The sequence below is a fragment of the Arthrobacter sp. 05N425 genome (genome assembly GCF_056397125.1).
In genome coordinates this window covers 400,430-441,778 of record NZ_JBFTMU010000003.1, presented here as the reverse complement: position 1 = coordinate 441,778, position 41,349 = coordinate 400,430, and the positions used below count along the sequence as shown (strand labels likewise).

The window sequence follows — 41,349 nt, the reverse complement described above, 5'->3', positions numbered from 1 at the left end:
ACGTCAGCCTCCGCCCGGCCCCCGACACCATGTGCTACCTGACGGCGTTGTTGTCGGTCGGCCAGGGCGTGGCCGTGCACGCCGCGCTCACCCGGCACGCAGACGCTGCCCGGGCCGCCGGGGATCCCCGTTCCCGGGGCCAGCTGATGGCCGACGCCCTGGTCGAACGCACCACCGGCAAAGCCGGCGGGATCAGCGGCATCGACATCCAGCTCATCATGACCGACCGCACCCTCTTCCAGGCCGACAGCGAACCCGCCCGGCTCCCCGGCTACGGCATCGTCCCCGCCGGGTGGGCCCGGACCCTGCTCAGGGACGCGGGCACCGGCACTGCGGGCGGCTCCGGCACCGCAGGTGCAGCACGCGGGACGGGCGGTAAGCCGACTTCAGGCACCGGCGACCCAGGCCGCCCGGCCGACGAACGCGCCTTCGCCCTCTGGGTCCGCAGGCTCTACACCGCGCCGGCCACCGGCGAACTCGTGGCCATGGATTCCCGCGCCAGGCTCTTCCCGCCCGGGCTGCGCCGGTTCCTCCAGGCCCGGGACGACACCTGCCGGACCCCCTACTGCGACGCACCCATCCGCCACCTGGACCACATCATCCCCTGGCACACCGGCGGCGCAACCACAGCAGCCAACGGCGCCGGACTCTGCGAAGCCTGCAACCACACCAAAGAAACCCCCGGCTGGAACGCACACCCACGCCCCGGACCCCGGCACACCCTCCAACTCACCACACCCACCGGCCACAGCTACCACTCCACCGCCCCGCCGCTGCCGGGAACCGGCGTCCCCTGCCGGCCGCAACCGCGCTCCGGCGAGGTCAGGGACACCAACGACCTTCCAAAGCCTCCGCTCCAGAACAGAATGCTCAGGCACCGGGCCAAGGCCATCATGGTCGTCCGCCTTGCGACGCGACCGGCTGCATAACCATGCCGCCCGGCCACGGCGTTGTCTGGTCATTTGCGTCCGTGGTTGGTCGAAGGCCCCCTTGTCCACGGCAGGGGGTGCTGGGCTATCGTGGGGCCATGCCAAGCCAACTAGCCACCATTGCAATCGACGCCGTCCGGCCAAAGGTGGTGGCCGACTTCTGGTGCGCCGTCCTCGACTGGCATGTTGTCGAAGACGATAGCGACATAATCAGCATCGCGCCCCGGGACAAGTCCCGGCCTTCCATCGATGTGATCGCAGTGCCCGAGAGCAAGACGGTCAAGAACCGGCTGCACTTCGACCTGCGGGCTGACGGTGTATCCACCGCCGAGGAGCTGGAACGCCTGCTCGCCCTCGGGGCTCGGCGCACGGACGTGGGCCAGGGCCCGGACGTGAGCTGGGTGGTACTGGCTGATCCCGAGGGCAACGAGTTCTGCCTGCTGTCCAGAACAGTCCAGGACGTCGAAGACTGAGGAATCGTGAGTGAGCCCTGGGCCGCTTACAGCAACGCAAAAGTGCCGCCGTCGGGTCTCACAACCCGACGGCGGCACTCGTATAACTGCAGCAACCGCCCCTAGGACAGCTTGGCTGGCAGCGTCGTGGGCTTGAACGCCGGCCTCGTGGCCTCGTAGGCCGTGATGTCTTCCTCGTGCTGGAGGGTCAGGCCGATGTCGTCCAGTCCCTCGAGAAGGCGCCAGCGGGTGTAGTCGTCGATTTCGAACGGCGCGACCACGTTGCCGCATTCGACCGTTTTGGAGACCAGGTCAACCCTGACCTCGGTGCCGGGAGCGTTTTCCAGCACTTTCCAGATCAGTTCGATGTCGTCCTGCGCCAGTTCGGCGGCCAGTAATCCCTGCTTGCCCGAGTTGCCGCGGAAGATGTCCGCGAAGCGGGAGGACAGCACGGCCTTGAAGCCGTAGTCCTTCAGCGCCCAGACGGCGTGCTCGCGTGAGGAGCCCGTGCCGAAGTCCGGTCCGGCGACCAGCACGGAGCCGGCGCTGAACGGTTCCTGGTTCAGGATGAACGCCGGGTCCTTGCGCCAGGCCGAGAACAGTGCGTCCTCGAACCCTGTCCGGGTGATGCGCTTGAGGTAGACGGCGGGGATGATCTGGTCGGTGTCGACGTTGCTCTGGCGCAGCGGGACACCGATTCCGGTGTGGGTGGTGAACTTTTCCATGGCGGATCCTTCGTGGCTGTGTGGATCGGTGCAGTCGGGGTGGGCGCTACACCGAGGCGGAACGGCGGCCAGCGGATTCGGACACAGGGTCCAGGTCCGACGGCGAGCTCAGCGTGCCGCGGACCGCCGTCGCCGCTGCCACGACGGGCGAGACGAGGTGGGTGCGTCCGCCCTTGCCCTGGCGTCCTTCGAAGTTGCGGTTGGATGTGGAGGCGCAACGCTCCCCCACCTCCAGCTGGTCCGGGTTCATGCCCAGGCACATTGAGCAGCCGGCAAAGCGCCACTCCGCACCGAAGTCGGTGAAGACCTTGTCCAGTCCCTCGGCCTCTGCCTCGAGCCGGACGCGGGCGGAACCGGGCACCACCAGCATCCGGATGTCCGGGTCCTTGGTTCGGCCGCGGATAATGTCCGCCGCGGCCCGGAGGTCCTCCATCCGGGAGTTGGTGCAGGAGCCCAGGAATACGGTGTCGACCCGGATGTCCTTCATTGGCGTGCCGGCTTCAAGGCCCATGTACTGCAGCGCGCGTTCCGCGGCGGCCTTGGCGTTCTCGTCGCCGAAGTCAGCGGGCGAGGGCACCTTGGCGGACAGGGACACACCCTGGCCCGGGTTGGTCCCCCACGTCACGAACGGTTCCAGCGTGTCGGCGTCGAGGTCCACCTCGGCGTCGAACGTCGCGTCGTCGTCGGTGCGCAGCGTGTTCCAGTATTCGACGGCGGCGTCCCAGTCCGCGCCCTGGGGCGCGTGCGGGCGGCCTTGCATGTAGTCGTAGGTGGTCTGGTCCGGGGCGACCAGTCCGGCGCGGGCGCCGGCCTCGATGGACATGTTGCAGATGGTCATCCGGGCTTCCATGGACAGTGCCCGGATGGCGGAACCTCGGTATTCCAGGACGTAGCCCTGCCCGCCGCCGGTGCCGATCTTGGCGATGACGGCCAGGATGATGTCCTTGGCGCTCACGCCGGGGCGCAGCGTGCCCTCAACGTTGATCGCCATGGTCTTGAAGGGCTTGAGCGAGAGCGTCTGGGTGGCCATGACGTGCTCCACCTCGGAGGTGCCGATGCCCATGGCGAGCGCCCCGAAAGCCCCATGCGTGGACGTGTGCGAGTCGCCGCAGACCACGGTCATGCCGGGCTGGGTGAGGCCCAGCTGCGGGCCGACCACGTGCACGATCCCCTGCTCGGCGTCACCCAGGGAGTGCAGGCGGACGCCGAACTCCTTGCAGTTGTTCCGCAGGGTCTCGATTTGGGTCCGGCTGGTGAGGTCCGCGATTGGCTTGTCGATGGCCAGCGTGGGAGTGTTGTGGTCCTCGGTGGCGATGGTGAGGTCCGGCCGGCGCAGCTTGCGGCCGGCGAGGCGCAGGCCCTCGAAAGCCTGCGGGGACGTCACCTCATGCACGAGGTGGAGGTCAATGAAGAGGAGATCCGGCTGGGCGTTGGCGCCTTCGCCGTCCCCCTTGCGCACCACGTGTGCGTCCCAGACTTTCTCGGCCAATGTCTTTGCCACGGCCTGCTCCCTTCACTGCTGTTTTGCCGCGTGACTGTCTCTGTCGCTTCGCGACGGTCCCGTTCCGGCTGGTTGTTGATCTCCACTGAATCAGCACTGCCGTCAAATATGCCAGCGCAATGATTTGCATCTCAGATATTGAGACGGCAATATCATTACATGGACAATTCTAGTGGCGTCGGCGTCATCGATAAAGCGGCCCATGTACTCGACGCGCTCGAGGCAGGCCCCACCACCCTGGCGCAGCTCGTTGCGGCCACCGGGCTCGCGCGGCCTACGGTGCACCGCCTCGCGCTGGCGCTCGTCCACCACCGCCTGGTGAGCCGCGACATCCAGGGCCGCTTCGTGCTCGGCAGCCGGCTGGTCGAACTCGCCTCCGCAGCAGGCGAAGACCGGCTGATCGCTTCCGCCGGTCCGGTGCTGATGCAGCTGCGCGACGCCACCGGCGAGAGCGCCCAGATCTTCCGCCGCCAGGGCGACTGGCGCGTCTGCGTCGCCTCCGCCGAGCGGCCCATCGGCCTCAGGGACACTATCCCGGTCGGAACCCAGCTCTCCATGAAGGCAGGCTCCGCCGCCCAGGTACTGCTCGCCTGGGAAGACCACGACCGCCTGCTCGAAGGCCTCCAGGCCGCCCGCTTCACCCCCACCGTCCTGGCCGGAGTACGACGCCGGGGCTGGGCACAGAGCCTCGGCGAACGCGAGCCGGGGGTCGCCTCCGTTTCGGCGCCGGTCCGGGGCCCGTCCGGACGCGTGATCGCCGCCGTCTCTATTTCCGGCCCGATCGAACGCCTGACCCGCCAGCCCGGCCGCCTGCACGCCGAGGTGGTCTGCAACGCCGCCCGGGTCCTGACCGAGGCGCTGCGCAAGACCAACGACTAACGCCCCCCTGCGCGGGGGAACGCTGGACATCGCAGTTAGGCTGTGGCCATGAACAGCTATGCGGTCTTCCTCCGCGGCGTCAACGTGGGCGGAATCAATATCAAGATGGCCGAGCTCAAAGAGGCCCTCAAGTCACGTCCTTTTTCGGCCGTGAAAACGCTTTTGGCCAGCGGCAACGTGGTGCTGGCGAGTGAGCTTCCGGCGGCCGGCGTGAAAGCCGAGTTCGAGGCCTGCCTCCGGGAGACTTTCGGCTACGACGCCTGGGTGGTGGTGCTGGAAGCCTCCCGGGTTGCCGAACTCGTCGACGCCTGCCCCTACCCGGCGGACGACACCGCGACGCACAGCTATGTCACCCTCTCCTCGGATACCGGGATACTTTCCGAGCTGTTCGACGCCGGCAGCACCCTCGACGGGGTGGAGCTGACGCGGCTGGGGCCTGAGGCCGTGGCCTGGCTGGCTCCCGCCGGCGGCACCCTCGACAGCCCCTTCAGCAAGCTCTCCGCCAAGGCCAAGTACAAGGCCAGCACCACGACGCGTAACCTGCGGACCCTGGTCAAGGTGCGCGACGCCGCCTCGGAGTTGTAACGGGGACAGGCCACAAAGACTAGCTGCTGGCGAACTTGTAACTCTGCATCAAGAATGGGTAGTTGACCGGCACACCAACGGAACTAGTCATCACGTCCGAGTATCGGACGGTGCCTGTTGCGTCGATACCCACGATCCCGTTTTTTGCTGATCTGTGCTCAACGACTGTCGAGAATGCAGTCATGGCTTCATACCCCCCTGCAGTGAGCCGCACCGGTGCGGTCGAAACCGTCCCATTTCCCGTCCTCGCGTAGAGATAGAGGGATCCAGCGTTGTTAACGAGCAACGCGGACGAGGTGGACCCTGATGGGACGACCAACACCATCTGCTTGTTTGCCCAGCCAGAGCCGATTGGAATCGGTTCGCTCAGCGCGCCCGATGGCAGCACATTCCATGCCGAAAGTTGTCCGCCGTATCTCTCCGCTGAAAGGACCGCGAGTCCACTGCCCCAGATGCCGACAGCGAGTTTCCGGTTGTTCCAGCCACTCGCCCCAATCGTCACTGGCGCAGAAAAACCACCTTTTGACAATCCCCGGTGCAGTTGCAGTGTCCCGTCACCATGGCTGGTGAGCACATCTAAGAGACCGTCTCCGTTCCAATCCACCACGTGGCAGGACTTCACGTAGGTCGCGAAGCCCGAGTCAGCCCGAATCGGCGTGGCAAATTTGCCATCGCCAAGAGACCGTGCCACGTAGAGCCAACCGTTTGTCCCGACAGTCACTAGGTCGGCCTTTGATCGGATGGTCGGCTTCTGAACTGTGTCAACGTCAACGATGTTTGTGCCGTTCTCGGCGAAGTACAGCCGGCCCCTGCTGGTAACGACCATGTCGGTATAGTTGCCGCGGAGTATCTCTTTTCGTGTCCGAGACTCTGTATCCAACAACGTAACGGTGCCCCCAGCGAGGTGCAGGATGGAGTTGGCCTTCGGAAGGTAGGAGATGCTACTCGTCCTGTATCCCGGAGCGGCACTTCGGTTAAGTAATCGGTAGGTGAATACCGGACTTCCACTGTTCGGGTTAATCCTAATGACGCCGTTGTTCGTGCTCACGTATAGACGTCCGCGAATCATCCTGGGACTATTAATTTCCACTTCGCCGAGCAACTCGCGCTTCCAGAGAAGCCGGCCGGTACTAACATTCCACGCGAACACATGCGCGGACTTGGTGTCGTCCACCGAGCCATATCCGCCTTTTATGCCAGTGGTGCCGTAAACGACGTCACCGTCTCCTACTAGGCCCAGGACGGATTGGCCGGGTACGGGACCGCTGATTACCTTTATGTCTGCGTCGTTCGCGGGGTTGAGAATAACCAGCGCTCCAGTGTTGTGCCCGTACTCCGCGACGGTGCCGGCAACGACCCTGCCCCCGGCGGCTGCCCAGGCAAACGCTCTGGACTGAAGATACTTATCTCGAAGTTCGATAAGCCTCGTTACACTCTTCGTCGCTGGATTGAATCTAAACAGGCGACCGCCAGCATACGAACCCACATAAATGGTGCTTGCGTCGTACTGGAACATTCCTTCTATCTGGGCGATCCCGGTGTCAGTCGCGGACCGCCAGGTATCCCGGGAGACCAGATCAACCGATCCGATGCCGTCCCCCATGTAGGCGCCCAGGTACATGGTGTAGCCGGCAGTCTCACCCATGAGGGCCTGGACTTTAAAGGGCGATGCAGCCAGTACAATTTTAGTGGATTGCACCACAACTTTTCTCGCAGTAGAGACACTCACGAATTCGTAGTTCTGCCCCTCCCCGCAGAGCATGTTGACACGGGTTTCGCCGCTGCCACTCTCCACGCTCAGGGCGCACGGCGTACCAGGAACCAGACACACGAATTCCGCGGCCAGTGTGCCCGGGGCGATGCGCATCAGTTTGTGGCTTCCCAACGTGTTCCAGACTGCATAGATGTCGCCGGTGCCGCCCAGAGCTGAAGAGACTCGGCCGGCCGGAGCCCAGTCCCAAGGCGGCGTTTTCCACTCGCCGGTCCCAAGGTCCAAGACCTTGAAAGCCGTCTTTCCGTCGGCGCCGTCGAAGTAGACAAAAAGAAAACCCGAGTGCGCCTCGATGCTGTTAACAAACCCTTTGGCCGCTGCGCCGGGAAGGGAAATTTCACGCAATTTTGAAGGCGTATCAGTGTGCCAGGTCACAATTCTTGGGCCTTCAACGCCGGACCCAGCGTAGACGTTGTCGCTGCTGTCGATGGTCAGACTTCGGACGTACTGCGCACCGGCATGAATCTGGGGGGAATGGATCGTGACGCCCGTGGACGGGTCGTAGCGGGTCGCGTTCCCGGTCGGGTAATTGCCGTTCCAAATTCTCCCCCTGGAGTCAACCGCGCGGCTGAAGGAGACGTCCGTCGCCCCAGGAGCAGCCTTATAAGCATCTGTGACTGTCCCGGCGGAGTCGATTCTCTTTACAGTGGCGCCGTAAGCGAGGACTGACTTGGTGAGTGGCTCATAGACGACATTTCTCGCACCACCTCCCCCGGCCGTAAACGGCGTGGCCGACAATTCCTTCTTCCCGGTCGACACGTCGAAGACTTGCACCTGGTCAGTCAGTCCCTGGCAGCCTGCTGCCATTTTCAACGCGCCTCCGGACGTCCGGTAAAAGGTCGCGCTGGGATCAGGGATGCTTTTGAAGACGTTGCTGTAGCGGCGAAGCACAGCTGAAGGCTCGGTTCCGACCAGAGTCAGCGGGACCTCGGTGCTGCTGAGGGCGTCCAGTGAATTTGTCGGCAGACCGGCAGCTGTGGCGCTCTGAGTGCCGTTGGCGGACAACGCTGCTCCCGCCCCGACCGCGACGGCCCACGACAGGACGCTTCTCCGGGGAACGATTCTGGGTTGGTCTGTCACTGATGGAACCTACATTTCGCTGAAGGCGCGCCGCACTGGCATCTCGCCTGGGGAGCTGACAAGCCAGGATTGGATCGGCCATCTACCTTGGCCGATCGCTGATAAGCACCCGGTCATGACATCAAAACCTATCATCGGCTACCGCAGCGCAACCGCTGGAAATCTGCTGCTTTATGCAAGCATTTCAACGGTTTTTCCTAGTGCGGAGCTGCCGCGGATTTCAAGGCGGCGTTGAAGGACTTGAGCCTGCTGATCTCCAGTTCCACCGGATCCACCACCAGTTCCTCCGCGACGGCGGCGACCGCGGTCTGGAGCCGCTTCCTGGCGTCCGCCGCACGGGCGCGCGCCGCGGCGCCGGCAACGAATCTTGCCGCGAGGGCCAGCACGATGCCCAGCAGCACTCCCCCGGCCACCATGATGGTGGGGACGGGCCAGCCCTCGATTCGCGGAATCTCCGGCACCGGCAGCTGGAAGTAGCCCAGCGCGGCCAGCACCCCCAGCCAGCCCAGGCCGCCGAGCGCGACGAGAAGCCCCAGCCACTGGACCACATTAAAGGCGGTCCACCACCAGGAGCTGCGCCCGGCTTTGAGATCGGTGCCGGCAATCGCCTGATCCAGTGCGTCCGGGAGCTGCTCCCTGCCCTCGCGGGCGGCACCGCGGATGACGGCGCGCCAGGGCCCCGGGGCGCCGTCGGACGCGGCGTCGGCAAATTCCCGCACAGCAGCGTCGGTGCGGGCCCGCTCCGGCGCGCCGGCCGGAGGCAGCGAGGTCCGGTTGAGCTCCGGCCGCGCCTGGGTCCGGCGTAGGTTCAGCCGCCGCAGCGGGTCGGGCCGGAACCGGACCAGCCACCGCGTCACCGGCCAGCCGGTGCGGCGCGTGGCCTCCTGCCGATAGGAGCGCGCCACGGCGTCCACCACCAGCGGCACGTTCGCGGCGACGGCCAACTCCCCGGCCAGCCGCTCCCGGGTGGTTCCCTTGACGCCCGCAGCCTCGCCGGCACCCGAAGCCTCGGCAAGCCGCGCGGAGGCCCGGTCGACATCCGCGGCGAGCCGTTGCGAGAGCGCCAGCCGCTGCATGACCACCTGGCGGATGGCGGCCCGGACCTTGTCCACCCCGGTGCCGACAACCGCCGAGGCGCCCAGCACCTGTACTTTGCCCAGGCCGTCCCGCGCCAGGATGCCTTTCAGGGATTCCAGCACCGGCCGGACCTCATGTTCGGGCAGGCGGTCCACCTGGTTGAGCACCACGAGTGTGACGGCTGCGTGCGAGGCCAGTGGGGTTAGGAAGTCATTGTGCACCGCGGCGTCGGCGTACTTTTGCGGATCCAGCACCCACACCAGGACATCCACGAGGCCCACCATGCGCTGCACGATCTCCCGGTTTTCCGCGCGGGTCGAGTCGAAGTCCGGCAGGTCCAGCAGAATCAGCCCGGTGGTCTCGTCGGCGAATCCGGGGACCGCCGCGGCGTGGTGCCGGGTACGGACGTCCAGCCAGTCGAGCAGTCCGTCGCTGCCCTCGGCGCCCCAGATGCCGGCCAGCGGCTCGGAGGTGGTGGGTCGCCGTGCCGCTGCGGTCGCAATTTCCGCGCCGCTGACGGCATTGAAGAGCGATGATTTGCCGCTGCCGGTCGCGCCGAAGAAGCCCACCACGGTGTGCTCCGCCGAGAGCGAGCGCCGGGAACTCGCCCGCTCCAGGACCCCGAGCACCTCGTCCAGGGTCTCCTCGGGCAGGGCGCCGGCGGCGAGTTCCCGGGCCTCGTTGAGGGCTTCCAGCCGGCGGTGCAGCTGCGAGGCCTGCTTGGCTGCGGTGTGCCGGTTCATGCCGAGGCCGCCAGTCGGCCGAGCGCAGCGGCCTGCTCCGCGAGGACCGCCGGTGGCACTCCGTCAGGCACCTCCAGCCGCGCCAGGAAACGCTGCTGTTCTGCCTGCAACAGCCGCCGGCAGCGTACCTGCAGGTCTTCGCGCGCAGTCTTGGCCAGCCGGCGCACGGCATCCTCGCCAAAGACGGCTTCGAGCACGCGCTGGCCCACGACGGCGGTGCCGCCGGCCACACCGATCTCCAGCCCGGTCAGGCCCGCGGTCATTGAGAAGACCACGATCATCAGTGCCGCGCCGAGGCCGTTGATGCCGAAGGAGAGCCAGCGGGCCTGGCTGCGTTTGCCTTGGCCTTCGGTCCGGATCAGCTCCATCAGGCTGCCCTGCCACACCCGGATCTCGGCGGCCACGGCGTCGGCGAAGCCCTCGCTGGTGCCGGAGAGGTCATCGGTGCCTAGAAGTTGGCGGCCGGCCGGGTCGGAACGCCAGCGCTGGTCGGCGTCTTCGGCGGCATTGGCGGCCTCGTCAAGGATGACAGCCTGCAGGCCTGTTTCGATCGCAGTTTCCACCCGCACGGCCGGGGTGGGTTCGCCCCGGAAGAAGGCGCCCATCCGGTCCCGCAGCCGGCCGATGTTCTGCTCCATGACGCGGAAGAACTCGCCCGTCCCCACGAAGTCCTGCCAGCGGGCCAGAACTTCACCGCGCAGCAGGGCGCCGTCCCGGGTTGCGTCGAGGATCCGGCCGACGGCGTCCTCGTAGGCGCTGCTGGCGTCCTTGGCAAGCAACCCGGCAGCGCGGTGCTGGGCCGCAGCAGCGTCCGCAACGGCGTCGACCCGGCCGCCCAGCGCCTTGACCGCGCCGTTGAGCGTCCGGCGGGCAATCGCCGCGCGGCCGGGCGCGTCGGCGGCAAGTTCCTGGAGCCAGCCGCGCAGCGGCGCCACGGCATCAACGGGCAGCATCCCCATGGCGTCCAGCGCCACTTCAGGCACGACGAAGAGCCGCGCGGCGCCCAGGCCCTCGCGGCTGAGCATGGCCTGGAGGTCCGCACTGACCTCCTCCTCTGCCGCCGCCGGCACGCGGTCAAGCACCACGGCCACCATGATGTCGCGCGAGGCGGCGTCCAGCAGCAGGCGCCAAGGCACGGCGTCGGCGTAGCGGTTGGCGGTGGTGACGAACACCCACAGGTCGGCGGCCGCGAGGAGCTGGCCGGCGAGCCGGCGGTTGTCATCCGAGATGGAGTCGACGTCGGGGGCATCCAGCAGGGCGATGCCCTGCGGTACGGCCGGGTCCGCGGCGAGCACCAGGGAGGTGATGGCGGCGGCGTCCGGGGTGGGGCCTGCCTGGTGCGCGGGCAAGGGCGCGGCGACCACCGTTCCGCGGATTCGACTCAGGCTCGGCAGCACCCGCTGGTCCTCGAACCATGCAGCGTCGCCGGGGTAGTGCAACAAAATAGGCTGGCGGGTGGTCGGGCGGATCGCCCCTGCCCGGGTTACCGGGTGGCCCACCAGGCCGTTGACCAGCGTGGACTTGCCGGCGCCGGTTGAACCGCCGACGACGGCGAGCAACGGCGCATCCAGGCTGCGGTAGCGGGGCAAGATGTAGTCATCCAGCTGGGCCAGGACCTGGCGGATGTCGAGCCGCGCGGTATCGGCCCCGGGCAGCGCCAGAGGCAGCGACACCGCGGACAGTTCCCGCCGGACCGCCTCGAGGAGCTCGACGGCGGCGCCCTGGCGTGCGGCGGGGGTCTGCTGTCCGGCAGGGCTCTGTGCTTCAATGCCGGGTTTTTCGTTAGAGCTCACAGCCTCATCATGCCATTCGGGCCGACCTGCACTGGGTTTCCGGGTCCGCAGCGGCCGGCGGACCTCCGCCGGCTCTTCGGGACGACACCAAAACTGCACCTGGCTGAGCCCGAAACCGTCGCATTTGTGAGCCGAATGGTGTGTGACCTCGGGAAACAGCGACACATGTCGCGGGTAATTCACAACAGCTGGGACGCGACCCGTGTCTCGGACATTTGCGACGGTCTTGGGCGAGTCAGCGCAAGACCCAACGCTTCCACCAGACTTTCAAAGACGGCTCATGCATCAGCCCGAGGCCCGCACAATCACCGACGTGAACGAGGACCTAGCCATGTTCCGAAACATCTAAAACCACGAACTTGCCGCTCTGCGCCCTCACGCGCCGCACCCCATCCGAGGCCTACGAAGCAACCCCAAGACCGCGACAGCCTTCGCCGCCCACGAATAGGATTGGCGGATCCGCACTAGCCGTGGCGACGCCGCCAGCAAAGTCACAGTGCACCACGCCGGACGCCTCCGACACCTCGGCATCGGCAGGGACCACAATCACAAACGCATCATCCTGCTCGTGCGATGGCCGACGTCTCGGCCGTCGCTCATGGCCCCCGCGAAGTCCTCGCAGAGGTCGCCATCAATCGTGCCGCCGCTACCGGCCGTAAACAAAGCACTTCCGGTCCCAAGACCTGGGTGCAATCGATGTCACGGGATATCAGTCGTCGATGACGCGAATATGGTCAAATCCCCCGGGACGTCGAAAGCCCAAGCTCCTTTGACAGCAACGGGAACGCGCCGATTCCGGAGAAGCCCACCGGAGGCAAAACGGCTGCTCGGGTTGTAACACCGGGCCCGGGCCACAGGCGCTTCGGCTTGCGCACGACAGGAACTGGCTCGTTCCCACTTCGGGTCCGGACTCGTAAAAGACCTAAGTCCCTGACCTACCCGAGGTTCCGGCAAGCAGACCGTCTTCCTGACAACCGACCTACCGCGGCTATCGTCCCAGCGCGGTAACCGGGCCTACGGTGTGAATTCCGCGGACTTCCTCGTGGCAGCCAGGGTCTTGCGCGTCAGCAAACGCAGCCAGGGTAGAGGTCGAAAAGACGCCCTTCCGTGGTTATCCGGAGGGACCCTACAAGCTCCCTAACTACTAACCAGCGCGGCGCTGTTCAGAGAAATCACCGTGTCTGACTTCTTCCACCGCCGGAGCCATATCTCCTTGCAGACCACTCCTTCAGGCAAGCCAACCCGATAGGACACTTGGTTCGGGCCGGCCGCTGTATGAATGTATCGGAAGAATCCAATCGCTCGATTCCCCGAAAGCGCAACGCCTTGGGCTGCAAGTAGGTCCTTGATCTGGGCAGGGTCTAGAGTCGTTCCGTCCGCACGCTCAAGGTCCAGGCTGAAGAGGGCATTGCCCGGAACCGCGTCCGGGGAGCAATCTATGTCGATGCCGAGCTCGAACTGCCCGGACAAATTGGGGACAGGCAGCCGGACTCCACGATCGTCCAACTCGGTCGGCTCGCTGACTAGGACGTTCCGCTTCATCCCTGGTCTTGGTTCTAGAGATACTTTGCCTTGGAGCACGGGAAACTCTTCATGGAGGATTCCGAAGTCCCGCAGGAGAGGAAACCGCCTCATGTCGGCCAGGACCTGCTCCATCACCTCCGCCACGGAGTGGCTACCATAAGCGAGTGCGGTGTCCTGACTGGCATGCCGCGTCCAAAAGAAACCCACCGCTCGTGAATCGAGGATCACCGGGTTAGTTCTGTCTGATGTGTTGTGTGGCGCGTTCTTGGGACCGATCAGTCGACCCTCGTCATCAAAGCGGCATACGTTCATTAGCCCGGCCGAAAACATCGGCCAATAGCTCTTCCGCGCGTTCCAGAAGCTACCGTCTATGAAGAGCGCCGTCATCCCCTCCCCCAGAGAGATTTGCATCCCAACATTATCAAGACGCACGTACGCAGACATCTGGTCGAAGTAGCTCACTGGCAGTAGATCATCATCATCGAGTCGATAGATCCCGAACGCTTGCTGAGGGTCACCCTGCGTGTGACGCAAGACCTGCTCCGCAACATGGCTGGGCTCGGTCGGCGGCTTATCCGACGACCGACAATCCAACACCAGAAATGGGTACTCGTCTGCGGCCCGCTCCAGCGCTCGCTGATACTTGCGAGGAAGACTTTCGGAGTACATCACGAGGTGCCGAACCTCGTGCCCTTTGGAGGCCAAGGCAATCTGGGGGAGAGACTGGTTGACAAAAATGTCCGTCCGCAGATCAAGGCGCTCCGGATCGTAGAGGTGACTCTTGTATTGCTCTCGGTCTGTGAAAGTCGAACCGTTCGACGCCTTCCAAGAGGGCGAATCCGGGTTGAAGAGACTGAAACGGGTGTGGCCGACAAAAAGCAATGCATACCCCTACTAGAGTTGGACAGCCAACCGGTACAGGCCGGCAGACACACATATCGCCATTGATACTATCGGCTGGTGCCTATTATCCAGAACCTGATCCCCCAGACCGACGGCAGGGGCAACCGAATCGTCGGCTCCCCCGTCAACCCTCCTGGCAAATCATCTATCACGTTTAATGCCAGCAACTGCACCGTCATCTTCGAGGAAGATGCCCAGTTCTTCGGCGGCATGACGTTTTCACACGACGGCAGCGTCGTCCGTATCGGTAAGCGGTCGATCATACGCGGCGCAATGGGCGTCGGCGAGGGATCGATAACCTTCGGAGAAGATGTGGCGTGTGCCGGGAACATTGAGGTAGTGGTTTTCGATGGTGCAACGGTCACAGTGGGCGACGACTGCCTGTTCGCGTCCGGAACCCAACTGCGTACATGGGACCAGCACCCTATCTATGATTTGAGGACCCGGAAGCGCATCAATTTCGGGCGCGACATTCGAGTGGGAAACCGCGTGTGGATGGCTAAGGATGCCGTAGCACTACCTGGTTCCAGGATTGGCGACGGCTCCATTGTCGGATTGAGGTCCATGGTTACTGCCAGCACGCCTGTCCCGCCGCATTGCGTTGCCGTCGGCCAGCCCGCCAAGGTGGTAAAGAAGTACGTGGCCTGGGCCAAGGGCCCGGCGGTCCCCGAACTTCCAAACGCAGGGTCTTACCCCGGGCCAGAGTCTATGCCGTATTTCAAGACCGACAAGGCCTGGCCGCTTGATGTGCGGGCGGTCACTACGAATCTTCTGGCTCGGCTTGGTATATGCCGCTAGACCGGACAGACACCCCCGCCATTTTGGTGGGGGCACCTCGTACCGCGGCTAATGCTTGGCGGGCGGGGTCACGACACGCGCTCCCGACACTTAGGTACGAATGACGCTCTACCCAATCTGCACCGAGGACGTCGCCCTCAAAAATCATCCGCACCTCCACAGTCTCGAGGACCGCAGGATGGTGGCGGCAGGATGACGGCGGCAGGATCCGGCTCAACGGGACGCCGTTGCCGTCCTAAAGCGCTGGCCGAGTCAAGTCACATTCGGATCGCTGATACAACTTCTGATCCCGATCACCTGCGGGCCGATGGGGTCAACGAAAAAACGCCACCTACTCAGAGCGGGACACCGACGAGTACCGCCGCACTGTCCGGAAAAGCCAGGTGCCGTCCAAGGTGGAAACTGTGCGCCCGGCTTCCTTCGCACCTAAACTGCAGTCGACGATTCGTCGATACTCACTCACGGACAGCAGGGTTATTCATGAGCAACGCAGTCGTTTAGGAACCCGAGCTGGCCCGATGCTTCGTAGCAGGACGGCACAGCATTCTAGGGGGAGGACGAAACCCCGCGGCCGTGCGTATTTCCGGATACGTGTGCGTTCGTGGATGAACCGATCAGGACTGCTGCGCCCCCGCCGTAGACTGCGTTGTTCACGATGTTCGGGGATCTGGTCCATTTGAGATAGATGCTGGCTGCTTTCTTCGTAGCCTTCTGTCGCACAACGTTGCCTCGTATTTCGATACCGCGAAGGGGTGCTGTGGAAGATCCGTTGACAGCAATTCCACTGCCTACGAGGTTGGGGTTTATTTGGTTACCGATCACCTGGACGTAATCGGACTGGATCACGTCGATTGCCGAGCTAGGGTTGGCGGGCACTTCGGCCAGATCGAAACTAAGCCTGTTGCGCTCAACAACTACGTCTGATGCCTGAACCTTGATGAAGCGCCGAGAGACGTTGCGGATTTGGTTATCCCTGATCGACACTTTGCCCGATTCGAATGGAAGCCTGCCGTCGACGAACAGCACGTGGATTGCATCACCTTCCTCGCCGGCGATGTTCTCTATCCGGTTACTAGAGATGACCGAAACGGCGGTTGCCGCCGACCTTGCGTTGAGTCCGATGCCTCGGGCGAAACCCGGGCCGTTGCCGATCCTGTTGTCGCCGATGCTGACAACATTGCGGACTACGTTGTTGCGGACCGTGACGCCGCCTGTGGTGGTCACGTCTATTGCCCGTGCGGACTGGTTTGCTGATCGGAAGTTCTCGTAACGGCCATCTTCGACAACCGCCCCGGCGCCAGTCACCTTCAGGCCGAAGGCTGCCTTGTTGTTGCCGTCGATATTGGCGCGAATAGTGGTGTTCTTGCCGGTCACCGTAAGCGCCGTGATGTTGGTTCCCACAGCGAGGATCTTCGCGTTAGTGGCCAAGAAGTGCCTATTGTCGCCCGCCAACGTAAGACCCCGACTGATGCGGTACGTGCCGTCTGCGAGACGCACACCGCCGGCATTGAGCCAGGCCTGGAGTGCGGCGGTGTCGTCTGTCACCCCGTCGCCCATTGCTTCAAAGGGCGAATCCTTCGGGTTCAGCGCGAAGGAGTCCCTGTCTGCCGGGGCAATCCCTTCTAGGCCAAGCCCTTTGGCCACCGCCGAGCTAACTGCAGTCCACGTCCCCGTGACCGCCATTCCAAATTGCTGACCGCCGACGAGCAGGCCAAGACAAACGGTGAGGATGCACAACACACCTGTCACTCGCCGTACCACTAACTTGTTTGCCATGGCGGCTCCAATCCGCAAGAGACCGCGCAAATACGTCCCAACTCACCCCACTAGTATGGCCAGATAGTCCCAGGGCTCTCCCTCGTCATCGGTTCCATAGTCCGCGCCCGAGAACGTCTAATTCATGAGGACTCTCTCCGAATCGCGCCAATTGGGTGGTTGCGGGGAGCTACCCCTGGCGATTTCGCGAGTTCGGATTCTAATCACAGTTCGAATCTTCCCACAGCTTTCGCTGAACCGCGACGGGCAAGCAGCGCTACCGGTGTCTGGATTGCAGGGCCGCCCTACCGGGCGACCGCTGCCCGGGATGTGAGCCGGCGTGCAGAGTGATGCGTTTCTGGGCTGGTGGTTGGTGCTGCCTAGCGCTTTCCAAAGAGCAGATCTGCGATTCAGGCCAACTTAGGCGAGCCTGCGACCTGAGATATTACCTGGCCAACCGCATCTGCGACCTCTGCCGGGCCCAGATAGGTAATCGTGCTTAGGCTACTCAAGGCGGGCCAGAAGGTTCCTCGCGAAGTCCTCGCTCACTAGATCTGGATCAAGCCGTTGAATATGTGCGGCAAGAGACTCCTGGACGTGGGTGCTGCCTCTGAGACGTACGGAGGCTATCATCGCTCGCGCAAACGAATCGGCCGAGCCGTCCTCAACGAATTCCGTGGACTTTGTGTCCAAGCCCTCGCGGAATGTGGGTGTATCGGCTGCCACCACGGGCAGGTCAAAGGTTCCGTAGAGGAGGGCGGCCCCGCTATTGAGCGTGCGTTCGTAGTTGACAAGGCCAATGTCCGCAGCACGGAGGAAGTACTGTGCCCTGTCGTTCGGGATCTTGTTGCTTTCGATAAGTACATTCGGGTGAACGAGTGCCCGCTTGATGAAGTCTCTAACGGGAGGGCTGTTATCCGACCCCCCAGCGACTAATAGTCGAAATCTAAAACCCGGAGACGACGATGCCATGATGTCCACAGCATTCATTAGCCGTTCCAGGCCTTTGTAGGCCTTCAGGGCACCAAATAACAGGAACACCACCTCATCAGGGCCCAGACCGAGCATGGCCCGGGCTTCTTCCCGGGTGACGACATCCACGTAGGCGCCCTTATAGCTGGGATGGGGAGCCACGACGATCTTTTCGCGGTCGAGCTTCAAATATCCGTCCATGGCATCTACCGTGCTCTCCGACATCACGTGCACGATGTTGGCCGCATCCGCCACACGCTGCTGGACCTCAAGCTCGACATCTACGTGAATGGCATCATGAGGGTAGACGTTGTGGACTGTCCATATGACATTGGCGCCCTTTTCGCGTAGCCGCTCCAGACGGCCCGCCATCCCTAGGCCGATAGCACGGGCGCGGTCTTCCTCGACCGCACCCAGGGTCATCCAGGAGTTCCAGTGAAGGTGCAGGGTGGTGGTGCGCGCCATCCTGCTGAAATCCAGTAGGCCGCGAAAACTCTCCGGCTTGAGAATTGGTGCCACGGCAATCCCAGCTGTACCGAATCGACGATAGAGCAGTGCTTGGTAGGGATTCATACGAGCAACTGGGGTGTAACCCAGCAAATGTGGCTTTTCTTCGCCGTTTGCCAAGGACGAATATGCGGCCAGCAGCTCTGATGCCGGTGACTGTGGGTTCGCAGTAAAACTCCGGTATTCAATTTTCACGTGACGCGGCTCCTTCATACAGACCTGCGAATTCATTGACGTAGCGTTCCCCGTTGCTATCCCAAGTCCTGTGAGAGCGAACCCAGTCGAGGCCGGCGGTTGCCATACGTTCGCAGTCAGCAGGGTCGTCAAACAAGCCAAGGAGCAAGGTTGACAGCGCGCGGGCATCGCCGGCAGGGAACGTTACTCCTCTCAGCGGGGGTTCGACGATTTCGAGGAGAGCAGGCAGGTCGCTCACTACTACCGGTTTCCGAAGGGCCATGGCTTCAAATGGCTTAAGCGGAGTCACATACGTTGCTGCGCGCTCGGCAATCCGCGGTACCACGAAAATGTCTATCAGGGAGTAGTAGTCGGCTATGGCGTTGTGGTCCACCGGCCCGGTGAAAATTACACGGTCAGACACGCCCAGTTTCGCCGCCAATTCAATAAGCGTCTCCTTCCGGGGGCCTCCCCCTACCAGCACGCACCGAGCTTCGGAGCCGGCGTCCTTGAGGAACCGACAGGCCTGGATGAGCGTCTCCTGGGATTCCCTGTAGTGGTCCATGTTTGATACGTATCCGAAGGTGGGGTGGCTACCGATGCCGTAGCGATCGGACAGTTCAATCGAACGCTCGCGGGGACTAAACCCATCAGCGTCCACCGCGTTTGGTATTATCCCGATTTTGGCAGCTGGGATTCCACGGCTGATCAATTCGTCTTTCATTGCCTCGCCAATCGTCAGCACTCGATCGGCGCGGTGCATACACATCTCTTCGACCCACATACGGCGCGCAAACGTTTCCCCTTGAGACTCCCACTCCAAGTCTCCGGTCCAATTTCCTTCGAAAAACGAACGAACCTCGTAAACCAGCGGCAGGCCGGTCTTCTCCTGCAGGGCCAGGCCGACTAGCGCTGTGTCATAGCCTCTTCGGCCTGAGCTCGCGTGGATAACCGAAGGACGGTATCGGAGGACCTCTTCGTATGCGAGTTGGGCAAACATCTGCAAAAATTCATCAACGGGCATCCCGGCGTAGTCGATCTCGCCCACGTCCAGACGGACGTGCCGTACACCATCAACGTGCTCGGAACTTTGGAATCGCCCGACATCGAGCGTCCGTGGGAATCCGGGTTCGGTGACAACAATCGGCTCGAGGCCAGCCTTCGACTCAGCAACGAAGTTCCGGTGGCTGCGCGATGTAAAACCATTCGAGAGATATGGCCGGCTTTCCTTGACGAGGTGGAGGATGCGGCCCTCAATGGGGTCCGTTACCGGTACCCGTCCACCAGGAATGGCCGGTGTCCATCCGGACAGCTCCCTGAGCCTTCCCTCAAGCCTGCGGATACCTCTCGGATCAACGCTCCGGTCCAACCTTGCAGCTTCATAGGTGAGGAGGAGCGCGTCGCTTATTTCGCCCCGCTTTCCCTGGAGGTCCCGTAGCGCCCGAATGAATGGCGCGTTCTCCTTCAGACGCTTCCGCAAGGCGGTAGCCCAGACGAACGCCGTGTCGTAGTCCTTAGTAGCCATGGGACGGGTCAAGGCGTTCAAGCCGGCGAACGGTGAAGTCAACTGGACGATTTGCGGGGGCGGCGTATGGGTGCCGGGCCTCGAATCTACAAAGTCCGACACTGCTGCGGCGTTTGCCTTGTGGAGTCTTAGAAGTCTGGAAATATCCGCATGAGCCTTGTCGAGCTCCTCCAAGGCGACTTCCAACATCTCCCCGTCGGACATGATCCGAGAGTGAGTGTTCATTTAATTTCTTCCCCCTATGCCTAGCAAACTCGTGCGCGCGAGAAAGCTGTGACGGACTAAAATCTTCACTCGTGTTTCGGGTGGGCCGGCGCGCATACCGGCTTCGACGGGCAACGCGAGCTTAGGAGACATCCAACATCGGGACTCGGCCAGCAGCTGGAACGCCGCGCTCATGACCGGAAGCCAGCAGCGCCAGATTCGGACCGTCGCATGAACGGGCGGTACCCAACCCAGCAACCCTCCCGCAAGAGAATCTCCGCCACATCGCCATCAACAGCGACCTCTTGGCCCAGCCTAGCCTAATTCACTAGCGACCCCCTCCGCGGACCGCCCTGCGTTACCTATTCCGCCAACGGTTGTGCCTTTTCCGCCAGTGGTGGTGCCTTCGCCTTGGCGGCCGACGTTGGGACTTCGATAGACGGTGACTTCCAAGGCGCCGGAGTGGCAACGAAAAACGGCCCCGGGCTGATGCCCGGGACCGTTTCAATGGTGACCCCAGCGGGATTCGAACCCGCGTTACCGCCGTGAGAGGGCAGCGTACTAGGCCGCTATACGATGGGGCCAGGTACTTCCAAACAGCATCTCTGCCATTCAAGCCAAGTCAGTATTTCATAAACTCGGCGCGTGTTCCAAATCGGCCAGGCCGCTTCGGAACCCCTGATTCACCGCGGAAATCCGCGGATTATTCAGAGCTGGGATACCAGGACTCGAACCTAGAATGACGGTACCAGAAACCGTAGTGTTGCCAATTACACCATATCCCAATGGAACTTTCGGGCCGGTTCCGCAGGTCGAAACCCGCGCTCCCGGCGCCTCAGCACGAGTAATTACTTTACCCGAGAGTTTTCCCTTGCACAAATCGGGCCAACCGCCTCGGCTGGCACCCCGCCAGCACCCCCTCCCGACCCTTCCAAGCCTCGCTTTTTGGGATTCCTCCGCAAAAACCCTTGCCAATCCGGCTCCGCCAAGTTTACGCTCGGTAAGTTACCAACGAGTAACAACCCCCTCCCCCACTCAATTGCGGGCAGAATAACGGCCAATTTTGGATGTTAGCTGCATCACAGTTGCGGGGGGCCGGCAGCAGAGCCGTTGCCGGCGAGATCGTCGAGAGGAACAACCCGTGTCACAGAGTCGTGCCGCTACCGTCCCAACCCGCACCCGGGCGCAACAGATCGCCATCGCCATCCTGGCCCTCCTGCTGATCGCGCTACTGGGGTTCTACACCCTGGTAACCGGACGCATCACGGACGGATCCGCAAGGCTCAATGACGGGGCCGGACTGGCCTCTGCCGGGGCACAGCAGTTGAAGGATGGCGCAGGCAAACTTGCCACCGGCGCCGGACAGGCCGACGTTGGCGCCGGCAAACTCTCGGACGGCGCCGCGAAGATCCAGGTCGGGATCGCGGACAAGCTCGCCCCCGGCGCGGAGAAGCTGCAGGCCGGCGCCCAAAGCCTCGCCACCGGGGCCGTCAAGATCCAGACGGACGTCAACAACAAACTGGCACCCGGCGTCTACAAGGTGGACGACGGCGCGCAGAAGCTTGCCGCCGGGGCGGTGCAGCTCTCCGCCGCCCTGACTCCCACCGCTTCCGGCACGGCGCCGAACAACCTCGCCGACGGCGCCACCCAGCTCGACGCCGGGGCGGCCAAACTGGCCGACGGGACAGGCCGCCTCGCTGCCGGCGCCACTCAGTTGAAAGCCGGGACCGACCAGCTGAAGGCCGGTACCAACCAGCTGAAGGGCTACCGCGGAGCGAACAACAATCCTGAAGCCGGCACCGGAACCGCCGCGCTGGCCCAGGCGCTTGAGCTGCTGCAGGCGGCCGCCAACGACCCGGTCCAGGGGCTCGTGCCGCTGGCAGTGGTCAAGGACAAGATTGCGAAGATCCTCGCCGGCGCCCAGCGACTGGATGCCGGCGCGTCCCAGCTCCAAGGCGGCGCGGGCCAGCTCCAGTCCGGCGCCGGCCAGCTGGAGGCCGGGAGCGCCCAGTTGAACACCGGAGCGGGCCAGCTCCACGCCGGAACCGGGAAGCTGACGGCCGGATTCGCCACCCTGGCCGGCAAACTCAACAGCCGCGATCCCAACAGCCCCGGCGTCGTCCTGGGCACCGAACTGCTGGCCGCCGGCACAGCCAAGATCCGGGTCGGCATGGACGGCGTTCCGGGCGATCCCGAACACCCCGGCCTGCTCAAGGCCACCGCCAGGATGACTGATGGAACCTCCCGGCTGGCGGACGGCACGCAGGCGCTGCACACCGGAATTGCCGGGGACCCCGCGGATCCGGCCAACCCCGGCCTGCTGAAGGGCTCCACGGCCCTCGCCAGCGGAGCATCGCAGCTCTCCGAGGGCAGCACCAAGCTGGCCTCGGGCTCCACCCAGCTGTCCACCGGCGCCGGCAAGCTCGCCGACGGGAACGCCCGGCTGGCGGCAGGCACCGGAACGCTGTACTCCAGCGCAGCTGCGGTGTCGCCGTCGAACATGATCAAGGCTGACGTGGCAGTGGCCCTGGGTCTCGTGGCGCTCCTCGGACTGGGCGCCGTGGGCGCCTACCTGGCGCTGCGGAACCGGCGACTGGCACAAGAACGGCGTCTCGCGCAGGAAGCGGCTTAGCCCGTCACGCAGACGGCCCCGCCGGAGGATTGGATCCTCCGGCGGGGCCGTTTTGTTGTGGCGACAGGCGCCGGCAAGCTCACGCCAGCAGCTCCAGCAGCGAACCGATCTCGCGCCCGGAGAAGCCTGCGGCGGGCTCCCCGCCGCGGTTCAGCCACACGCCCAGCAGGCCCGCCGCCGTCGAGCCTTCCGCGTCGAGAAGCCGGTTGTCGCCGACATACAGCGTTTCGCCGGCGCCGGTTCCGAGCCGGCGCACCCCTTCGAGGTAGATCGCGGGATCCGGCTTGGGCACGCCGACCGTGTCCGTGCCCACGAGGACGCCGATGCGCCCCAGCCCGGCGGCGTCAAGCTTCACCCGCTGGTAGTCGTGCACATTGTTGCTCACCGCCCCGTACGGAACGCCGGCGGCGTCGAGCGCGCCCAGCAGCGGCGCCACGTCGTCAAAGGCACGGATGTAGCTGTGCTGGCGGCTGGCGTAGGAGCTCACCCAGTGGTGGGCCTGCTCGCCCTCCTCGAGTTCGACGCCGAAGTGCCCCAGCGCGGCCCGGCCGCGCAGCAGCCGTTGTTCGTTGAAGCTCAGTTCGCCGGCCAGGTAGCGGTCGTAGAAATGGGTCGTCTCCCGCGTGAAGATGCGCCCGAACCGCTCCCAGCCGGCCTCATCGAGACCGGGAAGGAGGTGTTCGCTGACATCCCGCAGGGCGGTCGTCATCGCGAACTCGAGGTCCACGAGGGTGTCGTCGATGTCGAACAGCACCCCGCGGATGCCGTCCAGACCGGCGGCGAGGATCCCGCTCCCGGACCCGGACCCGCCGTTCATCAGCCGCGGAACGCGCGCAGGCGGGCCAGGGACGAATCCTTGCCCAGGATGACCATGGACTCGAACAGCGGCGGCGAGATCCGGCGCCCGGAGATGGCCGTGCGGACCGGGCCGAACGCCAGGCGCGGTTTCACGCCCAGGCCTTCCACCAGGGCCTCCTTGAGGGCGGCCTGGATGTTGTCCGCGGTCCAGTCGGCCACGGGTTCCAGCGCCGCGAGGGCCGCGTCGAGCACCTCGGTCAGGTTCTCCGGGAGGCCCTTGCGGGCGTCGTCGGCGACGTCGATCGCGTCGTCGGCCTTGAACAGGAAGGCCAGCATCTCAGGCGCTTCGCCGAGCAGCGAGATGCGCTCCTGGATCAGCGGCGCTGCTTCCGCGAGGATCTCCTCCTCACGGGCGCTCAGCTGCTCCCCGACCAGGCTGGCGGACTGCAGGTAGGGAACCAGGCGGCCGCGGAAGTCCTCCGGGTCCAGCATGCGGATGTGCGTGCCGTTAATCGCTTCGGCCTTCTTGATGTCGAAGCGGGCCGGGTTGGCCAGCACGTCATTGACGTCGAAGTTTTCGATCAGCTGTTCAACGGTGAAGATGTCCTCGTCCGCGGAGAGGCTCCAGCCCAGCAGGGACAGGTAGTTCAGCAGGCCTTCGGGAATGAAGCCGCGGTCCCGGAGCAGGAAGAGGTTGGACTGTGGGTCGCGCTTGGAGAGCTTCTTGTTGCCCTCCCCCATGACGTACGGCAGGTGCCCGAAGACCGGCAGGTAGCTGGCGACGCCGATCTCCATGAGCGCGCGGATCAGGACGACCTGGCGGGGCGTGGAGGAGAGCAGGTCCTCGCCGCGCAACACGTGCGTGATGCCCATCAGGGCGTCGTCGACCGGGTTGACCAGGGTGTAGAGCGGCGAACCGTCGGCACGGACGATCACGTAGTCGGGGATGCTGCCGGCCTTGAAGGTGATCTCGCCACGGACCATGTCGGTGAAGGTGACGTCCTCGTCGGGCATCCGCACGCGCAGCACGGGCTTGCGGCCCTCGGCCTTGAACGCAGCGAGCTGTTCCTCGGATAGGTTCCGGTCGAAGTTGTCGTAGCCCAGCTTGGGGTCGCGGCCGGCGGCGCGGTGGCGGGCTTCGACTTCCTCCGGGGACGAGTAGCACTCGTAGGCGTAGCCGGCCTCCAGGAGCTTGGCCACGACGTCCTTGTAGAGGTCCAGGCGCTGGGACTGGCGGTACGGCTCGTGCGGGCCGCCCACTTCCACGCCCTCTTCCCAGCTGATGCCGAGCCACTTGAGCGCCTCGAGCAGCTGCTGGTAGCTCTCCTCCGAGTCGCGTGCCGCGTCCGTGTCCTCGATGCGGAACACGAAGGTGCCCTTGGTGTGCTTCGCGTGGGCCCAGTTGAAGAGGGCCGTGCGGATCAAGCCGACGTGCGGGGTGCCGGTCGGCGACGGGCAGAACCGGACGCGGACCGGGGTTTCGGCGGTGACTTCACGGGTCATTTCCGTGGTGGCGGTGCTGGAGGCGGCGTCGGGCGCAGAAGGAGTAGTCATAGTGGTACCAACTTTACCGCGTGCCCGCCGTCGGATTCCGCTGCGGAAACGGACAGCCGCACCGTGGGTCCACGGTGCGGCTGTCCGAAATCGGCGCGGTTTTGTTCCGCGCTGGGCGGTTAGCGGCGGACCACCGGGTTGGAGAGGCGGCCGATGCCCTCGATCTCGACCTCGAACCGGTCTCCTGCCTTGACCAGGCCGACGCCGGCCGGGGTGCCGGTCATGATGACGTCGCCGGGGAGCAGGGTGAAGGCCTGCGAGACGATGGAAACGAGTTCGCGGACGCCGCGGATCATCTGGCTGGTGCTGCCGTCCTGGCGGAGCTCGCCGTTAAGCCGGCCCTGGATCTGCAGGTCCTCGGTGTCCAGTTCGGTCTCGATCCACGGGCCCAGCGGCGCCGAGGTGTCGAAGCCTTTCGCCCGTGCCCACTGCAGGTCGGTCTTCTGGACGTCCCGGGCGGTGAGGTCGTTGCCGCAGGTGTAGCCGAAGACGACGTCGTCGACGCGCTCCTCCGGGACGTCCTTGCAGATCCGGCCGATCACGACACACAGCTCGGCTTCGAAGGAGACCTCCTCGGAGAACTCCGGCAGGATGATCGGATCGTTGGGGCCGATCACCGAGGTGTTGGGCTTGAGGAAGAGCAGCGGCTGCGCCGGCACCTCGTTGCCGAGCTCGCGGGCGTGTTCCACAAAGTTGCGCCCGACGCCGATGACCTTGCTGCGCGGGATGATCGGGGCGAGGAGGCGGACGTCCTCCAGCTTGTGCTTGACGGCGGTCCGCTCCACACCGTGGAAGAAGGGGTCACCATTGATGACAGTGACTTCCTCACTGCCGGGCTGGCCCTCAACAATGCCGTACATGGGATCAGAATCGACTACAAACCGGGCGATACGCATGGTTCCTAGCGTACCGTCTCAGGCGGCAAGCCCCGGGCTGCGCGATTCAGGAGGGGCCACGTGAGCGCAGGTAATCGAGTTGGGCGGCGACGGACAGTTCCGCCGCGGGCCGGACAGCCGGGTCGACGGCGGCGTAGACGGCGTCGGCCACTTCTTCGACGCCCGCCTCCGCTCCGAGCCCGGCGAGGGCGGCGCGGATCTGGGCCAAGCGGTCCTGCCGGTGGTCCCGGTAGGCGCGGACGATGCTGTCCAGCGCCGGAAGCATGGGGCCGTGGGCGGGCAGGACGGTGGCCGGACCCAGGCTTTCCAGCCGGTCCAGGGACTCGAGGTAGTCCCCCAGCTTGCCGTCGGGGTAATCCAGGACGGTGGTGCCGACGCCTAAGATCGTGTCCCCGGTGAGGACGGCGCCGTGGGCTCCGTCCTGGGGCAGGTGGAAGCAAACCGAGTCGGAGGTGTGGCCAGGTGTCGCCAGCACACGGATTTCCACCCCGGCGGCATGCAGCACCTCGCCCTCCCGAAGCGGCTCTCCCCCGTGGCAGTGTGCGGGGTCTGCGGCGCGGACGGGGGCTCCGGTGAGTTCGGCGAAGCGTGCCGCGGCCGCGGTGTGGTCGGCGTGGCGGTGCGTAATGAGGATCAGTTCGACGGCGCCGTACTGGGTCAGTTCGCGCAGGTGGTCTTCGTCGAGGGGTCCCGGATCCACCACCACGACGCCGGCCGAGCCGGGGGCGGCCACGACGTAGGAGTTGGTGCCGTGCAGGCTCATCGGACCCGGGTTCGGGGCAAGGCGGAACCGCGTCAGCTCGGTGCTGCGGACCAGGGCGCGGGCATCATCGGGAATCACTCTTCCATCTTCCCACCGGGGACGCTCAAAGGAGCAGCAGGACGACAATGACGGCGGGCAGAAGGGCCTCGGCGAGGGCGCTGGCCCAGAGCCGGCGCTCGGACAGGACCAGAATGATGCCCAGCAGGACGTGGCCGACGGCGGTGAATAACAGGAGGGTTCGGCCGGCCGCCGGCTCCGCACCGGTCAGCATGAGCGCACCGATAATCGCGCCCACGCCCCAGATCATGTTGTAGAAGCCGAGGTTGAAGGTCCACATCCGCACCGCCGCGACGTCTTCCGGTTCGATCAGGAAGAGCCGGTAGAACCGCTGTTCACGGAAGAAAAACGACTCCAGGATGCCGACGGCGATCAGGACGATCCCGAAAACGATGCCCAGAACCTGTATCAGCCCAGTCATGGCTCCAGTGTGGCGCTGCGGCCGGCAGGAAAACAGGGACTTCCGGACCTTAAGGGTGTGTTGGCTGGCGGCCGCAAACTGCGGCGGCCCGCACCCGAAGGTGCGGACCGCCGTCGTACTTGTTGCTGCGGGCTACGCCAGGCGGGTCAGCCAGCCGTGCGTGTCCTCCACGGTCCCGGTCTGGATGCCGAGCAGCTGCTGGCGGATGGCCATGGTGGTCTCGCCGGCCTTGGCGTCCTCGGAGCCGATGAACTCGGTATCGTCCTTGAGCACGCCGATCGGGGTGATGACGGCTGCGGTGCCGCAGGCGAAGACCTCGGTGATCTCGCCGGAGGCGACGCCGTCGCGCCACTCATCCAGGGTGATCTTGCGCTCGGTGACCTCGCGGCCCATGTCCCGGGCGACCTGCATCACGGAGGAGCGGGTGACGCCCTCCAGGATGGTCCCGGACAGCGCGGGGGTCACCAGCGAGCCGTCCTTCATCACGAAGAAGACGTTCATTCCGCCGAGTTCCTCGACGGCGTTGTCGTTGAACTGGTCCAGGAACAGGACCTGCTTGCAGCCGTGCGCCTCGGCTTCCTGCTGCGCAATGAGGGAGGCTGCATAGTTGCCGCCGCACTTGGCGGCGCCGGTGCCGCCGCGGCCGGCACGGGCGTATTCGCGGGAGATCCAGATGGAAACCGGCTTCAGTTCGCCGCCGAAGTAGTTGCCGGCCGGAGAGGCGATGACGCGGAACGACACTTCGCGGGCAGCCCGGACGCCCAGGAAGGCCTCGGTAGCGATCATGAAGGGGCGCAGGTAGAGGGCCTCGCCGTCGCCGGAAGGGACCCATTCCCGGTCCACGGACACGAGCTCGCGGATGGCGGTAAGGAAGTATTCCTCCGGAAGCTCCGGGAGGGCGAGCCGGCGCGCAGACTTGTTCAGGCGCGCGGCGTTTGCTTCGGGCCGGAACGTCCAGATGGAGCCGTCGGCGTGGCGGTAGGCCTTGAGCCCTTCGAAGATCTCCTGGCCGTAGTGAAGGACCGCTGCGGAAGGATCAAGCATGATGGGACCGTAGGGTTCGATCCGCGGATCGTGCCAGCCGCCTTTGCCCTCGGCGTCGACGCTGTAGTCGACGATCGCGGTGTGGTCGGTGAAATGGTCGCCGAATCCCGGGTTGGCCAGGATGGCTGCACGCTCTTCAGCGGACTTCGGGGTTGCCGAGAGCCGCTGGCTGAATTCGACGCCATGGGCAGTCTGGGTCATGGTTCCTCCACGGTCGGCTGCCTGGTGTATGAACGTGGTTCATCCTCGGACCACGGCAGCATTTTGGTGATTCGCAACAAGCTTACGCCCGGGTGTCAGAGGGCGGCGGCGATCGCGTCGCCGACGGCGGCGGTGCTCCGGTAACTGCCGTCCCGGCTTTCGACGTCGGCGGCCACGGCCGCCTCGATCTTCCGTGCCGCAGTTGCGTAGCCCAGGTGGTCCAGCAACAGCGCTGCGGACAGGATGGCCGCGCTGGGGTCGGCCTTCTGCTGGCCGGCAATGTCCGGCGCCGATCCGTGGACCGGCTCGAACATGGACGGCGCGGTGCGGTCCATGTTGATGTTGCCCGAGGCTGCGAGGCCGATGCCGCCGGTGATAGCGGCGGCAAGGTCGGTGAGGATGTCACCGAAGAGGTTGTCCGTGACGATGACGTCGAAGCGCGCCGGGTCGGTGACCATGAAGATCGTGGCAGCATCCACGTGCAGGTAGTCGTGGCTGACCTCGGGGAATTCCTGCGCCGCTGCTTCCACGGTCCGCTTCCAGAGGTGCCCGGCGAAGACCAGGACGTTGTGCTTGTGCACCAGGGTCAGCTTCTTGCGCGGGCGCTCGTTGGCGCGGCGGAAGGCATCCCGGACCACACGCTCCACACCGTGGGCGGTGTTCAGCGAGACCTCGGTGGCGACCTCGTGCGGGGTGCCGGCCCGCAAAGTCCCGCCGTTGCCGACGTAGGGCCCCTCGGTGCCTTCACGGACCACGATGAAGTCGATGTTGCCCGGGTTCGCGAGCGGGCTGCCGACGCCGGCATACAGCCTGGAGGGGCGCAGATTCACGAAGTGGTCCAGGCTGAAGCGCAGCTTGAGCAGCAGTTCGCGTTCGATGATCCCGGAGGGGATCCGGGTGTCGCCGGGGGCGGCTCCCACGGCGCCGAAGAGAATGGCGTCCCGGGTACGGAGGTCGGCGAGGGTTTCCGCCGGCAGCGTCTCCCCCGTCTCCAGCCAGTGCTGGGCGCCGAGCTGGTAGTGGGTCTGCTTCAGGTCGATGCCTTCGGCGGCGGCGGCCTTCTCCAGGACCTTTAGTGCCTCGGCGGTAACTTCCGGGCCAATGCCGTCGCCGGGGATGACTGCGAGATCAATCGTGGATGCGCTCATGTTTTCAGGGTAGCCAAGGCATCCACATGCTGGTCAAATTGTCTCAATATTCGGAAGAGCGGCGGGGAATCCTCAGCCGGCCGCAACCGGGGACGCGACCACGGTCACGTTCTTTCCCCAGAGGTCCCCGGTATAGCAGGAAATCAGGACCAGTCGATTGGGGACGACGGACCAGATGGGGCTGTCCTTCAGGCCCGATTTGAGGTAGGTGGTCACGGAATCCACCTTGTAGGTGATGACGCCGGTGGCCGTCTGTACCGTCAATTTGTCGCCGGGTGCGGCCATCGTGCTCAGGTGGTTGAAGGGCGCGTCGACGCCCTGCCAGCTGTGGCCGACGACGTAGGTGGTGTTTGTCGACCCGACACCTGGCACGCCGAAGGGGGTGAGCCAGTAGCCGTCCATGGTTTCGGGAGGAACGATGCTCTGGCTTGCAGCTTCACTCTGGCTGGGCTGCAGGGGATGAATCACCACGTCCATCCGCGCTGCGGGATAGGAAATGCGCTGCGGGGCGGCCGCAGCCGGGCCCGGCGCCGGCGGGGCGGTGCGTCGGACGGCCGCCTTGGGGGCTGCTTTTTGTGGAGCAGACGAGGTGGGTCCAGGGGCGGACGGAACCGGGCTTTGCGCTGCTGCGGTGGCCGTAGGAATGGGTCCCGCTGCGGGCCCGGCGGCGCCGCTACCTCCGGCATTGAGACCGAAGGCCGCGTAGACGAGCCACGCCGCCAGCAGCCCAACGATGCAGGCGACCAGCACCAGTTTGTCCCGGCCACCCAGCAGCAGTCCACGCGGTGCCGTCTCGACGGAATGATCGGCATTACGGCGAAGGGCCATGAGAGCTCCTGGTGCAGTGCTTGCTCGAGGGCAGTAGCTGTGCGGGCCGGCTGCACAACGGCAACCGGCCCGCATCTTTCCTTAGCTGTTGGCGTTACCGCTCCGGACCATGCCCCGGAGCAGGGCCGTTGCGGCCCCCGCTGTCAGGAGTCCGGTCAGCACGGAGAGCCAAAGCGGAATTCCGGCACTGGGAGTGCCGGCCACCGCCGTCTGGACGTTGAAGCCCATGTTGACCACGGGAGCACCCTGGGCCGCGCCGGTCGGCGGTGCCACAGGCTTCGCTGCGGGCGGCGCTGCGGGCTTCACAGCCGGCGGGTTCTTGGGCTCGTGTGCCGGCGGATCCTCACACTCGTCCTTGTCCCACTTGCCCGGCCAGTCGCAGTCATCGCCGTGGTGATGACCCTTGTCGCCCTTGTCCCACTTGTTCGGCCAGTCGGCGCGGTCTCCCCTGTCTCCATGGTCGCTCTTGTCACCGCGGTCGCCCTTGTCCCACTTGTTCTGCCAGTCGGCGCGGTCGGCCGTGTCGCCATGGTCGCCCCTATCCCACCTGCCCGGCCAGCCGGCGTGGTTTCCCTTGTCGCCACGGTCACCCGGCTCGCACTTATCGTCCTTGCCGGGCCAGTTTGCGTGGTCGCCATGGTCGCCCTTGTCGCCGTGGTCGCCGTGCTCGCCATGGTCGCCCTTGTCGCCCGGCTTGTGCGAGCCGTCCGGCTTGTCACCCGGCTTGTCACCCGGCTTGTGCGAGCCGTCCGGCTTGTCACCCGGCTGGTGCGAATTGTCTGGCGTTCCGCCGTTTGCCGGCGGGTTGGTCACCGGAACGGTCGGAGTCTCTGGAGTCCCGCCGTTGGCCGGCGGATCGGCCACTGGCGGGATCGTCACGGGCCCCGGCAGGGGGTCCGGCTTCTCCGAGTTGTCCGGCGTACCCGAGGCCACGGGCGGGATGGTCACCGGACCCGGCAGCGCATCCGGCGCCCCCGCGATGTCCGGTGCCCCCGCGATGTCCGGTGCGCCCGGGTTGTCGGGCTGGCCGGCGCCAGGCGCCTGGCCAGGGCCGCCCGTGCCGGGCGAGGATGTCACTTCCCCGCTCCCGGTGTCACCGCCGCCGACAGCAGCGGCGTTGGCCGTGCCCGCTGAACCCAGCAGTGCCAGACCTAAAATCCCCATTGTTGCGATAGTTCGTCTCATTTTTGGTTGCTCCATCACGAGTCGACTTTCGACCTGACGGCACCCAGCGGAGCAACATCGGCGACCGGGTGTGCGAGTCCCGGTCTGGAACATTGAGGGTGAGTGATGAGTTACTCCCCCAAGGGCTTCATCAGACCGCTAACGCCGTAACCGTATGCCGGGGCAACTCGGAGAGTCCCGAGTAATCTCTGCCCGCTTTCACTCCCGGAGCACCCGTTACGAAAGGGAAACTACTTGGGCGCAAGAAAGCGAGGTGACAGTTCACGGCGGTGTTCCGGGCGAACACTGCCGTGAACTGTCACCTCGCGGGGTGGTGCGGGGGATCAGCTGGGGCTACGCCTCTGCGGGCTCCTCGTACTTGGGAAACACCGGGGCCGGGGCGGGCAACGGCGTCCCGGCCTCGATCGGGGTCTCCAGGGCAGCGAAGTCGCGGGCTTCCCCTTCGGACTGGCCCAGGCTGTCAAGGATGGCCGCGGCCGCCGTCGGCATGACCGGCTGGGCGAGGATGGCGACGATCCGCAACACTTCGAGGGTGACGTACAGAACGGTGTTCATGCGTTCGACGTCGGTCTTCCGAAGCACCCACGGAGCCTGCTCGGCGAAGTAGGCATTGGTGTCGCCGAGCACGTTCCAGATGGCTTCGAGCGCGCGGCTGAATTCCTGCTTCTCGAACGCTGCGCGGGCGATGCCCAGCAGGCCCATGGCCTGGCCCAGCAGTGCGGCGTCCTCTGCGCTGAAGCCGGCCGGGACCGGGACGCGGCCCTCGCAGTTCTTCGCCACCATGGACAGGGAACGCTGCGCCAGGTTGCCGAAGTTGTTCGCCAGGTCCGAGTTCATCCTACCGACAATCGCGTCGTGGCTGTAGTTGCCGTCAGCGCCGAACGGCACCTCTCGGAGCAGGAAGAAGCGGACCTGGTCCAGTCCGTACTGCGCCACCCAGTCAGCCGGCGCCACCACGTTGCCCAGCGACTTGGACATCTTGATGCCCTGGTTGTGCAGGTGGCCATGGATCATCACACGCTTGGGCAGTTCCAGCCCGGCGGACATCAGGAATGCCGGCCAGTACACAGCGTGGAACCGGGAGATGTCCTTGCCGATCACGTGGACGTCGGCGGGCCAGTACTTCCGGAAGCTCTCCGAACCCGTGTCCGGGAAGCCGACGCCGGTCAGGTAATTGGTCAGCGCGTCGACCCAGACGTACATGACGTGGTCCGGGTTGCCCGGCACCGGCACACCCCATTTGAAGGACGTCCGGCTGATCGAGAGGTCCTCGAGGCCGCCCTTGACGAAACTGATGACCTCGTTGAAGCGGCTGTGCGGGGCGCCGAAGTCCGGGTGGTCCGCGTAGAGGGCCAGCAGCCTGTCCTGATAGGCCGAGARCTTGAAGAAGTAGCTCTCCTCCTCGGTCCAGGTCACCTCGGTGCCGGTTTCGGAGGCGTAGCGGAGGCCGTCTTCACGGACCTCGGTCTCGTCCTCGACGAAGTAGCGCTCGTCGCGGACCGAGTACCAGCCGGCGTACTTGGAGAGGTAGATGTCTCCGTTGGCTTCCATCCGCTGCCAGAGCGCCTTGGCCGCCTCGTAGTGGTCCGGGTCCGTGGTACGGATGAAGCGGCTGAGCGAGATGCCCAGATCATCGCTCATCTGGCGGAACGCGGCCGAGTTGCGGTCGGCAAGCTCCTTGACCGGGATGCCTTCCTTTTCCGCCGTCTGCTGCATCTTCAGGCCGTGCTCGTCGGTGCCGGTCATGAAGAACACGTCATAGCCGTCCAGCCGCTTGAACCGCGCCATCGCGTCGGTGGCGATGACCTCGTAGGCGTGGCCGATGTGCGGCACGCCGTTGGGGTAGCTGATGGCCGTGGTGATGTAGAACGGGGTTTTTTCGGAAGGCGTCACGTTATTAACCTAGATCAGTTCGGTCAGGGTATCGCTCTGGCGGACAAGTTCGTGGTCGTGTGAAGCGACCAGGACGGCGATGCCGTCCGACGTCGTGTCCTTGAGGATGCTGATGATGCGGTTGGCCGAGGTGCGGTCCAGGCTCGCGGTGGGCTCGTCGACCACCAGCACGCGGGTGCCGAGGATCAAGGCCCGGGCGATTGCGACGCGCTGGCGTTCGCCGCCGGAGAGCTGGGCGGGACGGTGGCGCATGCGCCGGCCCAGGCCGACGAGGTCCAGGAGGTCCTTGGCCATGTCGCGGCGCTGTTCCACTTCGCCGTCGGGGACGGCCGGAAGCAGCACGTTCTCCAGCGCGCTCATGCCGTCAATCAGGGCGCCGCCCTGGTCGACGTACCCGATCAGCGCACGGCGGCGGTCGGCGATTTCGTCGTCGCCCATGGTTTCGAGCGAGTCGCCTTCCCAGAACACCCGGCCCGACGTCGGCAGGGTCAGGCCCGCGCCGACGGTCAGGATGCTGGTCTTGCCCGAGCCGGAGCGGCCGGCGACACAGTGCATTTCGCCGGCGTGCAGCGTCATGTTGAAGTCGTCGACGACGTTGACCGCCTCCGCGCCGCCCTTGCCGCCGCCGTAGTGGATGGTGATGTTGCTCAGTTCCAGCGGTGTGGCGTGGTCCGTGGCCTTCACGATCGTGTTGGCGCGGGTCTGGTGGCCGCCGTTCCCGGTGCTCTCCGGCATCCGGTTCCGGGCCGCCCTGGTCAGGTTCAGCTCGTTAGTCATTGGACCACTTTCGTTGCAATCGGAATCCAGCAAAGTACAGCCACGAGTCCGGCGATTCCGGCCCAGAGTGCGGCATAGGGGGCGAGGAGCAAGCCAATGCCCAGGGCGCCAAGGACACCCAGCGGCACGGCGATGGCTCCCACCATGGCATTTTCGAAGAAGCGGACCTGGCCCAGCATGTCCGGGTTCCAGCCCATCGCCTGCAGGATCCCGAGATACTGGCGCTTGGCCCCCAGTTCGAAGCGTCCGGTGACCATGGTCAACAGCAGGCCCACGGCGACGCCGGACACGCCCAGGATGATGCTCGGCATCGCGATACTGGCCGCGGCCAGTCCGCTGAGGGCGCTGGCGCCCGCGGCACGCGGAATGTCGATCAGCAGCGCGGCGAGTCCGCCCACCGCGGCACCGAAGACGCCGACGGCGACGGCGAGGGAGCCGGTGTTGAACTTGTTGGTGCTCAGCTGCCGGCTGGCGAAGGTCAGCGGCGAATCGACGGGGATGAGCCGTTCATCGTGCTGCGGTTCCTGGTCGATGACCTCCCGGTGCCGCAGCTGCTGCGCCGCGAAGTAGGCGGCGCCGCAGTAGAGGACCAGGACCGAAGCGGAGACGACCGCGGTGGCAGGGTTCCAGCTGAGCAGGCTCAGGGCGATCCCGGCGACGGCCAGCAGTGCCGCGCCGACGCCGAACTCGGCGAGCACCCAGGACCGGATCTTGCGTTGCGTCCAGCCCATGGCCCGGAGCGTTCCGGCCTCGCGGCGGCGCTTGCGGACATAGCTGACGGTGGAGGCGCCGGTGAGCAGGGCGGCCCCGCACAGGGTCAGGAAGAGCAGGGTGAGGTTGGTGCCGGTCAGCGAGCCGGAGACCGCGTCGGCGGCGTCCTGGCGAACCCAGGACTGCTGCACGGTGCCCAGCGGCGACTCCTTGCCGGCGTCGTCCTTGGAGTAGCCGGGCACGAAGATGCTGGCGTCCTCGCGGGCCGAGCCTGCAACCACGGTCGCCTGCAGGCCCATGTCGCGGATCTCGCTGGCAAGCTTCTCGACCTCGGGCTGGGCCTGCTTCCAGCTGCCGTCGACCTTGGCACGGACGCGCACGGCGTCGATCACGGAGGCGTTCTTCTCGTAGCCGCGGGCCGCGGCCAGGCCGTAGTAGTCGGTGATGGCGCCGGCCGACTGGCTGACCAGGCCGGTACCGCTGAGTGAAGGCTTGAGGGCGGTCTTTTCGACGTCCTTGCCGTCGGCGTCCTTGGTCAGGGTGAACGGGGTCGGGTCATAGCCGCCGAGCGGAAGCCGGTTGACGTCGCCGGCCGCTTCCTGGACCTTGGCTGGATCGAAGGTGCCGTAGACCATGGCCAGCGGGGTGGCGGGCTTCTTCCCGGTCGCAAGGTTTTCGCGGTAGGAGCGCTCGTCGACCGGGGTGCGCTGCGTCTGGTCCACCGGGGCGTCGTTGGCGCCCTTCTCCGGCAGCCGGTTGACGGTGACCCAGTCGCCCGGGACCGCGGACTTGTCGACGGCGCCGTTGCCGGCCGTCTTTCCGTCCTTGTACTTGGGCGCGGCGGCGAAGTCGGTGCTCCAGGTCGCGGGGTTGTAGAGGCCCTGGCCGAAGCTGCCGGTGTCGCCGAGCAGCTTGGAGAGGTCCTTGGATCCGGGCCACTCCAGGGCGAACGGGGACTTGGAGACGAAGGGAAGGTAGTCCTTGTCCAGTGAGCGGGTCACGGTGCCGACGTCCTTGGTGACGTTGCCGGCGTCGTCGATTTCCTCGATCTTGACGGAGTACTTGAGGTCAAGGGAGGTGCCGGACCGGACGATCAGCGGAATCGCCTGCGAATCGTCGGTCAGCTGACCGGCGCGCTTGGCCTGCTGGTACTGCGTCATCAGCGGGGCCCAGTACTTCAGCTTGACGCCAAGGAAGTCGGGGCCTTCCTTGAGCTGTTCCATGCTGATGCCGCTGGTGAAGAGGCTTTCGAAGTGGCGGCCGATCGCGCCGGCATTGCGGGCGTCGGCCGGGGGCGCCTTCTCCAGCGGCGCGAGGAAGTCGCCGGAGCCGCCCAGGAGCGCGCGCTCCGAGACCGGATCGACGGCGACGACGGACTCGGTCACCTGCGGGGCCAGCGGCAGCGAAACCGAGAGGTTGAACAGGTTGTGCTCCGAGCCGCCGGCCGGGGCGGGGAACTTGATTCCGGTCTCGCCTTCCGGGCCCGCGATCCGGACGTTCTTGCCGCCGGCCACTTCCTCTTCGATGAGCTTGGCCTTGCCGAGGGAGCCCTCGGCGGTCGTCTTGAACAGGGTCTGATCGGACGTGCCGTCCGACTTCACGGCACTGGCGGTGAGGCGGTATTTCTTGGCCGTGTCGCTCAGGACAGACTCGGCGGCGGGCCACTTGGACGGATCGGTGGCGCTGGGGTCACCGGCGGTGCCGGCCAGTCCGGCGTTGTAGCCGAGGTAGTCGGTAGCGTCGAGGCGCGGGGTTTCGAGGTTCTGCGAGACCCGGGAAACGAGGCTGATCGGAGCCGCGACCGAGGTGCCGGAAAGCTTGCGGATGGAGTCCAGCTGTTCGAAGCTGATGCCGCCCTGGCCGGTGGCGATTTCGGGCTGCATGAGCCCGCCGTTGTCGTCGGCCTTGGCCTGGACGAGGACGTCGTAGAGCCCCCGGGAGTTCTGGTCAACGGTGCGGTTCAGCGCGGCCTGCGACTGGCCCTGCACCAGCACGGACAGGCACATGGCCACGATCAAAATGGACGCGGTCAGCAAAAGCACTCTGCTTCTGATGAACCTCTGGACGGCGTTCATTGGGCTCCTGAAAGCTGGATTGCGTGCGCACACCGCTGTTCATTCCGCGCGGAAATGAAGGCGTCCCCGGCCGGGTGTGCAAAAGTAAAGGCCGGTCTGCCGGCCAAATCCGAAATTCGGACCTAGCCATTGTACGCAGACCGGCCGCTCATTCGTGGCCGCCTGCGACGGTGTTGCCGCCGCAGGCGCCCACGCTGGGGACCTAGTCCTCGAGGTCGACCTCGCGGACCATATCGGCGCCGATTCCGGCCTTGATCGCTTCCAGCACCTGCTGCGGCACGGAGCTGTCGATGGTCAGGAGCGCAAGCACCTGGCCGCCCTCCGCCTGCCGCGCCACCTGCATGCCGGCGATGTTGATGTTGTTCATGCCGAGGATGTGCCCGATCGTGCCGATCACGCCCGGACGGTCCGAATAAGCCACCACCACGAGGTGTTCGCTGATCGGGATTTCGACCTCGAAACCGTTGATTCCGACGAGCTTCTGGATCTGCTTGGGCCCGGTCAGCGTGCCGGCCACCGAGATCTGGCTGCCGTCGCTCAGGGCCCCCCGCAGGGTCAGGACGTTGCGGTAGGACTCCGTGTCCGGGGTGGTGATGAGCCGGACGTTGATCCCCCGCTGCTCGGCGATCACGGGCGCGTTGACGTACGAGACCTGTTCGGTCACGACGTCGGCGAAGATGCCCTTGAGGGCCGCGAGTTCGAGGACCTTGACGTCCAGCGAGGAGATTTCGCCGGCCACCTCCACGTCGAACTGGGTCAGCGAAGCGTGGGTCATTGCGGTGAAGATCCGGCCCAGCTTCTCGATCAGCGGGATCCCGGGGCGCACGTCCGGGGCAATGACGCCGCCGGCTACGTTCACGGCGTCTGGCACCAATTCGCCGGCGAGGGCCTGGCGGACGGACTTGGCAACGGAGACGCCTGCCTTTTCCTGGGCCTCGTCGGTGGACGCGCCCAGGTGCGGGGTCACCACGACGTTGTCGAGCTTGAAGAACGGCAGGTCGGTGCTGGGCTCCTTGACGAACACGTCGACGCCGGCGCCGGCGATCTCGCCGGACTCCAGTGCCGCGTACAGGGCTTCCTCATCCACCAGGCCGCCGCGGGCGACGTTGACGACGTACGCGCTGCTCTTCATCTTCTTGAAGGCCTCCGCGCCGAGCATGCCGACGGTCTCGGGCGTCTTGGGCATGTGGATGGTGATGAAGTCCGACTGGGCCAGGAGCTCGTCCAGGGTCACCAGCTGCACGCCGAGCTGGGCGGCGCGGGCGGAGGTGATGTAGGGGTCGTACGCGAGGATCTTCGTGTCGAAGCCCTTCAGGCGGGCCGCGACGAGGGCGCCGATCCGGCCGAGGCCGATGATGCCAATCTTCTTCTCGAAGAGCTCCGTGCCGGTGTACTTGGAGCGCTTCCACTCGCCGTCCTTGAGCGCGGCGGAGGCCTGCGGGATGTGGCGGGCGAGGCTGAGGATGTGGCCGACGGTGAGTTCGGCGGCAGAGACGATGTTCGACGTCGGGGCGTTGACCACCATGACGCCGGCCTGGGTGGCGGCCTTGATGTCGACGTTGTCCAGGCCCACGCCGGCGCGGGCGATCACCTTGAGGTTCTTCGCGGCGGCAATGGCCTCGGCGTCCACCTGGGTGGCGGAGCGGATCAGGATCGCGTCGACGTCGGCGATCGCGGAGAGCAGCTGGGAACGGTCGGCTCCGTCGGTCTGGCGGATTTCAAAGTCCGGGCCGAGGGCCTCGACTGTGGCGGGCGAAAGTTCCTCAGCGAGGAGTACGACAGGTTTGGTGCTTGTCACCGGTGACCTCTTTAGCTCTCTTGTATTCAGGTGGGGATTTTGGTGAAACGTCGGTGGTGCAGATGTTGCGGGTGGTGCTGAACGCAGGGGAGCCGGACCCCGGTGCGGGTGTCCGGCTCCCCTGCCGGCCAGTTGCCTTAGCGGGCCACTGATCCTTCGGTGTAGTCGTCTTCGTTCTTGATCCAGGAGAACAGCTTGCGCAGTTCGCGGCCGGTGGCCTCGATCGGGTGGTCTTCACCCTTCTTGCGCAGGGCCTTGAACTCGGGGGCTCCGGCGTCCTGGTCGTCGATGAAGCGCTTGGCGAAGGTGCCGTCCTGGATGTCCTTGAGGACGGCCTTCATGTTTTCCTTCACCTCGGGGGTGATAACGCGCGGGCCGGAGACGTAGTCGCCGTATTCCGCGGTGTCAGAGACGCTCCAGCGCTGCTTGGCGATACCGCCCTCGACCATCAGGTCGACGATCAGCTTGAGCTCGTGCAGCACCTCGAAGTAGGCAACCTCGGGCTTGTAGCCGGCCTCGGTGAGGGTCTCGAAGCCGTACATGATCAGCTGCGAGGCGCCGCCGCAGAGCACAGCCTGCTCGCCGAAGAGATCGGTTTCGGTCTCTTCGGTGAAGGTGGTCTCGATGACGCCGGCGCGGGTGCCGCCGATCGCCTTGGCGTAGGACAGGGCCAGTTCCTTGGCCTTGCCGGACGCGTTCTGCTCGACGGCGATCAGGTCCGGCACGCCGCGGCCGGCTTCGAACTCGCGGCGCACGATGTGGCCCGGTCCCTTGGGTGCGACGAGGGCGACGTCGACGTCGGCCGGCGGCTTGATGTAGCCGTAGCGGATGTTGAAGCCGTGTCCGAAGAACAGGGCGTCGCCGGCCTGCAGGTTCGGGGCGATGTCCTCGGCGTAGACGTGGCGCTGGACCTGGTCCGGGGTGAGGATCATGATGAGGTCTGCCTCGGCGACGGCGTCGGCGACGTTGAGAACGCGCAGGCCCTCGGCCTCGGCCTTGGCGCGGGACTTGGAGTCTTCCTTCAGGCCGACGCGGACGTCAACACCGGAATCGCGCAGGCTGAGGGCGTGGGCGTGGCCCTGGGAGCCGTAACCGATAACGGCGACGGTGCGGCCCTGGATGATCGACAGGTCGGCGTCGTCGTCGTAGAACATTTCAGTCACTGGGGTGTCTCCTTTGAATGGATTCTTTGGTGTTGTCTGGGGAAATTCAGGGTATTGCTGTGTTGCTGCAGGCTTGGCACGGCCGCCTAGGCGGAGCGCAGGGCCCGGTCGCTCATGGAACGGGACCCTCGGCCGACGGCCAGGGTGCCGGACTGCACGATTTCGCGGACGCCGAAGGGCTCCAGCACCGAAAGCAGTGCGGTGAGCTTGTCGGGGTGGCCCGTCGCCTCAATGACCACCGACTCTGTGGAGACGTCGACCACTGAGGCACGGAACAAGTCGGCTGCCTGGGTTACCTGCAGCCGGGTTGCGGCATCCGCACGTACCTTGACCAGGATGTGGTCGCGCTGTACGGAAGATTCGGGGGTGAGCTCGACGATCTTAATCACGTTGATCAGCTTGTTCAGCTGCTTGGTGACCTGTTCGATCAGCTCGCCGTCGGCGTCGACGACGACCGTCATCCGGGAGATGCCCGGAACCTCGGTCGGGCCGACGGCCAGGGAGTTGATGTTGAAGGCGCGCCGGGCGAAGAGGCTGGCGACGCGGGTCAGCACACCGGGTTTGTCTTCGACCAGAACGGAGAGTGTGTGGCGGGTCATGTTCAGTCCTCTTCTTCCCAGTCCGGGGTCATGTTGCGGGCAACCTGGATCTGGTCGTTGCTGACTCCGGCGGGAACCATCGGCCACACCATGGAGTTGGGGCTGACGACGAAGTCGATCACGACCGGGCGGTCATTGATTGCCAGTGCCTTCTGGATGGTGGCGTCGATGTCCTCGTCCCGTTCGCAGCGGAAGGAGGCGCAGCCGTAGGCGTCCGCCAGCTTGACGAAGTCCGGGATCCGGACGGTGTCATGGCCGGTGTTCAGGTCGGTGTTGGAGTAGCGGCCCTCATAAAAGAGGGTCTGCCACTGGCGCACCATGCCCAGCGAGGAGTTGTTGATGACCGCCACCTTGATCGGGATCTTGTTGATGGCGCAGGTGGCGAGTTCCTGGTTGGTCATCTGGAAGCAGCCGTCGCCGTCGATCGCCCAGACCACGCGGTCCGGCTCCCCCACCTTGGCGCCCATCGCGGCCGGCACGGCGTAGCCCATGGTGCCGGCGCCGCCGGAGTTCAGCCAGGCGTGCGGGCGTTCGTACTTGATGAACTGCGAGGCCCACATCTGGTGCTGGCCGACGCCGGCGACATAGACGCCCTCGGGGCCGGTGAGGGCACCGATCCGCTCGATCACGCGCTGCGGTGCGCTGAGGCCGTCCTCGGGTTCGGTCCAGCCGAGCGGGTAGGTCTCCTTGAGGTTGTTCAGGAAGGCCCACCAGTTGCCGAGGTCCGGGGTGCCGGAGGCTTCGAACTGGAGGCGCAGGGCATCACTGAGCTCCGGGATGATCTCCTTGACTGAGCCCACGATCGGCACGTCGGCGGTGCGGTTCTTGGAGATCTCCGCCGGGTCGATGTCCGCGTGGATGACCTTGGCGTTCGGGGCGAAGGACTTCAGGATGCCGGTGACCCGGTCA

At 65.3% G+C, this 41,349-nt stretch carries 31 protein-coding genes and 2 tRNA genes (1 of these 33 running past the window's edge); 6 read left to right on the top strand and 27 right to left on the bottom strand.

All coding sequences use genetic code 11. From position 1 onward, the window contains the following. Positions 1 to 929: HNH endonuclease (locus AC1DGE_RS07620; protein WP_476917215.1), on the top strand; the 929-nt coding region annotated here is incomplete at its 5' end. A 98-nt stretch (positions 930 to 1,027) separates the two neighbouring features. Next, positions 1,028 to 1,402 (top strand): VOC family protein, encoded by a 375-nt coding sequence (locus AC1DGE_RS07615; RefSeq protein ID WP_476917214.1) that lies wholly within the window; start codon positions 1,028 to 1,030, stop codon positions 1,400 to 1,402. Positions 1,403 to 1,503: 101 nt separating this feature from the next. Here AC1DGE_RS07615 and leuD read toward each other — a convergent pair whose 3' ends face one another. Both leuD and leuC read right to left on the bottom strand, forming a co-directional pair. Continuing rightward, the gene (leuD, locus tag AC1DGE_RS07610; RefSeq protein ID WP_476917213.1) at positions 1,504 to 2,106 is read right to left on the bottom strand and encodes a 3-isopropylmalate dehydratase small subunit; all 603 of its coding nucleotides are present in this window, start codon (positions 2,104 to 2,106) and stop codon (positions 1,504 to 1,506) included. A gap of 46 nt (positions 2,107 to 2,152) precedes the next feature. Next, positions 2,153 to 3,607, bottom strand: coding sequence for a 3-isopropylmalate dehydratase large subunit (gene leuC / locus AC1DGE_RS07605; RefSeq protein ID WP_476917212.1), 1,455 nt, complete (start codon positions 3,605 to 3,607; stop codon positions 2,153 to 2,155). 159 nt (positions 3,608 to 3,766) lie between these two features. Between leuC and AC1DGE_RS07600 the strand changes: the two genes are divergently transcribed. Beyond that, on the top strand, positions 3,767 to 4,486 hold the full coding sequence (locus AC1DGE_RS07600) for an IclR family transcriptional regulator (RefSeq protein WP_175322958.1): 720 nt from the start codon (positions 3,767 to 3,769) through the stop codon (positions 4,484 to 4,486). Between the two features lie 48 nt (positions 4,487 to 4,534). Next, complete coding sequence (locus AC1DGE_RS07595; protein WP_476917211.1) at positions 4,535 to 5,071, top strand: DUF1697 domain-containing protein; 537 nt, start codon at positions 4,535 to 4,537, stop codon at positions 5,069 to 5,071. 19 nt (positions 5,072 to 5,090) lie between these two features. On the opposite strand, the gene AC1DGE_RS07590 is transcribed toward AC1DGE_RS07595, so the two are convergent. From AC1DGE_RS07590 to AC1DGE_RS07575, 4 genes are all read right to left on the bottom strand, one after another. Continuing rightward, positions 5,091 to 7,922 (bottom strand): FG-GAP-like repeat-containing protein, encoded by a 2,832-nt coding sequence (locus AC1DGE_RS07590; RefSeq protein ID WP_476917210.1) that lies wholly within the window; start codon positions 7,920 to 7,922, stop codon positions 5,091 to 5,093. A gap of 197 nt (positions 7,923 to 8,119) precedes the next feature. After that, positions 8,120 to 9,742, bottom strand: coding sequence for a GTPase (locus AC1DGE_RS07585; protein WP_476917209.1), 1,623 nt, complete (start codon positions 9,740 to 9,742; stop codon positions 8,120 to 8,122). Continuing rightward, complete coding sequence (locus AC1DGE_RS07580) at positions 9,739 to 11,511, bottom strand: dynamin family protein (protein ID WP_476917222.1); 1,773 nt, start codon at positions 11,509 to 11,511, stop codon at positions 9,739 to 9,741. The genes AC1DGE_RS07585 and AC1DGE_RS07580 overlap by 4 nt, the downstream gene beginning before the upstream one ends. A 1,161-nt stretch (positions 11,512 to 12,672) precedes the next feature. Continuing rightward, entirely contained in the window at positions 12,673 to 13,941 is a 1,269-nt protein-coding gene (locus AC1DGE_RS07575; protein WP_476917208.1) for a glycosyltransferase, read from the bottom strand. Positions 13,942 to 14,019: 78 nt separating this feature from the next. Here AC1DGE_RS07575 and AC1DGE_RS07570 point away from each other — a divergent pair, with 78 nt between their 5' ends. Beyond that, the gene (locus tag AC1DGE_RS07570) at positions 14,020 to 14,760 is read left to right on the top strand and encodes an acyltransferase (RefSeq protein WP_476917207.1); all 741 of its coding nucleotides are present in this window, start codon (positions 14,020 to 14,022) and stop codon (positions 14,758 to 14,760) included. 546 nt (positions 14,761 to 15,306) lie between these two features. Here AC1DGE_RS07570 and AC1DGE_RS07565 read toward each other — a convergent pair. The 5 genes from AC1DGE_RS07565 to AC1DGE_RS07545 form a co-directional block, all read right to left on the bottom strand. Further along, on the bottom strand, positions 15,307 to 16,536 hold the full coding sequence (locus tag AC1DGE_RS07565; RefSeq protein WP_476917206.1) for a right-handed parallel beta-helix repeat-containing protein: 1,230 nt from the start codon (positions 16,534 to 16,536) through the stop codon (positions 15,307 to 15,309). Between the two features lie 483 nt (positions 16,537 to 17,019). After that, complete coding sequence (locus tag AC1DGE_RS07560; RefSeq protein WP_476917205.1) at positions 17,020 to 18,189, bottom strand: glycosyltransferase; 1,170 nt, start codon at positions 18,187 to 18,189, stop codon at positions 17,020 to 17,022. Beyond that, positions 18,179 to 19,918, bottom strand: coding sequence for a glycosyltransferase (locus AC1DGE_RS07555; protein ID WP_476917204.1), 1,740 nt, complete (start codon positions 19,916 to 19,918; stop codon positions 18,179 to 18,181). Before AC1DGE_RS07555 ends, AC1DGE_RS07560 begins: the two co-directional genes overlap by 11 nt. A gap of 487 nt (positions 19,919 to 20,405) precedes the next feature. Then, positions 20,406 to 20,481: transfer RNA gene (locus tag AC1DGE_RS07550), tRNA-Glu, on the bottom strand. Between the two features lie 129 nt (positions 20,482 to 20,610). Continuing rightward, positions 20,611 to 20,682: transfer RNA gene (locus tag AC1DGE_RS07545), tRNA-Gln, on the bottom strand. A gap of 356 nt (positions 20,683 to 21,038) precedes the next feature. On the opposite strand from AC1DGE_RS07545, the gene AC1DGE_RS07540 reads away from it, so the two are divergent. Beyond that, on the top strand, positions 21,039 to 22,529 hold the full coding sequence (locus tag AC1DGE_RS07540; RefSeq protein ID WP_476917203.1) for a hypothetical protein: 1,491 nt from the start codon (positions 21,039 to 21,041) through the stop codon (positions 22,527 to 22,529). 79 nt (positions 22,530 to 22,608) lie between these two features. Here AC1DGE_RS07540 and AC1DGE_RS07535 read toward each other — a convergent pair whose 3' ends face one another. From AC1DGE_RS07535 to AC1DGE_RS07460, 16 genes are all read right to left on the bottom strand, one after another. Beyond that, positions 22,609 to 23,346 (bottom strand): HAD family hydrolase, encoded by a 738-nt coding sequence (locus tag AC1DGE_RS07535; RefSeq protein WP_476917202.1) that lies wholly within the window; start codon positions 23,344 to 23,346, stop codon positions 22,609 to 22,611. Further along, positions 23,346 to 24,881: a glutamate--tRNA ligase gene (gltX, locus tag AC1DGE_RS07530; protein ID WP_476917201.1), complete on the bottom strand. Its 1,536-nt coding sequence runs from the start codon at positions 24,879 to 24,881 to the stop codon at positions 23,346 to 23,348. Before gltX ends, AC1DGE_RS07535 begins: the two co-directional genes overlap by 1 nt. A gap of 119 nt (positions 24,882 to 25,000) precedes the next feature. Then, complete coding sequence (locus AC1DGE_RS07525; RefSeq protein ID WP_441417441.1) at positions 25,001 to 25,777, bottom strand: fumarylacetoacetate hydrolase family protein; 777 nt, start codon at positions 25,775 to 25,777, stop codon at positions 25,001 to 25,003. Between the two features lie 46 nt (positions 25,778 to 25,823). Continuing rightward, positions 25,824 to 26,618, bottom strand: a complete 795-nt coding sequence (locus AC1DGE_RS07520) for an MBL fold metallo-hydrolase (protein WP_441417440.1) — start codon at positions 26,616 to 26,618, stop codon at positions 25,824 to 25,826. A gap of 25 nt (positions 26,619 to 26,643) precedes the next feature. After that, the gene (locus AC1DGE_RS07515; protein WP_441417439.1) at positions 26,644 to 27,018 is read right to left on the bottom strand and encodes a DUF1304 family protein; all 375 of its coding nucleotides are present in this window, start codon (positions 27,016 to 27,018) and stop codon (positions 26,644 to 26,646) included. 132 nt (positions 27,019 to 27,150) lie between these two features. Next, positions 27,151 to 28,263: a branched-chain amino acid aminotransferase gene (locus AC1DGE_RS07510; protein WP_441417438.1), complete on the bottom strand. Its 1,113-nt coding sequence runs from the start codon at positions 28,261 to 28,263 to the stop codon at positions 27,151 to 27,153. A 95-nt stretch (positions 28,264 to 28,358) separates the two neighbouring features. After that, complete coding sequence (locus AC1DGE_RS07505) at positions 28,359 to 29,411, bottom strand: 3-isopropylmalate dehydrogenase (RefSeq protein WP_476917200.1); 1,053 nt, start codon at positions 29,409 to 29,411, stop codon at positions 28,359 to 28,361. 72 nt (positions 29,412 to 29,483) lie between these two features. Then, entirely contained in the window at positions 29,484 to 30,239 is a 756-nt protein-coding gene (locus tag AC1DGE_RS07500) for a class F sortase (protein WP_476893362.1), read from the bottom strand. A gap of 81 nt (positions 30,240 to 30,320) precedes the next feature. Continuing rightward, positions 30,321 to 31,403: a hypothetical protein gene (locus AC1DGE_RS07495; RefSeq protein WP_476917199.1), complete on the bottom strand. Its 1,083-nt coding sequence runs from the start codon at positions 31,401 to 31,403 to the stop codon at positions 30,321 to 30,323. 354 nt (positions 31,404 to 31,757) lie between these two features. After that, a complete protein-coding gene (metG, locus tag AC1DGE_RS07490; RefSeq protein ID WP_476917198.1) occupies positions 31,758 to 33,317 on the bottom strand; it encodes a methionine--tRNA ligase in 1,560 nt (519 codons plus the stop codon). 9 nt (positions 33,318 to 33,326) lie between these two features. Continuing rightward, entirely contained in the window at positions 33,327 to 34,094 is a 768-nt protein-coding gene (locus AC1DGE_RS07485; protein WP_346960862.1) for an ABC transporter ATP-binding protein, read from the bottom strand. Further along, positions 34,091 to 36,880, bottom strand: coding sequence for an ABC transporter permease (locus AC1DGE_RS07480; protein ID WP_441417433.1), 2,790 nt, complete (start codon positions 36,878 to 36,880; stop codon positions 34,091 to 34,093). The genes AC1DGE_RS07485 and AC1DGE_RS07480 overlap by 4 nt, the downstream gene beginning before the upstream one ends. Positions 36,881 to 37,082: 202 nt before the next feature. Further along, positions 37,083 to 38,678, bottom strand: coding sequence for a phosphoglycerate dehydrogenase (serA, locus tag AC1DGE_RS07475; protein ID WP_441417432.1), 1,596 nt, complete (start codon positions 38,676 to 38,678; stop codon positions 37,083 to 37,085). Positions 38,679 to 38,815: 137 nt separating this feature from the next. After that, the gene (gene ilvC, locus AC1DGE_RS07470) at positions 38,816 to 39,841 is read right to left on the bottom strand and encodes a ketol-acid reductoisomerase (protein ID WP_441417431.1); all 1,026 of its coding nucleotides are present in this window, start codon (positions 39,839 to 39,841) and stop codon (positions 38,816 to 38,818) included. Positions 39,842 to 39,927: 86 nt separating this feature from the next. Beyond that, positions 39,928 to 40,440 (bottom strand): acetolactate synthase small subunit, encoded by a 513-nt coding sequence (gene ilvN, locus AC1DGE_RS07465; RefSeq protein WP_138768975.1) that lies wholly within the window; start codon positions 40,438 to 40,440, stop codon positions 39,928 to 39,930. Positions 40,441 to 40,442: 2 nt separating this feature from the next. Continuing rightward, on the bottom strand, positions 40,443 to 41,349 hold the final stretch of the coding sequence (locus tag AC1DGE_RS07460; RefSeq protein WP_441417430.1) for an acetolactate synthase large subunit. It continues 992 nt past the right edge of the window; only the last 907 of its 1,899 coding nucleotides appear in the window; its start codon lies off the right edge, out of view — the gene reads right to left on this strand; it ends in the stop codon at positions 40,443 to 40,445.

Coding starts and splice junctions, on each gene's coding strand:
- AC1DGE_RS07555 (WP_476917204.1), bottom strand. CDS start 19,918: ATGAACACTCACTCTCGGATCATGTCCGACGGGGAGATGTTGGAAGTC.
- AC1DGE_RS07585 (WP_476917209.1), bottom strand. CDS start 9,742: ATGAACCGGCACACCGCAGCCAAGCAGGCCTCGCAGCTGCACCGCCGG.
- AC1DGE_RS07595 (WP_476917211.1), top strand. CDS start 4,535: ATGAACAGCTATGCGGTCTTCCTCCGCGGCGTCAACGTGGGCGGAATC.
- AC1DGE_RS07565 (WP_476917206.1), bottom strand. CDS start 16,536: ATGGCAAACAAGTTAGTGGTACGGCGAGTGACAGGTGTGTTGTGCATC.
- AC1DGE_RS07535 (WP_476917202.1), bottom strand. CDS start 23,346: ATGAACGGCGGGTCCGGGTCCGGGAGCGGGATCCTCGCCGCCGGTCTG.
- AC1DGE_RS07485 (WP_346960862.1), bottom strand. CDS start 34,094: ATGACTAACGAGCTGAACCTGACCAGGGCGGCCCGGAACCGGATGCCG.
- leuD (WP_476917213.1), bottom strand. CDS start 2,106: ATGGAAAAGTTCACCACCCACACCGGAATCGGTGTCCCGCTGCGCCAG.
- AC1DGE_RS07600 (WP_175322958.1), top strand. CDS start 3,767: ATGGACAATTCTAGTGGCGTCGGCGTCATCGATAAAGCGGCCCATGTA.
- gltX (WP_476917201.1), bottom strand. CDS start 24,881: ATGACTACTCCTTCTGCGCCCGACGCCGCCTCCAGCACCGCCACCACG.
- AC1DGE_RS07515 (WP_441417439.1), bottom strand. CDS start 27,018: ATGACTGGGCTGATACAGGTTCTGGGCATCGTTTTCGGGATCGTCCTG.
- AC1DGE_RS07510 (WP_441417438.1), bottom strand. CDS start 28,263: ATGACCCAGACTGCCCATGGCGTCGAATTCAGCCAGCGGCTCTCGGCA.
- AC1DGE_RS07505 (WP_476917200.1), bottom strand. CDS start 29,411: ATGAGCGCATCCACGATTGATCTCGCAGTCATCCCCGGCGACGGCATT.
- AC1DGE_RS07495 (WP_476917199.1), bottom strand. CDS start 31,403: ATGGGGATTTTAGGTCTGGCACTGCTGGGTTCAGCGGGCACGGCCAAC.
- ilvN (WP_138768975.1), bottom strand. CDS start 40,440: ATGACCCGCCACACACTCTCCGTTCTGGTCGAAGACAAACCCGGTGTG.
- AC1DGE_RS07480 (WP_441417433.1), bottom strand. CDS start 36,880: ATGAACGCCGTCCAGAGGTTCATCAGAAGCAGAGTGCTTTTGCTGACC.
- AC1DGE_RS07525 (WP_441417441.1), bottom strand. CDS start 25,777: ATGCGTATCGCCCGGTTTGTAGTCGATTCTGATCCCATGTACGGCATT.
- AC1DGE_RS07615 (WP_476917214.1), top strand. CDS start 1,028: ATGCCAAGCCAACTAGCCACCATTGCAATCGACGCCGTCCGGCCAAAG.
- AC1DGE_RS07500 (WP_476893362.1), bottom strand. CDS start 30,239: ATGGCCCTTCGCCGTAATGCCGATCATTCCGTCGAGACGGCACCGCGT.